This window comes from Haemophilus parainfluenzae, from assembly GCF_014931275.1.
GTDB lineage: Bacteria > Pseudomonadota > Gammaproteobacteria > Enterobacterales > Pasteurellaceae > Haemophilus_D.
This window is the reverse complement of sequence record NZ_CP063110.1, coordinates 395,001-452,671: the sequence shown is the minus strand read 5'-3', so window position 1 is coordinate 452,671 and position 57,671 is coordinate 395,001. Positions and strand designations below refer to the sequence as shown.

At 40.4% G+C, this 57,671-nt stretch carries 52 protein-coding genes, 4 tRNA genes, 1 rRNA gene, 1 pseudogene and 1 riboswitch (2 of these 59 cut by a window edge); of the genes and pseudogenes, 34 read left to right on the top strand and 24 right to left on the bottom strand.

All coding sequences use genetic code 11. The annotated features are described in order from the left end of the window. The 4 genes in view from INQ00_RS02185 to hemC are tightly spaced (at most 9 nt apart) and all read right to left on the bottom strand, a layout consistent with a single transcriptional unit that may run on beyond the window. On the bottom strand, positions 1-821 hold the 5' portion of the coding sequence (locus INQ00_RS02185) for a heme biosynthesis protein HemY (RefSeq protein WP_197547175.1). It extends 466 nt beyond the left edge of the window; 821 of the gene's 1,287 nt are visible here — the first part of the coding sequence; it begins with the start codon at positions 819-821; its stop codon lies beyond the left edge, outside the window. Between the two features lie 9 nt (positions 822-830). Beyond that, positions 831-2,129: a uroporphyrinogen-III C-methyltransferase gene (locus tag INQ00_RS02180; RefSeq protein WP_197547174.1), complete on the bottom strand. Its 1,299-nt coding sequence runs from the start codon at positions 2,127-2,129 to the stop codon at positions 831-833. A 9-nt stretch (positions 2,130-2,138) separates the two neighbouring features. Beyond that, a complete protein-coding gene (locus INQ00_RS02175; RefSeq protein WP_197547173.1) occupies positions 2,139-2,900 on the bottom strand; it encodes a uroporphyrinogen-III synthase in 762 nt (253 codons plus the stop codon). A gap of 9 nt (positions 2,901-2,909) precedes the next feature. After that, a complete protein-coding gene (hemC, locus tag INQ00_RS02170) occupies positions 2,910-3,842 on the bottom strand; it encodes a hydroxymethylbilane synthase (RefSeq protein ID WP_197547172.1) in 933 nt (310 codons plus the stop codon). A gap of 136 nt (positions 3,843-3,978) precedes the next feature. Here hemC and INQ00_RS02165 point away from each other — a divergent pair, with 136 nt between their 5' ends. Next, complete coding sequence (locus INQ00_RS02165; RefSeq protein ID WP_197547171.1) at positions 3,979-6,483, top strand: class I adenylate cyclase; 2,505 nt, start codon at positions 3,979-3,981, stop codon at positions 6,481-6,483. 178 nt (positions 6,484-6,661) lie between these two features. Then, positions 6,662-7,291, top strand: coding sequence for a response regulator (locus INQ00_RS02160; RefSeq protein WP_005694852.1), 630 nt, complete (start codon positions 6,662-6,664; stop codon positions 7,289-7,291). Between the two features lie 71 nt (positions 7,292-7,362). Here INQ00_RS02160 and tpiA read toward each other — a convergent pair whose 3' ends face one another. Beyond that, on the bottom strand, positions 7,363-8,154 hold the full coding sequence (gene tpiA, locus INQ00_RS02155) for a triose-phosphate isomerase (protein ID WP_197547170.1): 792 nt from the start codon (positions 8,152-8,154) through the stop codon (positions 7,363-7,365). Between the two features lie 200 nt (positions 8,155-8,354). On the opposite strand from tpiA, the gene INQ00_RS02150 reads away from it, so the two are divergent. After that, positions 8,355-8,789 carry a GNAT family N-acetyltransferase gene (locus INQ00_RS02150; RefSeq protein ID WP_197547169.1) on the top strand — a complete coding sequence of 145 codons (435 nt, stop codon included), beginning with the start codon at positions 8,355-8,357 and terminating at the stop codon, positions 8,787-8,789. Next, positions 8,789-9,676: a tyrosine recombinase XerC gene (gene xerC, locus INQ00_RS02145; protein WP_049366628.1), complete on the top strand. Its 888-nt coding sequence runs from the start codon at positions 8,789-8,791 to the stop codon at positions 9,674-9,676. Before INQ00_RS02150 ends, xerC begins: the two co-directional genes overlap by 1 nt. A gap of 84 nt (positions 9,677-9,760) precedes the next feature. Here xerC and lptD read toward each other — a convergent pair whose 3' ends face one another. Genes lptD through INQ00_RS02115 form a run of 6 tightly spaced genes read right to left on the bottom strand, consistent with a single transcriptional unit; the run spans position 9,761 to position 16,542 of the window. After that, complete coding sequence (lptD, locus tag INQ00_RS02140; protein ID WP_197547168.1) at positions 9,761-12,103, bottom strand: LPS assembly protein LptD; 2,343 nt, start codon at positions 12,101-12,103, stop codon at positions 9,761-9,763. Positions 12,104-12,149: 46 nt separating this feature from the next. After that, positions 12,150-12,707, bottom strand: a complete 558-nt coding sequence (locus INQ00_RS02135) for a DNA-3-methyladenine glycosylase I (RefSeq protein WP_197547167.1) — start codon at positions 12,705-12,707, stop codon at positions 12,150-12,152. Then, entirely contained in the window at positions 12,704-13,522 is an 819-nt protein-coding gene (gene aroE / locus INQ00_RS02130; RefSeq protein WP_197547166.1) for a shikimate dehydrogenase, read from the bottom strand. Before aroE ends, INQ00_RS02135 begins: the two co-directional genes overlap by 4 nt. A 3-nt stretch (positions 13,523-13,525) precedes the next feature. Then, positions 13,526-14,077, bottom strand: coding sequence for an L-threonylcarbamoyladenylate synthase type 1 TsaC (gene tsaC, locus INQ00_RS02125; protein WP_197547165.1), 552 nt, complete (start codon positions 14,075-14,077; stop codon positions 13,526-13,528). Next, positions 14,074-14,616: a DNA topoisomerase family protein gene (locus INQ00_RS02120; RefSeq protein WP_197547164.1), complete on the bottom strand. Its 543-nt coding sequence runs from the start codon at positions 14,614-14,616 to the stop codon at positions 14,074-14,076. Before INQ00_RS02120 ends, tsaC begins: the two co-directional genes overlap by 4 nt. Before the next feature lie 9 nt (positions 14,617-14,625). After that, positions 14,626-16,542, bottom strand: a complete 1,917-nt coding sequence (locus INQ00_RS02115) for an ABC transporter ATP-binding protein (protein ID WP_197547163.1) — start codon at positions 16,540-16,542, stop codon at positions 14,626-14,628. A gap of 138 nt (positions 16,543-16,680) precedes the next feature. On the opposite strand from INQ00_RS02115, the gene INQ00_RS02110 reads away from it, so the two are divergent. Beyond that, positions 16,681-17,718 carry an LLM class flavin-dependent oxidoreductase gene (locus INQ00_RS02110; RefSeq protein WP_197547162.1) on the top strand — a complete coding sequence of 346 codons (1,038 nt, stop codon included), beginning with the start codon at positions 16,681-16,683 and terminating at the stop codon, positions 17,716-17,718. Positions 17,719-17,773: 55 nt separating this feature from the next. On the opposite strand, the gene glpE is transcribed toward INQ00_RS02110, so the two are convergent. From glpE to ilvY, 3 genes are read right to left on the bottom strand one after another with little or no spacing between them, the layout of a single operon-like run. Next, entirely contained in the window at positions 17,774-18,091 is a 318-nt protein-coding gene (gene glpE, locus INQ00_RS02105; RefSeq protein ID WP_197547161.1) for a thiosulfate sulfurtransferase GlpE, read from the bottom strand. Further along, positions 18,081-18,968: an EamA family transporter RarD gene (gene rarD / locus INQ00_RS02100; RefSeq protein ID WP_197547160.1), complete on the bottom strand. Its 888-nt coding sequence runs from the start codon at positions 18,966-18,968 to the stop codon at positions 18,081-18,083. Before rarD ends, glpE begins: the two co-directional genes overlap by 11 nt. Before the next feature lie 31 nt (positions 18,969-18,999). Beyond that, positions 19,000-19,878: an HTH-type transcriptional activator IlvY gene (gene ilvY / locus INQ00_RS02095; RefSeq protein ID WP_197547159.1), complete on the bottom strand. Its 879-nt coding sequence runs from the start codon at positions 19,876-19,878 to the stop codon at positions 19,000-19,002. Positions 19,879-20,043: 165 nt separating this feature from the next. Here ilvY and ilvC point away from each other — a divergent pair, with 165 nt between their 5' ends. From ilvC to INQ00_RS02080, 3 genes are all read left to right on the top strand, one after another. After that, the gene (gene ilvC / locus INQ00_RS02090; RefSeq protein ID WP_197543886.1) at positions 20,044-21,525 is read left to right on the top strand and encodes a ketol-acid reductoisomerase; all 1,482 of its coding nucleotides are present in this window, start codon (positions 20,044-20,046) and stop codon (positions 21,523-21,525) included. 71 nt (positions 21,526-21,596) lie between these two features. Beyond that, positions 21,597-23,861: an autotransporter outer membrane beta-barrel domain-containing protein gene (locus tag INQ00_RS02085; protein ID WP_197547158.1), complete on the top strand. Its 2,265-nt coding sequence runs from the start codon at positions 21,597-21,599 to the stop codon at positions 23,859-23,861. Between the two features lie 54 nt (positions 23,862-23,915). After that, on the top strand, positions 23,916-24,602 hold the full coding sequence (locus INQ00_RS02080; protein ID WP_197547157.1) for an rRNA large subunit pseudouridine synthase E: 687 nt from the start codon (positions 23,916-23,918) through the stop codon (positions 24,600-24,602). Between the two features lie 2 nt (positions 24,603-24,604). On the opposite strand, the gene INQ00_RS02075 is transcribed toward INQ00_RS02080, so the two are convergent. Beyond that, positions 24,605-25,414, bottom strand: a complete 810-nt coding sequence (locus INQ00_RS02075) for a hypothetical protein (RefSeq protein WP_197547156.1) — start codon at positions 25,412-25,414, stop codon at positions 24,605-24,607. 63 nt (positions 25,415-25,477) lie between these two features. Further along, a complete protein-coding gene (locus INQ00_RS02070) occupies positions 25,478-26,161 on the bottom strand; it encodes a 2,3-diphosphoglycerate-dependent phosphoglycerate mutase (RefSeq protein WP_005694847.1) in 684 nt (227 codons plus the stop codon). A gap of 187 nt (positions 26,162-26,348) precedes the next feature. Here INQ00_RS02070 and envC point away from each other — a divergent pair, with 187 nt between their 5' ends. The 4 genes from envC to INQ00_RS02050 all read left to right on the top strand — a co-directional run bounded on the left by envC (position 26,349) and on the right by INQ00_RS02050 (position 31,793). Continuing rightward, on the top strand, positions 26,349-27,581 hold the full coding sequence (envC, locus tag INQ00_RS02065; RefSeq protein ID WP_197547155.1) for a murein hydrolase activator EnvC: 1,233 nt from the start codon (positions 26,349-26,351) through the stop codon (positions 27,579-27,581). After that, positions 27,581-28,423, top strand: coding sequence for a divergent polysaccharide deacetylase family protein (locus INQ00_RS02060; protein ID WP_197547154.1), 843 nt, complete (start codon positions 27,581-27,583; stop codon positions 28,421-28,423). The genes envC and INQ00_RS02060 overlap by 1 nt, the downstream gene beginning before the upstream one ends. Positions 28,424-28,678: 255 nt before the next feature. Then, positions 28,679-30,226: a transferrin-binding protein-like solute binding protein gene (locus INQ00_RS02055; RefSeq protein ID WP_197547153.1), complete on the top strand. Its 1,548-nt coding sequence runs from the start codon at positions 28,679-28,681 to the stop codon at positions 30,224-30,226. Between the two features lie 70 nt (positions 30,227-30,296). Further along, positions 30,297-31,793: a surface lipoprotein assembly modifier gene (locus INQ00_RS02050; protein WP_197547152.1), complete on the top strand. Its 1,497-nt coding sequence runs from the start codon at positions 30,297-30,299 to the stop codon at positions 31,791-31,793. A gap of 63 nt (positions 31,794-31,856) precedes the next feature. Here the strand turns inward: INQ00_RS02050 and INQ00_RS02045 are convergent, their stop codons facing one another. Further along, positions 31,857-32,615 (bottom strand): glycosyltransferase family 2 protein, encoded by a 759-nt coding sequence (locus INQ00_RS02045; protein WP_197547151.1) that lies wholly within the window; start codon positions 32,613-32,615, stop codon positions 31,857-31,859. Positions 32,616-32,676: 61 nt separating this feature from the next. On the opposite strand from INQ00_RS02045, the gene waaA reads away from it, so the two are divergent. The 7 genes from waaA to INQ00_RS02010 all read left to right on the top strand — a co-directional run bounded on the left by waaA (position 32,677) and on the right by INQ00_RS02010 (position 37,158). Then, on the top strand, positions 32,677-33,972 hold the full coding sequence (gene waaA, locus INQ00_RS02040; RefSeq protein WP_197547150.1) for a lipid IV(A) 3-deoxy-D-manno-octulosonic acid transferase: 1,296 nt from the start codon (positions 32,677-32,679) through the stop codon (positions 33,970-33,972). After that, positions 33,969-34,445 (top strand): pantetheine-phosphate adenylyltransferase, encoded by a 477-nt coding sequence (gene coaD, locus INQ00_RS02035; RefSeq protein ID WP_197547149.1) that lies wholly within the window; start codon positions 33,969-33,971, stop codon positions 34,443-34,445. The genes waaA and coaD overlap by 4 nt, the downstream gene beginning before the upstream one ends. Continuing rightward, positions 34,442-34,654 carry a YceK/YidQ family lipoprotein gene (locus INQ00_RS02030; protein WP_197547148.1) on the top strand — a complete coding sequence of 71 codons (213 nt, stop codon included), beginning with the start codon at positions 34,442-34,444 and terminating at the stop codon, positions 34,652-34,654. The genes coaD and INQ00_RS02030 overlap by 4 nt, the downstream gene beginning before the upstream one ends. Positions 34,655-34,667: 13 nt before the next feature. After that, complete coding sequence (gene rep / locus INQ00_RS02025) at positions 34,668-36,680, top strand: DNA helicase Rep (protein WP_197547147.1); 2,013 nt, start codon at positions 34,668-34,670, stop codon at positions 36,678-36,680. Between the two features lie 154 nt (positions 36,681-36,834). Beyond that, a tRNA-Ser gene (locus INQ00_RS02020) sits at positions 36,835-36,928 on the top strand. A 23-nt stretch (positions 36,929-36,951) separates the two neighbouring features. Further along, a tRNA-Arg gene (locus INQ00_RS02015) sits at positions 36,952-37,028 on the top strand. A gap of 53 nt (positions 37,029-37,081) precedes the next feature. After that, positions 37,082-37,158: transfer RNA gene (locus tag INQ00_RS02010), tRNA-Arg, on the top strand. Positions 37,159-37,211: 53 nt separating this feature from the next. Here the strand turns inward: INQ00_RS02010 and INQ00_RS02005 are convergent. Together INQ00_RS02005 and nadR are read right to left on the bottom strand one after the other, a co-directional pair. Continuing rightward, positions 37,212-37,892 carry a metallophosphoesterase family protein gene (locus INQ00_RS02005; protein WP_049356784.1) on the bottom strand — a complete coding sequence of 227 codons (681 nt, stop codon included), beginning with the start codon at positions 37,890-37,892 and terminating at the stop codon, positions 37,212-37,214. 1 nt (position 37,893) lies between these two features. Further along, entirely contained in the window at positions 37,894-39,003 is a 1,110-nt protein-coding gene (gene nadR / locus INQ00_RS02000) for a multifunctional transcriptional regulator/nicotinamide-nucleotide adenylyltransferase/ribosylnicotinamide kinase NadR (RefSeq protein WP_081000845.1), read from the bottom strand. Positions 39,004-39,130: 127 nt separating this feature from the next. Further along, positions 39,131-39,305, top strand: a riboswitch (FMN riboswitch). A gap of 89 nt (positions 39,306-39,394) precedes the next feature. On the opposite strand from nadR, the gene ribB reads away from it, so the two are divergent. Beyond that, positions 39,395-40,042, top strand: a complete 648-nt coding sequence (gene ribB / locus INQ00_RS01995) for a 3,4-dihydroxy-2-butanone-4-phosphate synthase (RefSeq protein ID WP_197547146.1) — start codon at positions 39,395-39,397, stop codon at positions 40,040-40,042. A gap of 70 nt (positions 40,043-40,112) precedes the next feature. Here ribB and dusA read toward each other — a convergent pair whose 3' ends face one another. Further along, positions 40,113-41,099, bottom strand: a complete 987-nt coding sequence (gene dusA / locus INQ00_RS01990; protein ID WP_197547145.1) for a tRNA dihydrouridine(20/20a) synthase DusA — start codon at positions 41,097-41,099, stop codon at positions 40,113-40,115. Positions 41,100-41,102: 3 nt separating this feature from the next. Next, on the bottom strand, positions 41,103-42,488 hold the full coding sequence (locus tag INQ00_RS01985) for a chloride channel protein (RefSeq protein ID WP_197547144.1): 1,386 nt from the start codon (positions 42,486-42,488) through the stop codon (positions 41,103-41,105). A 231-nt stretch (positions 42,489-42,719) separates the two neighbouring features. Between INQ00_RS01985 and INQ00_RS01980 the strand changes: the two genes are divergently transcribed. From INQ00_RS01980 to tuf, 5 genes are all read left to right on the top strand, one after another. Then, positions 42,720-43,613 (top strand): hypothetical protein, encoded by an 894-nt coding sequence (locus INQ00_RS01980; protein ID WP_197547143.1) that lies wholly within the window; start codon positions 42,720-42,722, stop codon positions 43,611-43,613. Positions 43,614-43,798: 185 nt separating this feature from the next. Next, complete coding sequence (rpsL, locus tag INQ00_RS01975) at positions 43,799-44,173, top strand: 30S ribosomal protein S12 (RefSeq protein ID WP_005543325.1); 375 nt, start codon at positions 43,799-43,801, stop codon at positions 44,171-44,173. Between the two features lie 146 nt (positions 44,174-44,319). Continuing rightward, positions 44,320-44,790, top strand: a complete 471-nt coding sequence (rpsG, locus tag INQ00_RS01970) for a 30S ribosomal protein S7 (RefSeq protein WP_005699184.1) — start codon at positions 44,320-44,322, stop codon at positions 44,788-44,790. An 84-nt stretch (positions 44,791-44,874) separates the two neighbouring features. Beyond that, positions 44,875-46,977 carry an elongation factor G gene (gene fusA, locus INQ00_RS01965; RefSeq protein WP_197547142.1) on the top strand — a complete coding sequence of 701 codons (2,103 nt, stop codon included), beginning with the start codon at positions 44,875-44,877 and terminating at the stop codon, positions 46,975-46,977. 65 nt (positions 46,978-47,042) lie between these two features. After that, positions 47,043-48,227 (top strand): elongation factor Tu, encoded by a 1,185-nt coding sequence (gene tuf / locus INQ00_RS01960; protein WP_049383876.1) that lies wholly within the window; start codon positions 47,043-47,045, stop codon positions 48,225-48,227. A 150-nt stretch (positions 48,228-48,377) separates the two neighbouring features. Here the strand turns inward: tuf and INQ00_RS01955 are convergent. Continuing rightward, positions 48,378-48,472 (bottom strand) — tRNA-Sec (locus INQ00_RS01955). A gap of 72 nt (positions 48,473-48,544) precedes the next feature. On the opposite strand from INQ00_RS01955, the gene selA reads away from it, so the two are divergent. From selA to INQ00_RS01940, 3 genes are read left to right on the top strand one after another with little or no spacing between them, the layout of a single operon-like run. Continuing rightward, positions 48,545-49,927, top strand: a complete 1,383-nt coding sequence (selA, locus tag INQ00_RS01950; RefSeq protein ID WP_197547141.1) for an L-seryl-tRNA(Sec) selenium transferase — start codon at positions 48,545-48,547, stop codon at positions 49,925-49,927. After that, positions 49,924-51,783: a selenocysteine-specific translation elongation factor gene (gene selB / locus INQ00_RS01945; RefSeq protein ID WP_197547140.1), complete on the top strand. Its 1,860-nt coding sequence runs from the start codon at positions 49,924-49,926 to the stop codon at positions 51,781-51,783. Before selA ends, selB begins: the two co-directional genes overlap by 4 nt. Positions 51,784-51,791: 8 nt before the next feature. Next, on the top strand, positions 51,792-52,694 hold the full coding sequence (locus INQ00_RS01940; RefSeq protein WP_197547139.1) for an RsiV family protein: 903 nt from the start codon (positions 51,792-51,794) through the stop codon (positions 52,692-52,694). Between the two features lie 28 nt (positions 52,695-52,722). On the opposite strand, the gene tusA (INQ00_RS01935) is transcribed toward INQ00_RS01940, so the two are convergent. After that, positions 52,723-52,962 carry a sulfurtransferase TusA gene (tusA, locus tag INQ00_RS01935; protein ID WP_197542522.1) on the bottom strand — a complete coding sequence of 80 codons (240 nt, stop codon included), beginning with the start codon at positions 52,960-52,962 and terminating at the stop codon, positions 52,723-52,725. Here tusA (INQ00_RS01935) and INQ00_RS01930 point away from each other — a divergent pair. Continuing rightward, positions 52,963-53,157, top strand: a pseudogene (locus tag INQ00_RS01930) (SelB domain-containing protein); the annotation flags it as partial. It lies immediately after the preceding gene. A gap of 8 nt (positions 53,158-53,165) precedes the next feature. Further along, positions 53,166-54,095 (top strand): RsiV family protein, encoded by a 930-nt coding sequence (locus tag INQ00_RS01925; RefSeq protein WP_197547138.1) that lies wholly within the window; start codon positions 53,166-53,168, stop codon positions 54,093-54,095. A 29-nt stretch (positions 54,096-54,124) separates the two neighbouring features. On the opposite strand, the gene tusA (INQ00_RS01920) is transcribed toward INQ00_RS01925, so the two are convergent. Further along, on the bottom strand, positions 54,125-54,364 hold the full coding sequence (gene tusA / locus INQ00_RS01920; RefSeq protein WP_054420424.1) for a sulfurtransferase TusA: 240 nt from the start codon (positions 54,362-54,364) through the stop codon (positions 54,125-54,127). A 116-nt stretch (positions 54,365-54,480) separates the two neighbouring features. Here tusA (INQ00_RS01920) and INQ00_RS01915 point away from each other — a divergent pair, with 116 nt between their 5' ends. The 4 genes from INQ00_RS01915 to INQ00_RS01900 all read left to right on the top strand — a co-directional run. Beyond that, the gene (locus tag INQ00_RS01915) at positions 54,481-55,092 is read left to right on the top strand and encodes a YigZ family protein (protein ID WP_197547137.1); all 612 of its coding nucleotides are present in this window, start codon (positions 54,481-54,483) and stop codon (positions 55,090-55,092) included. Between the two features lie 10 nt (positions 55,093-55,102). Then, complete coding sequence (locus INQ00_RS01910) at positions 55,103-56,566, top strand: TrkH family potassium uptake protein (protein WP_197547136.1); 1,464 nt, start codon at positions 55,103-55,105, stop codon at positions 56,564-56,566. Continuing rightward, positions 56,566-57,072, top strand: a complete 507-nt coding sequence (gene hemG, locus INQ00_RS01905) for a menaquinone-dependent protoporphyrinogen IX dehydrogenase (RefSeq protein ID WP_197547135.1) — start codon at positions 56,566-56,568, stop codon at positions 57,070-57,072. Before INQ00_RS01910 ends, hemG begins: the two co-directional genes overlap by 1 nt. A 340-nt stretch (positions 57,073-57,412) precedes the next feature. Then, positions 57,413-57,671: ribosomal RNA gene (locus INQ00_RS01900) — 16S ribosomal RNA — on the top strand (it continues 1,281 nt past the right edge of the window).

The window sequence follows — 57,671 nt, the reverse complement described above, 5'->3', positions numbered from 1 at the left end:
ATTAAACGCTGAATTAAAGCCGTTTTTAACTCTAAGTCATTGCGACGACGGCGTGGTTGAGCTTCCCACCATGCAAGCAGACCTTCAACGCCTTCTTCATTCATTTTCTCATCTAACAAGCCATTTTCTGTTTCTTGTTGAAGCGCTTTAAATTCTTCAGCTGAGAATAAGCCAGAACCTTCGATTAAATCTAAGATGCCATCAAGAGCTTGATAAGCTTTGGAGCGGCTATAAATTTCAGCAGCAAGTTTTAAGACTTCTTTGTTGCGATCTGACATTTCAAGCAAACTATCGACGGAACTGCGCGCAGCCGGTAATTTATTTTGTTGTAATAAAATACGGGTACGAGCAATTTCGACGACTAGGTTATCTGAACCTGCAAGCTCAGTCGCTTCAATTAAATAACGGTTTGCACTGAATTCATCACCGCGTTGCTGAGCAGCTTCAGCGGCTTTAATCAGATTTAATACTGGCTCAGCAGAATGTTTCGCATTTTTACCAATCAGTTTTTCTGCCTTGGCATAATCGCCCTCATTCATTTTCATCAAGCCTTCAAGGGTTTGACGTTGTGCTTTCACACGTTTACGGAGAGAAAACCAGTTATAGGTATTGCTACTTAAACGGAAGAAACGGGTAACCAACCACTCTAACGAATAAATCACTGCAAGTGTGACCACAAAGAGAATCACTAATGTGGTGAGTGACATTTCATATATGGTGTTTGCCGTTTCAACTCTGACATAACCTTGCTGACCGGAGAGATAAGGCCCTGCAATCAATCCGGCAAGTAAGGCGATCATTAAAAAAAGAACTCTAAACATTATCTATCCTTATTGTTGGGGTTCAGTTGCCGGTTGTGCAGCTGGTGCTTCAGCGGGTTTTTCTTCAGCTTTTGGCTCTTCCGCTTTCGCTTCAGGTGTTGGTTTTACTTCTTCTTTTCTTGGTGAATTATCAAGCGCTTTTTCTGCTTCAATTTCCACTTTCTGCACATCTAAAGGTGTACGATTTAAGTACTTATCAAGCATACTTAAGCTTTGTAATTGGCTTGGTACATCTACATAGATGGATACTTCAGATAATTCATCCACTGATTTTAAGAAACTTTGAGTCACTTCAGCATTGGTATCAAAATAGCTACGAATCCAAGATGCAACGGCTTCTAAAGATTGTTTATAAAGCTCATTTTGCTGACGAGGCACTGCCATAATCGCTAATTGTAAGCGTAAACGAATGTTTTCACGCAAGTAGATATCTTGGTTTGGCGCTAATAATTCTTTGCGATCCGCACCATGTTTCGGTGAAATACGGATAAAGTGATTCAAGAATGAGGTCGCACTTTTTTCTGCATTTTCTGCCCAGTCAGACAGGGAATCTGATAATTTTGTTGCATTTTGATCATCACCGAAATTCACATCTAACACAGGTAACTCATCAACCGTATTAGCTAATTGCGATAATTTTTGCATGACCGCATTTTGATCCACGCCAGCTACGGAGAGAAGTTGTTTCAGATCTTGATTGATTGCGCTACGGATAGCCGCGGATTGTGAGTTATTCACTTTAGCAAGAGTCTCATCAGCGAGTTTTAAGAGTGAAACCGCTGTATCCACGTCATTATCTAACACTAATTTACGCAATGCATTGTTGAGCAAGAAATCTGCTTCTGAGAATAACCAATCAGTAGGCTGTTGAGCATTAGCTTGTGCGCTCACTTTATTGATTTGTGATTGTAAGCCAACTAACTCATGTGATTTTGCATTGATTAGCTCTTCTACTTGCGCAATTTTGTTTTGCGTTGCTTTATTCGCAGACTCTAATTGAGCAAGTTGTGTAGTATCAAATTTTACTTCTTGAGCAGGTGCTGAAACCACTGTTTTATTATTGATTTGAGCTTCAAGTGCGGTCAATTTTTGTTGGAATTCATCCACTTTTTGTTGGCCAAAATAATAACCTGCACCACCCACGCCAAGTGCAATGAGAATAGCCAATAAACTTAATCCAGTACCACTTTTCTTCACAACGGTTTGTGTACGTGGCGCAACAGGCTCGCGATCTTCAGTTTGAATTTCCACTGCATCTGTTTCTTGGATTTCATCTGTCGTTTCAGGGGTTAATTTCTCTTTCGCCATATCTTTTCCTTAGTGAGAAAGGGGAGTTACTTCATTAAGTAAGGTATTAAGTAAACTTTGATTGTCCGCACCAGCGGAAACCACCACATTATGCCAACCTTGTTGTACTGCGACATCCGCAATGCGTTGACTTACCGTGACTAAACAGCAATTTTTTAGCCAATTTTGTTCATTTTCAGGCACAAATTCGATTAACGCCTGCAAAATTTCAAGGCTCGTGACCACAAGGGTTTGCACACCAGAACGAATACAAATACTGGTTTGCTCTTCGTTATTATAACTAATCGGCGTGCGTTGGTAACATTCGACTGTCTCAACAGTTGCACCGCGTAGTGTGGCCTGTTCACGTAGTAATTCTCGTCCACCGTTGCCACGTAAAATTAACAAGTTTTTATCTGTTAATTCTGCCATTTGCGGTAAATTTAGCACGCCTTCCGTATTTTCCGACGTGATTGGATAACGAACAGTACATTCAGTTTGACAGGAAAAATGCTGTGCCGTTCTATGTCCAACTGTAAAGTATTGTAAATCTTGACGCCAGCTAAAGCCAATATCTTTCAGGGTTTTATCCGCAAAATCAACCGCACTTTTTGAAACCAAAAACACATAATCACCACTTTTTAGCTGATTAAGTTTCGTCGGTAATTGAGCCAACTCAGCACCCGCTTCAATAGAAAGCAAAGGCAAATGCAAGGCAACCACACCGGCTTGATTCAGCTGGTCAACTAGGGTTTTTCCTCGTTCATCGGGGCGAGTGACTAGTACGGCCATGGTGATTTCCTATGCTGAGTAAATCTTCGCCAGAATCTTATCTGCGCCTTGGGCTAGAAGTTGTTCAGCAATGGTCACACCTAATGCTTCGGCATTTTCAACCGCACCTTTACCTTCTGCACGAATAATTGTAGAGCCATCAGTTTCTCCGACGAGTGCACGCAAGAAAATTTCGCCATTTTGCTCAATAGCATAGCCACCGATTGGTACTTGGCAGCCGCCTTGTAAGCGAGTATTCATTGCACGCTCAGCCAAAATACAAGTCGTCGTGGTGGCATCTGAAAGTGGCGCAAGTAATGCTTTTACTTCTTCATCATCAACACGGCACTCAATGCCTACCGCGCCTTGTCCGGCAGCCGGTAACGATTGTTCCACTTCAATAAACGAGGCAATACGTTCCGCTAGCCCTAAACGAATTAAGCCAGCTGAGGCTAAAATAATGGCATCGTATTCGCCATTGTCTAATTTACTTAATCGGGTTCCTACATTGCCACGCAAGGAACGGATATCAAGATCAGGGCGTAATTGTTTTAATTGGCATTGACGACGTAAGCTTGATGTTCCGACAATAGCGCCTTGCGGTAATTCATCTAATGAACGGTATGTATTAGACACGAAAGCATCGCGCGGATCTTCACGTTTACAGATCACACTTAAGCCCAGACCTTCTGGAAATTCCATCGGCACATCTTTCATTGAATGGACGGCAATATCAGCACGTTTTTCAAGTAAAGCGTTTTCTAACTCTTTAACAAATAAGCCTTTTCCACCAATTTTAGCCAGAGGGGAATCTAAGATTACATCACCTTTTGTCACCATCGGAACTAATTCAACAGAAAGTGTCGGGTGAAATTTTTCTAATTGATCTTTCACAAAATTTGCCTGCCAAAGTGCTAAAGGGCTTTGACGGGTCGCAATTTTTAAGGTTTTAAGTACTGCCATAAATACCGCTGATTTTAAATAGAAATATGCCCTATGCTACCATTTTTAGGGCAAAAAGTCAGATCATTTAAATTTTTGATTTCTGATGAGCTAAGTGGTACAGTAATGCCAGTTATATGGTCATAGGTAGGAAGCCTTGAAATACGATCTCACTCAAGCCCGAAAATGTATCGAAACTCTAGATAAACGTCGTTTTGATCGTGCATTATTGGGCTCAGGTGATGCATTCCGACACATCGTCTCTTTAGTGCCGCTGTTGTTGCATCTTAATCATCCTGCTCTGCCGGGTTATGTGGAAGATGCCCCGGCAGGCATTGCCGATTTTACGCTTTCCAATTATCAGCAAAATTTTCTCTCAAAAGAACATCCTGAACTTGTCGAAGCCGTGCAAAGTGCGGTCAATTCTGATGCTGTTTTTGCGCAGATCTTAGGTATTTATGTGATGGGCAGTTTTGGCTCCATTAGCCAAACTTCAGCTTCGGATTTGGATATTTGGATCTGCCATCAAGATGATTTATCTGAACAAGAACAGCAGCGCTTAGCGGAAAAAACGAAGAAAATTAGCCAATGGGCATCCACATATCATGTGGAAATGCATTTCTATTTGATGACACAACAACGTTTCCGTAACGAACGTTATTCCGATCCACTAACTAAAGAAAACAGTGGTTCTGCCCAATATATGCTGTTATTGGAAGAATTTTATCGTTCCGCTGTACGTCTTGCTGGCAAGCCATTATTGTGGCTCCACTTGTGGGTGGAAGATGAAAAACAATATGAGGCCGAAGTTGCTCGTTTAGTCGCGGCTGGTGAGCTTAATTTAAATGATTGGGTTGATTTTGGTGGATTAGGGCAATTCTCAGCTAGTGAATATTTTGGTGCGAGCTTATGGCAACTTTATAAAGGTATTGATTCTCCTTATAAATCGGTGATGAAAATCTTGTTGTTGGAAACCTATGCCCAAGAATATCCAAATGCCCAGCTAATTGCTCGCCAATTTAAAGAGGATTTGCTTTCTGGTCACAGCACGGCTATACATCATTTCGATCCTTATATTGCAATTTTAGAGAGAATTAGCCAATATTTGACCGCACATTCAGAATTTAAGCGTCTTGATTTTGTACGTTCTTGTTTTTACGTGAAAGCCACGGAAGACTTTGCGTTATATCACGCTTCAAACTGGCGTATTTCTTATATGAAAATGATGGCCCAAGAATGGGGGTGGTCAAAAGAACGTATTGAAGAATTAGATCAGCGCCCAAATTGGAAAATCAAACGGGTGAAAGAAAGTCACAATAATTTGGTGAATTTCTTGATGATGAGTTATCGAAATCTGGTGGATTTTGCGCGTAAACATAAAATTAACTCTAGCGTAATTCCACAAGATATCACGGTGCTTTCTCGCAAACTTTATACTGCCTTTGAAGAATTGCCGGGTAAAATAACGTTACTAAACTCACAAATTTCCTATAACTTAACAGAAGAACACCTCACGTTCATCGAAGTTCACGGCAATAAGCGCTTTAAAGATGGTTGGTATATGGTGAATCAGCCGCCACACCATATTATGTTCTCGAAAGAACGCGTGATTGAATACGGCGAAAGTTTAAATAAAGTGGTTGCGTGGGCTTATTTTAATCGCTTGTTGACGGCTGAAACCCATTTGCATTTAATCAGCCAAAATATCGACCAACTGACTTTACGTAATTTTGTGGCCGATTTGCGGTTGTTTTTCCCGCATACAAATAGCCAAGTTCCGACAAATGAGGCACTTTCTTCACAGTGCGAAATCCGCGATTTATTTATTGCGGTGAATTTGGTGAATGATCCAACCGCACAAGTCGAAGAGCTTAAATCAAATATTTCGCCAAGTGATTTATTCAGTTTTGGTCAGTTAGAACAGAGTTTGGTAGGAAGCATTGATTTCACTTACCGTAATGTGTGGAATGAAATTCGAACCTTACATTTTGAAGGACAAAATGCGATTTTGCTTGCCTTAAAAGTGCTTTCTAATAAAATTGATCAAGGGGTGAATCAGCCTCGTTCTGTGCAGGTTTTCTGTTACAGTAAACATTACAACCGTACATTGCGGAACTTGGTGAGTGTACTCGTAAACCGTTGTATCAGTATTCAATTAGGGGATAGCCGTCCAACAACACATTCTCGTTTGCGTGTAGCGGGGAAAAACTGGCAATTCTTCTTTGAAGAAAAAGGGATCAGCTTGCAACCTATTGAAGGCGGAAAAGAAAGTGCGGACAATTTTGAAGACGTTTTACCAACTCAGTTGGAAGAGAAAGAGATTATCCCAGAAGCACGTCGGTATCCACCTGAAATTGATGTGTTTGCCAGTGAAGGTTTTTTACAATTCTTCTTTGAAGATAATGCCGATAATAGCTTTAACGTCTATTTGTTAGATGAGAAGAACCGTCTCGAAATTTATCGTCAATGTGAAGGTTCGAAAGATGATAAAGTACGCGAAATAAATCGTATTTATCAATCGCTTGGCTCAAATGATTGTGAAAATCCGTATAAAATGGTGCAACGGAATTTTAATTACCCGCAATTTTATCAATTGCACTCAACTGAAAGCGGCATGCGTATTATGCCGTTCAAATTTAAAAGCAAAAGGACTTGCGAATAGCGACATCAAAACAAGCATTGTTTGAGATAAATCAAGTTTGTCTGCAAATATGCATTGGAAGATAGGTAAAATCCCGATAGAATCCCTCGGTCGAAAATCTATTGAGAAGTAATCTAAGGCAGTGGATGTTTTGCCTTTAGGCAATAGAATAGTGTCCGCTTATCTCTTGGAGAATATTATGCAAGAAAAGTTAAAAGTATTAATTATCGACGACCATCCATTAATGCGTCGTGGTATCAAACAATTAGTTGAATTAGAAGAGAATTTTGAAGTTGTCGCTGATGTAGGAAGCGGTACAGAAGGCATTTCTATTGCGATTCAAGAATCGCCCGATTTAATCATTTTAGATCTCAATATGAAAGGTCTTTCAGGTTTAGATACCCTTAAAGGCTTACGTGCAGAAGGTGTTGATGCGCGAATTTTGATCTTAACCGTATCAGATGCGAAAAATGATATTTTCACTCTCATCGATGCTGGTGCAGATGGCTATTTATTGAAAGATACTGAGCCAGATGTGCTACTTGAGCAAATTAAACGTATTGCGCAAGGTGAAGTGATTTTAAGTGATTCGATTAAAAATCTTCTTTTAGAACGCAAACATACTGTTGATCCAATGGATTCACTCACCGATCGTGAAATGGATGTATTACGTTTAATTGCAACAGGTTTATCCAACAAACAAATTGCAGGCCAGCTTTTCATTTCTGAAGAAACAGTTAAAGTACATATTCGCAATTTACTTCGTAAACTTAATGTTCACTCACGCGTTGCCGCAACCGTTTTGTTCTTTGAACGAAATGGTCGATAGGTAAGTTTCAAAACGTAAAAAAGTGCGGTCAAAATTGACCGCACTTTTTATTTCTTTTAGAACAAGAAAAATTAGTTTTTCGCTGCTTCCGCTGCTTTCACGATTACTGCAAATGCAGGCGCTTTAAGTGAAGCACCACCCACTAATGCACCATCGATATCTGGTTGAGTGAATAATTCCGCTGCATTGGCGTCATTTACTGAACCACCGTATTGAATGATCACTTGATCTGCTACAGCTTGTGATTTTGCTGCGATGTGGCCACGGATAAATGCATGAACAGCTTGTGCTTGTGCTGGAGTTGCTGATTTGCCCGTGCCGATCGCCCAAATTGGTTCATAAGCAATCACTGCACCATTAAATGCTTCTACACCTAATGCATTGATGACTGCATCAATTTGACGCGCACATACTTCTTCAGTTTTACCTGCTTCGTTTTCAGCTTCAGTTTCACCGATACATAATACAGGCACTAAACCTGCTTCTTTTAATGCGCCAAATTTTTTCGCGACGAATTCGTCGCTTTCTTTGTGGTAAGTACGACGCTCAGAGTGACCGATAATGATGTATTTTGCACCAAAATCTTTTAACATTTCGCTAGAAATATCACCAGTAAATGCACCTTTCACATTGATATCTACGTTTTGTGCACCTAACTGAATCACACTTTTACCGCCGCAGCTGCAACCACAACCAGAAAGTGCTGCTTCAGCCGTACCTAAATACATCACTGGTGGGGCAATTGCCACATCACAACCTGTTACATCATGTAATTCTGCTTTTAATCCTTCGATTAATTCTTTGGTGAACTCTTTGGAACCGTTTAATTTCCAGTTACCCATCACTAAAGGACGACGTGCCATTTTTGTTTCTCCATATTGAATAAATAAAAAGTGTGTTTACTATACCAAACTTTGGGCAGATTTCTTTGTGCAAAATCACATTTTGAAAATTTTTTTGGGGAAATGATGATTATTTTGTGCTAAAAAGCTACAATCTACTGTACGGAACCGATAAAAAAATAAATAATTTTATAAATAAACGGAAAATAGGTCTGGTAACAATGAAAATTTTCAAAGCCGAACAATGGAATATAGAAGTGCTTGCTCCACTCTTTGAAGCCTATCGACTTGCCAACGGAATGAGTGAAAATCCTGACCGCACTTTAACCTTTTTAACGAATCGTATACGTTTTAATGAAAGCATGTTTTTTGTTGCTGTAAACGAAAACTCACAGGCGATTGGTTTTGTTCAACTTTATCCTCGCTTATCCTCTTTACAACTACAACGCTATTGGCAATTAACCGATATTTTTGTGAAAGAAGATAAACATCAGGCCGAGATTTATTCTGCCCTTATTTCTAAAGCGAAAGAGTTTGTCCGTTATACACAATCTAATCGTTTAGTGGCAGAATTAAGCCAAGCCCAACAGAGTATTTTAGAACGCGAAGGATTTAAACTAAACACGAAAAAAAGTTTGTTTGAATTAACTCTCTAATGCATACACTCCTCAATCAATATTGGGATTACTTGCGAATTGAACGCCAAGTAAGCCCACATACTCTCACTAATTATCAACATCAGCTAGATGCGATTTTAGCGATTTTGGCTGAAAAAGGTATTCAACACTGGCAGCAAGTGAATCCTAGTGTGGTTCGTCTTATTTTGGCGGAAAGCCGTAAGCAAGGTTTAAAAGAAAAGAGCTTAGCATTACGTTTGTCTGCTCTTCGTCAGTTCTTCAGCTATCTTGTGCAGCAAGGTCAAATGAAAGTGAATCCGGCAACGGGTATTTCAGCGCCGAAACAAGGCAAACATTTACCAAAAAATATTGATGCTGAACAAGTCCAAAAATTGCTTTCAAATGACAGCAAAGATCCTATTGATTTGCGTGATCGTGCGATGATGGAATTGATGTATAGCTCAGGGCTTCGTTTATCTGAATTACAAGGATTAAACCTCAATAGTATTAACACCCGTGTACGTGAAGTGAGAGTGATTGGTAAAGGGAACAAAGAACGTATTGTGCCTTTTGGGCGCTATGCTTCTCACGCAATTCAACAATGGTTGAAAGTACGCCCTTTATTTAATCCTAAAGATGAAGCCCTTTTTGTGAGCCAACAGGGAAATCGCCTCACTCATCGCTCTATTCAAAAGCGAATGGAAACCTGGGGCATTCGTCAAGGATTAAACAGCCATCTTAACCCACATAAACTACGCCACTCTTTTGCAACGCACATGCTGGAAGCGAGTTCGGATTTGCGGGCTGTTCAAGAGCTTTTAGGGCACAGCAATTTGTCCACCACGCAAATTTACACGCATTTGAATTTCCAACATCTTGCAGAAGTGTATGATCAAGCCCATCCTCGAGCAAAACGAAAAAAATAAACAAAGTGCGCTCAAAAATCGTCGTCTTTTTTAACCGCACGTCTAAACAAAAAGGCTACCTTTCGGTAGCCTTTATTCATTTCACTATAAGCTAAACGCTTGAATATAAGGAAGTTTACCTTTCTTCAGCATATCTTCGATACCGCTTTGATGGTCATTTTCACCCAAGCCGCGTAATTCAAAGGTGACGCCAATACTGTTGTCATAAATCACTTGATCGTCACGTTGATTTTGTCGACTGGAGACATAACGTCTCGCCCCTACGCCAACAGACCAACAGCACGAGTTATATTGCACCCCCACATATTGCTCAACTGGTTTTTTCAATGCAATATCTTGATAGTATTTTCCGACAACTGCCCAATTATCTGAGACCTCCCATGCTGCTACGACACCAACCTGTTTAATATCTTGTTGGTAACGGTTAGCAGACGCACCTAAGTTTTGGTTGATATACTCTTTACTTGCGTAGCGATAATTTAACTGAATCAGATTGTTCTTCATCGGGTTAAATTCCAAACTACTATTTGCTAAGGAGGCTTTATCTAACAGCGTATCATATTGGTAGCTACCACGCCAATTCCATTTATCGCTAATTTTCCAATTGGATTCTAATGCCCAAGAAGAAGAGGATTTTGGTGTACGATTATTTGGATTATCGTCAATTCTTGAGGCAGTTAAGTAATAAATTTGTCCTGCCGAGAAGTTAAAACGCTCATTGGCATTTTTATCATAAAGACGCGTTGTACCACCAAGCGTTATTTGATTAGCGGATGAAATACGATCTAAACCACTATAACGACGATCACGGAATAATGAATAATAATCTTGTTGAACTAAAGCAGAGTCATAACCAAAGCCAAGATAGTCATTAACTAACTTAGAGCCAATATTGCTTTGATCCTTATATGGTCGATATAAGTATTGTGCGTGCGGTTCAAGCGTTTGTGTATAGCCATCAAATAAAGTTTGGTTAGAGGCTAAAACTGTTTGTAAATCTACTTTTAATTGTGGTAATACGCGATTTACTGATTTTTGTATTTCTTCTGCAGCAGAAGAAGAGCCTTTCTTCTGATTGTAATGCGTCGCATAAAGTTTGGTTTCAATATTCAAGTTTCCGTATTTATTTGACATTGCTGTCGTCAAACTTGGCTCAGTATGAAAACGCCAAGCCGTTGGCATTAATGCGCTGTCATTATCAAAACGTGCAGCTTGTGAGAATAATTTAAAATCTAACCAACCATTTGCTAAATCATTTCTATAATAATTGAAATCGATTTGTGGCATGGCTCGGTAAGGACCGATATCCACTTCGTCAAAGATTTGGAACTGGCGCGCTGAAATGGCCAAATTATAGTTTGGTTGATAGTAAGCAATACGTGCATATTGATTCGCATAACCATCAGTACTGCTACCATAATCAGAATCAAAATCGGTGAAATATTGTTTGTCACTAACTTTGGTGTAATCAATGTTTAAACGCCAGTTTTCAAGAAAAGAAGAACTGTGATTCCAATAGAATAAGTGACGTTTACGACTATCGCTAATGTATTCATCGTAGCGATCACGTCCTAAATATTCGCCAGCAAGTTTACCTTCACCAACCGGTGTTAAATAACGGAACTCACTATTTAATTGCCAGCCACGGCGTGACATATATTTTGGTGCAATCGTCACATCGTAATTTGGTGCAATATTCCAATAAATCGGTTGTTTATACCAATAACCATCTCGACTAGAGTGACCAACTGTTGGCATTAATAAACCTGAACGACGACGATCACCAATCGGTAATTGCAGATAAGGGGTATAGAATACCGGCACACCTAATACTTTAAAACGCGCATGCCAAAATTCGGCATATTCTTCTTTGATGTGCTGACGAATCTCAGAGGCATCTACTGCCCAAGCATTATCATCGGGTAAACAAGAGGTAAATGTCGCGTTTTTCATTAAGCGGTAATCATCACCTAACTCAATTTCTTGTGCTTTACCGCGGCCTTGACGTCCTACAAGTTGGTAGTCTGCATCGGTTACGTTACCGTTTTTGCTATCTAAATTAAAGCTCGCATCATTACCTAATAGATTGATTTGGTTGTCTTTATAATCAAATCCACCACGTAAATAAGCCCAACGTTGAACTTGTTTACCTTCACCAGTTTGTTTAACTTCAACTGAATTCCCGACCAGATGGCGGTTTCCTTGTTTCAAATCCACATTGCCTTGATAAATCGCCTGAGTTGGCTGATTAATCTCTGCTTTATCTGCTTCAATATAAACCGGCAAATTATTGACATCACCTTTCACAACCTCACCAGTAAAATGAGGCACACCAAGTAAACATTGAGCATGCAGATCTGCCAAACTTTGTTGGCTATAAAGTGCGGTCAGAATTGAGATTGAAATTAAGGTATATTTTTTATTCATAATTCAGCTCTTATTCAGATGAAATTAGGGGGATTATACTGGAACATCATTTATAACAACAGTTATTTGTATGGTCGTTGACTAATCCCACCGATTGCATAAAGGCATAGCATGTCGTTTCGCCAACAAAGACAAAACCACGCTTTTTCAACGCTTTTGACATTGCTTTTGAGGTTTCAGTTCTGGCAGGTACCACAGAAATATCCGGTACATCATTGATAATTGGTTGATGATTCACGAACGACCACACAAAATCACTGAAATTTTCACCGCACTTTTCCATGACTAAATAGGCTTGGGCATTTTTTACGATGGCTTCCAGTTTTGCCCGATGGCGAATAAGTCCAGTATTTTCCATACAACGATCAATATCTTGTTCGGTCATTTGCGCGATTTTGGCAGGATCAAATTGATGGAACGCAGCCCGATAGGCTTCACGTTTTTTCAATACAGTAATCCAGGAAAGCCCTGCCTGTTGCCCTTCTAAGCAGATTTTCTCAAACAGTTTTTGGCTGTCAAATTGTGGCTTACCCCATTCCTTATCGTGATAGTCTATGTAAATAGGAAGTTTTCCCACCCAAGGGCATCTCGTATTTGTACTCATACCCTATCCTTTTTAAGCTGTTCATAGATAGCAACAAAATCAGGCATTACCCCGCGCCACAAATGGAATGAATGGGCAGCTTGCGCCACCAACATACCAAAGCCATCGCTGACATTATTCAGACCTAAGGATTTACAGTAGGCAATAAAAGGCGTGTCGCTGCCTTTGGCATATTGCATGTCATAACAAGCGCGGACCAATGATAAGATAGAGCCATCAACGGCAGCGGTATGCCCGCTTAATCCGGCCGAAGTTGCATTGATCACTAAATCGTAGGTTTGCGCGGGAATTGCATCCATTGCTACAGCTTCAATTGTGCCGTAGGGCTTGAACTTATCTGCCAGTTGTTGCGCTTTTTCTAACGTGCGGTTAGCCAATACAATCTGCTGTTGTGCTTCTAATAAAGGCAGTAATACCCCTTTAGTTGCCCCGCCGGCACCTAAAATTAAAATGCGTTGTTGTGGCTGAATCCAACCTAAGCGTTGTAAATCCGTTACTAAACCAATACCATCGGTATTGTCCGCATAGAGTTTACCGTTAGATAGTTTTTTAAGTGTATTACAGGCTTCTGCCAGTTTTGCCCGTTCGCTATGTTCTTCAGCAAGCGCATAGGCGCGTTCTTTAAATGGCGCAGTGATATTACAACCTTGCGCTCCTTCAGCAAAAAAGGCTTTTAATTGCTGCTCAAAATCCTCAAGATCACCTAATTTGGCAACATACTCCATCGTTTGCTGAGTTTGTGTGGCAAATAAGCGGTGAATTAACGGCGATTTACTTTGAGCAATTGGATTGCCCCAAACGGCATAGTGGTGCATATCTTATCCTTGTCTGAAAAGTTGGTTTGTGAGCAAATCACGAATTTCCGATGGATTTTGTGCTTGACCAACCACTTCATCAAGCACGGGAAAATCTGCCCCAAATTGGGAACGCACGGCATCTGCGCTGCGGCAAGGTGATTGACCGGTTAAGTTCGCGCTGGTCGAGGTGAGGGCGAAGCCTGTTTTTTCGCACAAGGTTTTGACGGCAGGATGAGTACATAAACGCACCGCAATGCTATTAAATTGCCCCGTCAGGAAATGTGGAACCTCTGCCTTAGCCGGCACCACCCAGGTGATAGGATGCTCATATTGTGCCTGTAAGCGCGCAAGTTGTTCGTCAGATAAATGGAAAAAATCCACAAAGGGTTGTAAAAAATGCAAGCTCGGTGCGACTAAAATAATGCCTTTTTCAATTGGACGTTGTTTTAAATTAAGTAATTTTCTGACCGCACTTTCACTTAGCGGATTACAGCCCAAACCGAATACCGCCTCAGTAGGATAGGCAACTACTTCGTCTTGCATTAAACAGGTGGCAATTTGTTGTACATTCATTTTTCTTTCTCAAAAATATGTCGGCAGCTTTTATTTGCACATTGCCACACTTGGTGTTCGTCATTTTCACTTTTTAATAGTGCTAGTGGAAAATGGCATTGTGGACAAGGAATAGCATAGGGTTTTGCTGGCAAGGAAAATTTGCAATGGGGAAAGTTATCGCAACCATAAAAGATTTTCCCTTGTCGTCCGCGACGGGCAACCAAATGTCCTTTATGGCATTCCGGGCAGTCTATAGATTGTTCTTCATCCTGTTGCTCATGCACCACAAAATCACAATCGGGATAATGACTACAACCGATGAACATGCCAAAGGCACCTTGTTTGAGTTGGAGTGGATTGCCACATTGCGGGCAGGCCTCATCAAGCTCTTTCAAAACCTTATGTTCCACCTTATGCAAGGGGCGCAAATAATCACAGGCGGGATATGCGGTACAACCTAAAAACAGTCCTTTTTTACCCTGTTTCATTTGCAAAGGTGCGCCGCATTGTGGGCAATATTCTTCGTGTTTTGTGTGTTGGAAAAGACTTTGACTCATACGCTGTCCCTATGCTTGTAGCATTGCTTCCAATTCTTCCTGGGCCGCTAACCAATCCATTTCGACTTCTTCTAAGGCTTTCTTCGCCTCTACTTGCTGTGCCAAAAGTGCGGTCAATTTTTCTTTATTTTCTGCACTGTATAGTTCGGAATCTGCCAATTGGTTTTCAATCTCCGCAAGTTTGGAGGCATGCTTATTCATTTTTTCCTCCAGTTGGGAGATTTGTTTACGAAGAGGCGCAGTTTGTTGGCGAAGTTCGGCCTCACGACGTTTTTGTTCCTTGCGATTTTGCATGGAATTTTCATTGTCGTCATTTTTCTCTGAGGATTTATTTTCTGGTGCACTGTTTTGTTCACTCAGCCACTTTTGATAATCCTCTAAATCGCCTTTGAATTCTTCCACTTTTTTATCGTGGACCAAATAGAATTCCTCCACGGTATTACGTAGTAAGTGGCGATCGTGAGAAACCACCACCAAAGAGCCTTCGTAATCTACTAGCGCTTCGGTCAATGCCTGGCGCATATCCAAATCCAAATGGTTAGTTGGTTCGTCGAGCAGTAATAGGTTTGGACGTTGCCAAACAATCAGTGCAAGCACCAAGCGGGCTTTTTCCCCACCGGAAAAGGCTTTCACCGCTTGATTAACTTTGTCACCATGGAACGCAAAACTCCCAAGATAATCCCGTACCTGTTGCTCCGTTTGCTCCGGTGCGAGTTTCTGCATATGCCAGAGAGCAGATTCATCTGCACGTAGGGTATCGAGCTGATGCTGAGCAAAATAACCGAGTTGTACACCTTTAGCTAATTGCACAGTACCGGAAAGAGCGGTGAGCTCACCCGCTAACAATTTAATCAACGTTGATTTCCCGGCACCGTTTTTCCCGAGCAAACCGATGCGCGAACCCGGTACTAAATTCAGCTTAATTTTACTTAAAATTTCTACCGCACTTTCACCGCTGCCATAACCTGCACTCGCCTGTTCAATCATCACCAAAGGATTTGGCAAAGATAGCGGTGGACGGAATTCAAAGGTAAAAGGATTATCCACATAAGCCGGTGCAATCAGTTCCATACGCTCTAAGGCTTTCATGCGGCTTTGTGCTTGTTTGGCTTTGGTCGCTTTGGCTTTAAAGCGGTCGATATACTTTTGTAAATGAGAGATCTTTTGTTGTTGCTGACGATACATCGTCGTTTGTTGTGCCAATTTGGTTGCCCGTTGCACTTCAAAGGAAGAATAATCCCCCGTGTATTCGTTGAGCTTCTGATTTTCGATATGGAGGATTTTTGTCACAATCGGATCGAGAAAATCTCGGTCGTGGGAAATTAATACCAAAGTACCTTGATATTGCACTAACCAACGTTCTAACCAAATAACCGCATCCAAATCCAAATGGTTGGTTGGCTCATCTAGTAATAATAGATCCGATGGACAAAGCAACGCTTGTGCCAAATTCAAGCGCATCCGCCAACCACCAGAGAAGGATTTCACCGGTTGAGTGATTTCGTCTTGGCTAAAGCCTAAACCATGTAATAAGGAAGCCGCGCGAGATTGAATTGTCCAAGCGTCCAAGGTTTCTAATTGCCCGTGAATACGTGCGATCGCATGACCATCATTACGCTCATTGGCTTCGTTTAATTCCTGCTGCAAACGGCAATATTCGCGATCCCCTTGAATCACATAATCAATAGCGGGAATATCCAATGCTGGCGTTTCTTGATTCACCCAAGATACCCGCCAGTTGGATGGATAAGTGACCTCGCCGCCCTCTGGCGTTAATTCTTTTTTTAATAGGGCAAAAAGAGAAGACTTACCACAACCATTCTTCCCCACCAAGCCGACTTTTTGTTTCGGATTGATGGTCGCCGTGGCATTCTCGAGCAATTCGGTTTGCCCGCGCTTTAGGGAAATATTATTAAATACAATCATTTTTTCGAATACATCTGAATTTGTGCTTATTTTGCAATATTTTTCCTTTTCTCGGAACAGTCTATTCCAATTTTATCGATATTTCTGCCAGAAAAACCAAGTATAATAACGCTCACAAATCAATTATGAGGAAATAAAATGAAGCTCTCTATTCTTAATCTCGCCCCCGTTCGGGAAGGGCAAACTTATTTGCAAGCCGTTGAGTCTATGGTCAATCTTGCAAAACATGCTGAAAACATCGGCATTGAACGCTATTGGATTGCTGAGCATCATAATATGAAAAATTTGGTGAGTTCAGCGACCGCACTTTTAATCCAACATACACTAGCTAATACGAAGACCCTGCGCGTTGGCTCAGGTGGCGTGATGTTACCGAATCATTCGCCTTATGTGGTAGCCGAGCAATATGGCACACTGGAGACGCTTTATCCAAACCGTGTTGAACTCGGTTTAGGGCGTGCGCCAGGAACTGATATGAAAACGGCTGCGGCACTTCGTCGTGGGCGAAATAGTCTAGATTTTCCTGCGGAAATTGCGGAACTTCGTGGTTATTTTAAAGATAGCAACCCTGTTTCAGCTTACCCTTCCGCTGGCTTGAATATACCATTTTATATTTTGGGATCCAGCACCGAAAGTGCCTATCTTGCGGCAGAGCTTGGCTTGCCTTATGCCTTCGCTTCACACTTTGCGCCACGCATGATGGAAATGGCGGTGGAGATTTATCGCAAAAACTTCAAACCTTCTACCTATCTTGCTGAGCCTTATGTCATCTTAGGTGTGAACGCGATCGTTGCTGAAACCGATAAAGAAGCAAAACAACTGGTGACAACACAAACACTATTTTTCTTAAATGTGGTCACTAACGCACAACAAAATTTACAACCGCCTTTGGCATCAGAGGAAGATGTTTGGAAAGCCCAAATGCATGCCCAAAAGAAACCGCACTTTGGTCCAGTCGATTTCGAGGAGATCCCGATTTACAACCAAGAGCGTGCGGTAGTGGAACAAATGACCGCTTGTTCGCTTATTGGTAGTCCTGAAAGTGTGGAATTTCAACTCAAGCAACTGCGTGAACGGGTACATTTTGATGAAATTATGGCGGTGAGCTATATTTTTGATGAACAAAAACAAGCCCAATCTTACACGATGTTGAAAGCGATTGTGGATAAGCAATAGCGAGACAAAAATAAAAAGTGCGGTAAATTTCACCGCACTTTAAATCAAAAAAATATTAATAAGCCGTTTCTATCGGTAAACCAGCTTTTACCCAACCATCAAATCCCCCAATGATGCTAAACACATTTTCATAGCCTTGCTCAATGAGGAAAGTCGCCACATTTCGGCTGCTCACACCATGATAACAACTCACAATAATCGGGGAATCGAAATCCACCTGTTCTTCAAATTGTAAAAAACTTTGGTTGGTTAAATGAAACGCACCTTTTGCATGGGAGTAGGTAAAACGTTGTGGATCCCGAATGTCTGCAAGCATAGCACCATTTTGCACCATTTCCCAAGCTTGTTCTGGACTAATTTCTTTAAACGACATGGTTTGTTCCCTTTACGCGCTGTTTATACACGCCATCAAAAATAATCAGGCTCATCGCCAATACTAAACAAATGAATAACGGATAACTGTCCGCATCCATTTCCTCTCCAATTAAAAATGAAATAATCACCATCAAAATGGTTTCAACATAACCTAAAAGGCCAAGCAAATTCATCGGTAGCATATTGCTGGCAATCACGTAAGCAATTAATGCAGCACCACTAATAAGCCCGAGTAATACCAATAATCCCCAAATATTAGGATTCGATTCCTGCACCGTAGCAAAATCGGTTTGAAGCGCAAAATAAATGCTAACTGGCAATAATGAGATTATTTCTAAGCAAAAGGCACCAAGATCGGTATTTTTTAAGGCTTTTCGTATGGAGAAATAGGCGGTGTAACCTACACAGATAACAATAGCTTCCCAAGATAATTCGCCTTTTAAGATGATATTAGAAATCACCCCCACTGCTGCAATTAACACGGCAATGAATTTCAATGTTGAAATTCGTTCTTTAAAAATGATCCGCCCTGCGGCCACCATCACAATTGGCAACAATAAATAACCGAAAGAAACACTTAAGGAGCTACCATTATTGGGTGCCCACAAAAAGAGCCACATTTGATAACCCATTAATGCGCCACAAGTGATATAGGAAAGGGCAAAGAGCGGTTGTTTTTTGATGCGTTTTATATGTTCCACTAATGCCTGTTTCTGCTTAAACATGATGACGGAAAGGGCGACGAAAGGGAATGTAAAAATCATTCGATAGCCGAAAATATCCGTGCCGCTAAGTGGTTTCAGCAGCGTGGAAAAATAATACATATAGCCAAATAAAAATGAGGCTAAAAGTGAAATGAGTACGCCTCTTAACATAATAATCCTTAGGTTAATTCTACTTATTATTCTAGTCTAACATCTCCCAAAATGCACGAATTAAGGGGTTTGCCAAATTTCTTTTTTGCACACAAACGCCCAAATCAAATGCTTCTACCGGATTATCCAAATTTAAACGGGAAACTTCTTTTGCCATTGGACTATTATCAATTACTGCATCGGGTAGCATAGCCAATCCAAAACCGAGCGCTACCATCGGCACGATCCCTTCGTGTCCTGCTACGGTGGCATAGATTTTCGGATGTTTAATGTGTTTGCTACGTAACCATTGTTCAATACGCTGCCGTGCCATCCCATCCAATGGCAAAATAAAAGGCATTTGCTGCCAATTGATGGGCTCTTCTTGCAATAATTGTGTGGCTAAACAAGCCACGCGAGGCGCAATCAATGAAAGGGAAATATCATCGATCTTATAAAACGCTAATCCCGTCGGCAGATTATTCGGTTTCCCCGCCAAAGCAAGATCCACTTGCTCCGATTGAATGAATTGTACTGCAGAAGCGGGGTCACCTGTGGTCAGTTGAATTTCAACCTTTGGATAACGCGTACGAAATTTGGCTAATACCTGTGGCAAGTGACTATATGAAGCCGTTACCGAACAAAATAAGCGTAACTCTCCGCTTAATTCCGCTGAATTATCCCTAAGCTGACGCTTAAACTGTTGCCAGTTTTGCCATTCCGTTTTCGCAAATTGCAAAAATTTCTCACCTTGTTCGGTTAAACGCACTTGTCGATTATCACGAATAAATAAAGGCTGTTCTAATTCTTCTTCCATTCGTTGAATCTGGCGTGAAAGCGTAGAAGGTGACATATGATTTTGCGTAGCGGTTTTTGCAAAATTTTGTGTGTCTGCAAGATGAAGAAATATTTGAAGGTCTTGAAAGTTCATATGTATCACTAAAATGCAAATATCGTTGCAAAAAATGCAACACTAAGTGTCAATAATATCACTTTACGCAACAATTAAAAATCTTATAATCCATGACACAACAAAAAACTATATTCAAACACAACCTCATACAAATATTAATCAACATCATATTAAGGATGAAAAATGGCTAACTATTTCAACACATTAAATTTACGCGAAAAATTAGACCAATTAGGTCGTTGTCGTTTTATGGATCGCAGCGAATTCGCTGACGGTTGCAACTACTTAAAAGGCAAAAAAATCGTTATCGTAGGCTGTGGTGCACAAGGTTTAAACCAAGGTTTAAATATGCGTGATTCTGGCTTAGACATCGCTTATGCATTACGCCCAGAAGCCATCGCAGAAAAACGTGCTTCATTCCAACGTGCAACCGAGAACGGTTTTAAAGTGGGCACTTATCAAGAATTAATTCCAACCGCAGACTTAGTGATCAACTTAACACCGGACAAACAACATTCTAAAGTGGTGGCTGATGTGATGCCATTAATGAAAAAAGATTCTGCATTCGGTTACTCACACGGTTTTAATATTGTTGAAGTAGGTGAGCAAATCCGTGAAGACATCACTGTGGTGATGAGTGCACCAAAATGCCCAGGTACTGAAGTTCGTGAAGAATATAAACGTGGTTTCGGTGTGCCAACATTAATCGCAGTTCACCCAGCAAATGACCCACGTGGTGAAGGTATGGCAATTGCGAAAGCATGGGCTGCAGCAACTGGTGGTGACCGTGCGGGTGTATTAGAATCTTCATTCGTCGCAGAAGTAAAATCTGACTTAATGGGTGAACAAACCATTCTTTGCGGTATGTTACAAGCAGGTTCTATCGTATGTTACGACAAACTTGTTGCTGATGGTAAAGATCCAGCATACGCGGGTAAATTGATCCAATACGGTTGGGAAACAATTACCGAAGCCTTAAAACAAGGTGGTATCACATTAATGATGGATCGCTTATCAAACAGTGCAAAATTACGTGCATTTGAACTTGCTGAACAAATCAAAGAAAGCCTTGGTTTCTTATATTACAAACACATGGATGACATCATCAGCGGTCACTTCTCAGCAACTATGATGGCTGACTGGGCAAATGGTGACAAAGATTTATTCGCATGGCGTGAAGCAACTGGCAAAACTGCCTTTGAAAATGCACCAAAAGCAGACGGCATCAAAATCTCTGAACAAGAATACTTTGATAACGGTGTATTAATGGTGGCAATGGTGAAAGCAGGTGTTGAATTAGCCTTTGATGCGATGGTGGCAAGCGGTATCTATGAAGAATCAGCTTACTATGAATCACTTCACGAATTACCGTTAATCGCTAACACTATCGCGCGTAAGCGTTTATACGAAATGAACGTGGTCATTTCTGATACTGCAGAATATGGTAACTACTTATTCTCTAACGTAGCGACCCCTATTCTTGCTAAAGAAATCATCCCAACCTTACAAAAAGGTGACTTAGGTGAACCTACACCAGCAGTCGCTATCGACAACATCACCTTACGCGATGTAAACGATGCAATCCGTAACCACCCGGTTGAATTAATCGGTCAAGAGTTACGTGGCTACATGACAGATATGAAACGTATCGCTGTTGCAGGTTAATCATTAAATCGTTAAAATTTAAGCCAGCTTATTCAATAAGTTGGCTTTTTTTATAATCCCAAGGAATTAATATGAAAAACAACAAAATTTTTAACCGCACTTTTAAAATGAGTTTAGTCGCTGCAGCTCTTGGATTAGTAAATTCAGCTCTAGCGGCTGATGTGGCTTGTAATAGTAGCGGCGTGACAATTACTGGGCAAAGTGGGGCTATGTTAAATCAATGTTTAATTAATCCAACCAGTCCAACAAATGATCCTGAATGGGGTTTTCTATCCGCAGTAACAATGACAAACTCAAGCGGACAATTAAATAATGTTAATGCTTCACTATCTATTCCAGCAAATAGACATCATTCTTTTGTGGTAATGAATATCACTAATTCCACAACTGAAATCAATGGTGGAACCTATAGTATTACTAATCCTAACAATGCAGATGCTAATGGTTATTTATTTGAGTTAAATAATTCAACGGTAACCATGCATAACTCAAAAGTCTTGATGGGTGATAACAACCAAGACTCCATATTAGAGGCATTTGCTCTGAATCAGAAGAGTAAATTAACATTAAACAATGTGAATGTAACATCAAACAATGATAGTTCTATTTTTGTATATGAAGCGGAGAATCAAGCTCGGCCAGAATTGATCGTTAATAATTCCAATGTTTCAATTCCTCAAGGTGGAATCATTACTTTAAGATCTGGGGTTGGCGAAGTTATCAACAGTCACTTCTCTGCGACCTTTAATAACTCAACAATAAATGGAGGTATGCTTGCTAGTGGTGAAAATGTTAAATTTAATGATACAGAGAGCATTACAGAAAATATCCAACTAACCTTTAATAATTCTACTGTTTCTGGAGTTACTACTACCGACCGCAATAGCGTGCTCAACTTAAACTTAAATAATAGCAATTGGACAACTAAAGCTTTCACTGATGAAGATGGCGTGGTTCAAACAACAAGCTTAACTAATTTGGCTCTTAATAATGGCGTAGTAAATCTAGCCAATGATAACTACCAAGGTATCATTGTTCGTGGTAATCTCACTGGCTCAGGCACATTCAATCTAAACACGAATATCGCTGAAAACAAAAGCGATAAAATCGTTGTTAAAGGCACTGCTGAAGGTAATCATAAAATTGGTGTAACCAACCAAGGTGCAAATATTGCTAACGGAAAAGTGACACTTGTCGAAACCAATGGCGGTAATGCTGCATTTAGCTTAACGAACCCGAATAATCGTGTAGATTTAGGGGCTTACCAATATTTCCTAACAAAAGAAGGAAATAATTGGGTATTAGCGAACTCTAAAAATGAAGTCACCCCAACTCCACCTGTTGCACCAGTTACACCAAGCAAACAAGTGGTGACTCCAAGCAAACCTGCGGTAACGCCTAGCACCCCAGTAGTAACCCCAAGCAATCCAGTAGTACCACCTACAGCTCCAGTTCTACCAAGCACACCATTACTTTCAGACTTAGCAAATGCACAAGTTTCTCTTCGCCAAGCACAATTGCTTTTAGTGGAAGATGATTTAAGTGGCATCCATCAACGTTTAGGTGAAGTGAAAAACGGTGAAAAAGGCAATGTGTGGGTTCGTAACGTGAATTCTCGTCAAAAATTAGCCGCACTTTCGACTGGTGAGAGTGAAACTTCTGGCTTTAAACAAAACGTACATCGCGTACAAGTGGGCGCTGATGCTGCTGTAACTGATAACCTCCGTGTTGGTGGATTTGTTGGTCGTAGCCAAGCTAACGTTGATTTCAATAGTCATTACGGTGATGGCAAAGTAAGAAGCAACAGCATGGGCTTATATGCAGCTTACCTTGCAGATAACGGTATTTATGTAGATAACATCGTGAAATACAGCCGTTTACACGCTAACTCAGATCACACTGAAAAACGCCATTACAACGCTTATACTATTTCGAGTGAATTAGGCAAACGCTTTAGTCTTGCGAACGATTGGACAATCACACCGCAAGCACAATTAGCGTGGACACATATTTCATCACAAGAAAATGAAGATAGCTTATCTTCTGTTTATTCTCAAATTGGTTTACGTGTAGCCAAAGGCTTTGCATTAAATAATGGTTGGAATCTACAACCTTATGCAGAAGTCAATGCGATTACTAGCAAAAACCGTAGTAGCAAAATTCATTACACAAACAGCGCACTTGATGTTGCAAGTAGCCGTGGACGTTTTGAAAGTGCGGTCGGTTTAAATGCTGGATTTGCAAATCATCGTTTTGGTTTAGAAGTAAGCCGTGCTGACGGTAAAAACTTCGACAAACCTTATGCAATTCAAGCGGTTTATCGCTATCAATGGTAATATAAGAGAGCGGAATAAAATCCGCCCTTTTTCTCTTTTTACTGAATAAATAATATGTCGAAATCTTTCCCTTCTCGCTCATTTACAACCAAACGAACGGCAAACCCCACTCGTTCATTTAAGCCTAAAGCAAAGCCACTTACATTAGAACAGACGATTATAGTTTTATTTAACAAACCGTTTGATGTGCTGACACAATTCACCGATGAAAATGGCCGAGCGACGTTAAAAGATTTTATTACCATTCCTAATGTGTATGCAGCAGGACGATTGGATCGTGATAGCGAAGGATTACTGATTTTAACGAATAATGGTGAAGTGCAACATCGTTTGGCAGATCCAAAGTTTAAAACTGAAAAAACGTATTTTGTGCAAGTAGAAGGCATTCCTGAAGAGTCTGATTTAGACAAGCTTCGTCAAGGTGTTGAATTGAAAGATGGAATGACGAAGCCGGCAAAAGTGCGGTTGATTTCTGAACCGGATTTTCTCTGGCCTCGTAATCCACCTATTCGTGAGCGACAAAGTATTCCAACGAGCTGGTTGGAAATAAAAATTAGTGAAGGACGCAATCGACAAGTGCGTCGAATGACAGCACATATCGGCTTTCCGACATTGCGTCTCATCCGTTATCAAATGAGCCATTTAACGCTTGATGGATTGGGTAATGGGGAATATCGCCGTTTGAATGAAGAAGAAATGCGTGCGTTATTCAAACAACTTCATTTAAATAACGCACGTTAAGATTAGAAACGTTGAGCGGGTTGTGCGTTTTCCACTTGCACGAAGAAGCCTTTATCATTCAAGATAATGCTGTAATCGGTAACATATTTAACGCCGTTGGTTTCCACTATCGCATTACAGCTTCGAATGCCTTGTTGTGGATAAGATTGCGTTTCACGGGCTTGCGCGATTTGTTTCACTGTCATTTGGGTGTTAGTGGCTGCACCTTGTTTTTTGAAGGCATCAGATAATACCGCAAAAACTTTTGAATCATTACATCTTGGTACGACAACGGATTTTGTCACCATACTCGCTGTTTTTTGTGCGACAGCATCTACTTTCTTTTCAGTCACTTTTTCAACAGCTTTTGGTTCAGCTTTCTTCACTTCGGTTTTTACCGCTGGTGTTTTTTTAGCAATCACTTTTTCAGGTTTAGCTGATTCTTTAACGGCACTTTGTTTGCTTTTCGCTACCGTCTTTTTGTCTTTTAATGCAGTTTGCTTAGTTTTTTCTACTGGCTGTTTGCCTTTCGTTTTTGTCGGCTCTGCTTTAGCGGCTTTATTTGTCGTTTTATTTTTTATTTTTTCTTTTTTTGTTACCGCTTTTTTCGCTTCGACAATTTTAGCTGACTTTTTCACTTCTGCTTTTTTGGCATCCGCTTTTTTATTAGCTGTTTTGGCTACGGCTTTAGGTGTGGTTGCTTTCTTGGCTTCTACTTTTTTAACTGCTGTTTTCACTGACTTGGTTTGAGTTGATTTTGCCGTATGATTTGGCGATGCTGCAAAGGCCAAAACAGGTAACAAGGCAAAAATCACCGCGAGTAATTTTTTCATCTGTTATTCTCCTTAAACAAAAAGTGCGGTCAAAATTAACCGCACTTTGAAATCATTTATAAATTAAAGATAGTAGTGTTCTACGTAGTTTAATTTATCGTCAAGTTTTAACACTAATGGTTGGCCAGTTGGGATTTCAAAATCCATGATTTCCGCATCAGAAATACCGATGATGTGTTTTGCTAATGCACGAAGTGAGTTACCGTGCGCCACCACTAAAACACGTTTACCAGAAAGCATTGCTGGTGCAATTTGATCTTCCCAGAATGGTAACGCGCGTTCTAAGGTTAATTTTAAGTTTTCTGCGTTTGGTACAACATCAGATGGGATGTTTGCATAACGACGGTCGTTATGTGCAGAGTTTGGATCTTTTGGATCTAAATCTGGAGGCGAAATGTCATAAGAACGACGCCAGATATGAACTTGTTCGTCACCGTATTGTTCTGCGGTTGCTTTTTTATCTAAGCCTTGTAATGCACCGTAGTGACGCTCATTTAAACGCCAGTTTTTCACTTGAGGAATCCATAACTGGTGAGATTCTTCTAACACGATGTTACAGGTTTTGATTGCACGAGTTAAAACAGAGGTGAAGGCGATATCAAATTCATAGCCTTTCTCGAACAATTTTTTACCTGCTGCTTTTGCTTCTTCTACGCCGCGCTCGGTTAAATTCACATCACGCCAACCGGTGAATAAATTTTTTGCGTTCCACTCACTGAAACCGTGACGAATGAATACTAATTCCATAAGGATCTCCTAAGTATTAATAAAAAAATGAATGGCTCTGTTATAGCAAAAAATCGTTATGTTTAAAAGTAAAAAGGCGGCATTTACTGATCTTTCGCAAAAAATCGCCTGTAAACTTTTAGCCACTCAAAAATAATGCTAGTATTTAAGCTTTATTCGTCCCTTAATTTCTCTCAAGTTTAGATGTATGCAGCAAAGCAATCGTAGAAAAAAAATCTTATCAAAACTGACCACACTTTTTGCTTGTGGTCTGCTTGGCTTTTCATCTTTCGCGCAAGGCAACGATCTCACTCAAATTCAAAAACAAATTAAACAACAAGAATCGAAGATCGCCGAGCAAAAACGCACACAAGCTAAACTCCAAGCCAGTCTTAAAGATCAAGAAAGCAAAATTAATAGTGTTGTCGGTGAATTACGTGAAACAGAATTAAGCTTAAAAGAAATTCGCAAGCAAATGGCGGAAACCGAAAAGCAAATCAAGCAATTAGAAAAGCAAGAGCGTGTGCAAAAAGCGAAGCTCGCAAAGCAAATAGACGCCATCTATCGCTCAGGTGTAAATCCTTCTACCTTGGAAAGAATGCTTTCAGAAGATGCAAAAAAAGCGGAACGCATGAAAGTGTATTATCAGCACTTAAATCAAGTGCGCATCGATATGATCAACAATCTGAAAGCGACACAAGAGAGTTTAGCGAAACAGCGCGAGGCGATTTCAGGGCAACAAAAAAATCATCGCGATCAACTTTCTACGCAAAAGAAACAGCAGCAAGAATTACAAAAAGTGCAACAAGAACGCCAATCTACGTTAAATGAACTCAACAAAAACTTAACCAAAGATCAGAACAAGCTGGAAACGTTGAAAGCGAATGAAAATGCCCTTCGCCAAGAAATTCAACGTGCAGAACAAGCCGCTCGCCAACAAGAACAACGTGAGCGTGAAGCCCTTGCTCAGAAAAAACAAGAGGAAGAAAAACGGACCTCAAAACCTTATCAACCAACTGATCAAGAACGTAAGTTGATTAACAGCACCAGTGGTTTAGGTACTGCAGCCCGTCAATACAGCCGTCCTGTTTCCGGTCCGACATTGCACTCCTTTGGTTCAATCCAAGCGGGCGAAGTCCGTTGGAAAGGTATGGTTATCGGCGCACCAACGGGTACAGCAGTAAAAGCCATTGCAAGTGGTCGTGTTATTCTAGCGGGTCATCTTAATGGTTATGGTTATATGGTGATTGTGAAACACGGTGATAGCGACTTGAGTTTGTATGGTTTCAACCAAGCGGTATTTGTAAAACAGGGTCAGCTGGTGTCTGCAGGACAAACCATCGCACAAGTAGGGAATACGGGTGAGCTCTCTAAACCGGCGCTTTACTTTGGTATAAGCCGTAAAGGGGTACCTGTGAATCCGGCTGGGTGGATTAAATAATGGCAAGGTTCTTTCAAAGTGCGGTCAAAAATACAATCATTTTTTCAACCGCACTTTTCTCTGCATTTACTTTTGCACAAGGCAAACTGGCCATTGTGATCGATGACATTGGCTATCATCCGAAAGAAGATGCGGAAATTTTGGCTATGCCAAAAGAAATCTCTGTCGCCATCATTCCTGCTGCGCCCTATGCCAAAATTCGCAATCAGCAAGCGAAAGCGCAGAATCACGATATTCTTATTCATATGCCAATGCAGCCTGTCAGCAATATTAAAATTGAGGAAGGTGGTTTGACTTTAGGGTTATCTGAAGCGCAAGTGAATGAGCGAGTGAAAAAGGCCAAATCTATTGTGCCAAACGCAATCGGAATGAATAATCATATGGGCAGTGCAGCCACAGCCGATACCACATTAATGACTTATTTAATGTCCGCACTTCGCGAGCAACATTTATTCTTTTTAGATAGCCGTACTATCGGAAAATCAGTCGCGGGAAAAATAGCAAAAGAGCAAGGTGTACGCGTATTAGATCGCCATATCTTTTTAGATGATAGTGATAATTTAGTGGATGTGCAACGGCAATTTCAGAATGCCATTCAATATGCACGTAAACATGGCACAGCCATTGCTATTGGGCACCCTCGCCCAAATACCGTAGCTGTATTAAAATCAGGAATAAAAAATTTACCCGATGATATTCAATTAGTCGGCATGGGAAGCTTGTGGCGAAATGAAAAAATCTTGCCACCTAAACCATTTATCTTAATTTTTAATGATATTCCTGCGCCAACCTCAGTTGCACCATTTGAGCCAATCCCTTTATTGAGAGGCGTGCCGAGGTAATAATATATAGAAGAAGTGTTGATATATTGTTATATGTAAACTTAAAGAAATTTACGTAAATTTACAAAAAATTTACCTTAAATGTTGATAAAAGGGGTAAGAATATGACATTTCAAGGTTGCAACGTTATTTTCCTTTTGCTAGAATTCGCCCAGAAAGGCTTTTATTAGCCTTTTGTATACAAAAGGTGCTATAACACAAGCGTGTAATAGCATAAGTCTATTGGCTAACCAATTTTATAAGGTTACATACATTATGAAAAACAACAAATTCATTAAATTTAGTTTAACAGTAGCGTGTGCGGCAGTATTAGCTGCATGTGGTTCTAGCGGTGGTAGCAGCAACAATGATGAAGCAGCTCAACAAGCAGCAGCTCAACAAGCAGCAGCTCAACAAGCAGCAGCAGAAAAAGCAGCAGCAGAAAAAGCAGCAGCAGAAAAAGCAGCAGCTGCAGAAGCATTAGTTGCAAAAACAAAAGATGTAGGTGCTAAATTTGTTAAGAAAACTCAATCTAACTTAAACGTTGGTGAAGGTGTAGAAACTAACAGCAAATCTTCTGTTTCTCCAACTGACATGACAGTTGAATTACACCCAAGCTTAGACACTATCGTTGTAGCGGTTCCATTAAACGCTGATGGTTCTGTGAACACTCAAGCAAAACAAGCTTACTTAGAAGATTTTGACTTCCGTGGTAACACAGCTAACACTACTGGTCAACACACATTAAGCCACATTTACAAAACAGCTAATGGTAGCACAAATGTAGGTGCGGCACGTAATGGCGGTGAAGCTTCAACTAAAACAGATACTAAAGGTAATGATACTGGTTTAGCATATGTTTATGAAGAAGGTCGTTTAAACTATACTCGTAAAGCTGAAGGTAAAAACGTAGTTGATACAAAAGATGCACGTACTGATGCTCGTTTAGCTGATTCTGTTGCTGAAGTGTATGGTCACAGAACTTTCGTTGATGGTGATTCTGAAGTGAAAAACATCGCTGATGGTGATACTGTATTAGCGAACGCACCATTCACAGCAAAAGATGCTGATGGTAAATACACTGCAGGTTCTAAATTGAACTATGTTCAATACGGCCGTGTAACCTCTAAATTAAACGCAGTACAAGAAGCAGATCTTAAAGATGGTAAAGATGTTGCTCAATATGGTACTAAAGTAGCAAGCTTCGGTGGCTACGGTGAAAACGGTACTGAAGATAACTACTTCTACCGTGGTGTAAACAGCACTCCATATAGCGCAACTTTAGCAAGCGATCTTAAAAATATTTACTTCGGTTCTGAAGCAGCAGCGGGTAAATTACACTACCAAGGTCACGCAGTTACTTACAACCTAGACAAAGACTATGAAGATAAATCAGGTCTTCCAAATGCTTTAGGTGCGGAATACGCATTAGTAAGTGGTACTCACGTTGCAGCTGACATTGATTTAGCAAGCAAAAATGTAACTGGTAACCTTTACAACAGATGGACAGAAACTAATACTCAACAACAAGTTAAAGAACACAATGTTGAGTTAGCTAACTTCACTGGTACATTAGCAAATAACGGTAGCATCTCTGGTAGCGCAACTAAACACGATGGTGCTCAAGGTGTGTTAAAAGCTAGCTTATACGGTGCACAAGCACAAGAGTTAGGTGGTGTGATTTCAAGTAATGACACTGCGAACAACTGGGGTGCATCATTCGGTGCTAAAGTACAAAATACTCCATTTGTTGCTCCACCTGTAGTTACTCCAGCTCCAGTTCCAGCTTGGGGTGAAAGTACAGATGCAAATAACGCAAAATAATTTTTTGAGTTATATTTAATATTCAGACAGCCCATGAAAATGGGCTGTTTTTTTCTATCGTTGAGGGCTTATGAAAAAATCAACATTATTACTGACACTTGCAAGTATTGCATTACCAACTTATGCTCAAACGTCTCCCGCTCCTGTACAGGAAAGAGACCCGCTGCAAAATGAAGCAAGCATGCCAAATATTAACCAAAAGAATCTAAAAGAAGACTTGTTAAGAAAACAGCGTTTATCTGAACAAAGTGCGATGGCGCAAGAAAATCAAGGTAATAGTGTTGCGAGATTTACTGGAAAGCAGTTGGCTGAAAATCCAGCTCTGTTAGAACGTTTATTTTTAGAAGCGCTGGTTAATCCAAATAAAGCGGTTCTTCCTGTTTATATCCAAATTTATGAATCTGTTCCTAATGCCGATCGTTCTTTAATTGATTGGGCAAAGGCGATCCTTGAAAGAGAAGAGGATTTGAATAAATCCGTTGTTTCATACCGTAAACTCATTTCTGATTTCCCTGAAAATAATTTTATTCGCTATCAACTTGCTGAAACATTATTCTATAACCAAGAATACGAAGCAGCTAAAACACAGTTTGAAAGACTTCGTGCTTCGACTCAAAACGCTCAAGATGTTGCAGTATTTGATAAATTTATCGAAGTGATTGATAGCAAAGAAAACTGGAATTTCTCTTTCTCAACAACTTTTTTAAATGATAAAAATCTAGCAAATTCTGCAAAACAGGGAACCAAAATGGCTGTTGGTAGTGGTGAGGTAACCTATAATACCCCTCGTCAAACAGGTAAAGGTCTTGGTTTGTCTATTGGAGCGGATAAACGTTGGAGTTTATCTAACGGCAAATACGTTGCTTTTGATAGCAGTATGAGTTCCAGATATTACTGGGATAATAAAAAATATAATGATTTAATCGGACATATTGGCTTAGGATACGGTTATTCTGATGCTCGTTTTAATGTGCAAGTGACACCCTATATTAACAAGCGTTGGTATGGTGGTGGTTTAAATGGTGGAGATAGCTTAAAACAATACACTGATACTTATGGTGCAAGTTTATCAATGGGATATTGGTTAAACCAAAACTTTAAATATTCTGCACTTTATAACTTTGGTTATGAACGTTATAGAAAAGAGATCGATAAACGAAATTATAATGGCGCAGTGCATTCTTTAACGAATTCATTAATGTTTATTCCTAGCTCAACCCAATTCTGGTCAATTTCATTAGATTTGATAAAGAAATATGCGGCTGACAGATCAAATGCTTACAATCGAATTGGTACCCGTTTAACTTGGGGACAAGAGTGGCCACTCGGTATTACAACCAGCACAACACTTGGTTATGCAAAACGTAATTATCTTGAACAATCGTTTATAGGTATGAAACAGCGCAATAACGAATATAGTGCTTCTGTTTCTCTTTGGCATAAACAATTCCACTATGCTGGTTTTACACCAAAAGTAACTTGGTCGTATAGTAAAACGAAAAGTAATATGGCGATTTATTCATACGATAAAAACCAAGTCTTTATCGAAGTGGGTAAAAGTTTCTAAATGTAAAAAAGTTGGATTTCAAAGGAATCCAACTTTTTTATTATCGACAATATTGGAAATAATTTATTTCTGCTTTCTCTCCCACAAATCAGCATACTTCACAAAGGTGGAGTGGGCCGAAAGTACTGCAAGCAGGAAACCTTGTTTTCCATCTAAGAAGCCTGCTTTTAAAATGTACATTTTGACAAAGCAGCTAATCGCATGACTAATACCTTGCCATAACGTTGCTTTTTTCCCTTTGGCTTGGCGTTGGTCAGCCCAAGCTTTGGCGTAGCCCGCAGATTTCACCAAATAGTGATGAATGCTTTTATAGGTGAAATGCTCCAGATCGCCAGTTAATTTCTGTACTTTCGTATTTTCAGGATAAACCACTTTTTCATGTACCAGAGAATCGTTATATCCTGCATAATTTGTACGATATAAACGCACCACATAATCAGGATACCAACCTGAATGGCGAATTTCACGCCCAAACACTTCACTCACACGAGGAATATCATAAACCGTATTTGGAGCATCTTGTTGAACCGCTTGTTGAATAGATTCACGCAGTTTCGGTGTGACACGTTCATCGGCATCTAGCCACAAAACATAATCACTGGTGACATATTGTTGTGCACGTTGGCGTTGTTTGCCAAAACCTGGCCAATCAGGATGCGAATAAAATTTTGCACCATATTGTTCCGCAATTTCTTGCGTGTTATCAGTACTGCCTGAATCGACAATAATGATTTCATCTACCCAATCTTTTACAGTATCAAGACATTGAGCAAGATCTGCCGCTTCATTTTTGACAATCATGGCAACGCTAATTGTTGGCATATTTTGATCCTTTTTTTGCTATACTAGCCGAAATTTCTGTAAGTATAACCGAATTTATTTTATGTGGCGTTTTTTTTATACCTGCCTGATGTATCTAATTCAGCCTTTTGTGCTGTTATTCATGTTACTACGAAGTCTCAAAGCTCCGAATTATCGCAAGCGTTTAGGCGAGCGATATGGCATTTATGCGAATCTTGATAAGCCTACACAAGATGGGATCGTCATTCATGCAGCATCGGTAGGGGAAGTGATTGCTGCTACGCCGCTAGTAAAACGTATTCAGAAGGAATACCCGAATTTACCAATCACGTTTACAACGGTCACGCCAACAGGCTCTGAACGTGTAAAAGCCGCCTTTGGGGAAACTGTGACGCATTGTTATTTACCTTACGATTTACCTTGTATCATCAATCGTTTTATTGATTTTATTCAACCTAAAGTATTCATTGTCATTGAAACGGAGCTTTGGCCGAATTTGATTGATTGTTTGGCTCGTCGAAATATTCCTTTCATTGTGGCGAATGCACGCCTTTCTGCGCGTTCAGCCAGACGCTATGGCAAAGTCAAACAATACTTGCAGTATATGCTTTCTCAAATCAGCTTGATTGCGCCACAAGATAGTATCAGTGGAAAGCGTTATTTAGAGTTAGGTTATGAGAAAGATCGTCTGCAATTAACTGGCAATATTAAATATGATCTTGTGGTTAGTGATGAATTACTTAAAGACATTGAAGCACTTCATGAAAGCTGGGCGAAAGATCGTCAGATTTGGATTGCCGCGAGTACGCACGAAGGGGAAGAAGAACTCATTTTACAAGCGCATCATTTGTTACTGAAAAAACATCCAAACTTGCTGTTATTGCTGGTACCTCGTCATCCTGAACGTTTTAATCCAGTGGCAGATTTAATTGAAAAAGCCAACTTTAACTTTATTCGTCGTTCAACGGGGGAGATTCCTTCAGAAAATACCCAAGTAATTCTGGGTGATACCATGGGTGAGTTGATGTTGATGTATGGAATTTCAGATATTGCGTTTGTTGGCGGAAGTTTGGTCAAACATGGGGGACATAATCCTTTAGAGCCTTTGGCATTTAAATTACCCGTTGTGAGTGGAAAGCATACCTTCAATTTCCCTGAAGTCTTTACTTCGCTCTTAGAAGTGCAAGGTGTGTTGCAAATCAACTCAACAGAAAAAGCATTGTCAGAGATTATTGATAAGTTATTGAATTCGAAAGGGGCACGTCAACGTTTAGGCAATGCAGGCTACGAGGTATTAATCGAAAATCGTGGCGCATTACAGCGTCTTTTAGATTTGCTTCATCCTTATTTAACCAATATTTCGGAGAACAATAAATGACAAGCGTAATTTACCCCGGCACGTTTGACCCGATTACCAACGGGCATTTAGATATTATTGCGCGAAGTGCGGTCATTTTCCCGAAAGTTTTTGTCGCGGTTGCGAATAGTCCGAGCAAAAAGCCATTGTTCTCATTAGAAGAACGCGTTGAGCTCGTGCGTCAATCGGTCGATCATTTACCCAATGTGGAAGTATTTGGATTCTCTGATTTATTGGCAAATGAAATCAAAGCGAAAAAGATTACCGCCATTATTCGTGGCGTGCGTACAACGACGGACTTCGAATATGAATTACAACTGGCCGCGTTAAACCGTTTATTAACCGATGGTGTGGATAGTTTGTTTTTCCCACCAACAGAAAAATGGGCGTTTGTGTCTTCCACGATTGTACGAGAAATTTATTTACATCATGGCGATGTGAAAGAACTGGTGCCGGAAGCCGTCTATTTAGCCTTAAAAGCACGTCGTGAATGAAAAAAACACTTCTGATTTTAACCGCACTTTTAGCGTTAACTGGTTGTGGTACGGTGGTGAAATTAATCGACCCATCGGATAAATACACACCTTACGCGGGTGCGGCTTATGATTTAGAGATGGCACAAAAATGGGGCTTGCCTATTTTAGATTTGCCACTGTCATTTTTATTAGATACCGCATTATTGCCTTATGCGTGGTCAAATTAATTTGCATTAAGATATGAAACTCAATCCTCAACAACAACAGGCTGTCGAATATGTCAGTGGACCTTGCTTGGTGCTAGCTGGTGCTGGCTCGGGCAAAACTCGCGTGATCATCAATAAGATTGCTCATTTGATTGAACACTGTGGTTATTTACCTAAACAGATCGCTGCCGTGACCTTTACCAACAAAGCCGCTCGTGAAATGAAAGAGCGTGTAGCCCATTCCATTGGTAAAGAAAAATCCAAAGGATTGATTGTTTCCACTTTCCATACCTTAGGTTTCGACATTATCAAACGGGAATATAAAGCTTTAGGCTTTAAATCGAATATGACCTTGTTTGATGAGCACGATCAACTTGCTTTACTCAAAGAACTGACGGCAGATGTTCTGCAGGAAGATAAGGATTTATTGCGAGAATTAATCTCGGTTATTTCCAATTGGAAGAATGATTTGGTTTCGCCAAAACAGGCTTATGCCTTAGCAAAAGATGCCAAATATCAAACCTTTGCAAAATGTTATGAGCGTTATGCGGCGCAAATTCGTGCTTACAATGCGTTGGATTTTGATGATTTAATTATGTTGCCAACCTTACTCTTCAAACAAAATGAAGAAGTGCGGTCAAAATGGCAGGAGAAAATTCGCTATCTGTTGGTGGATGAATATCAAGATACTAATACCAGCCAATATGAACTCATCAAATTACTCGTTGGCGAGAGAGCTTGCTTTACCGTAGTGGGTGATGACGACCAATCCATTTATTCTTGGCGAGGCGCTCGTCCACAAAATATGGTGCGCTTACGTGATGATTTTCCGCGTTTGCAAGTCATCAAATTAGAACAAAATTATCGTTCCACTCATCGTATTTTGCATTGTGCCAACATTTTGATTGATAACAACGAGCACGTATTCGACAAAAAGCTGTTTTCCAACTTGGGCGAAGGTGAAAAACTGCAAGTCATTGAAGCGAAAAATGAAGAGCATGAAGCAGAACGGATTGTAGCGGAATTGATTGCCCATCGTTTTAGCCGTAAAACCAAATTCAAGGATTATGCGATTTTGTATCGGGGGAATCATCAATCGCGTCTATTGGAAAAAGTGCTGATGCAAAACCGCATTCCGTACAAAATTTCTGGTGGAACGTCTTTTTTCTCTCGTGCTGAAATTAAGGACATGATGGCCTACTTGCGTTTGTTGGTGAATCAAGACGATGATGCAGCCTTTTTGCGTATTGTGAATATACCAAAACGGGAAATTGGTACTGCAACACTGCAAAAATTAGGTGAGTTGGCACAGGAAAAACATATCAGCTTATTTGAGGCGATTTTTGAGTTTGAACTCATGCAACGAGTCACGCCAAAAGCCTATGATGCATTGCAAAAATTTGGTCGTTGGATTGTGGAGTTGAACGATCAAAGTTTACGTTCCGATCCTGAAACCGCTGTGCGTTCGTTACTTTCTTCATTGCATTACGAAGAATATTTGTATGAGTATGCCACCAGTCCGAAAGCTGCTGAAATGCAGAGTAAAAACGTGGCAACCTTATTTAGCTGGGTAGAGGATATGCTCAAAGGCGATGACGTGAATGAGCCGATGAATTTAAATCAAGTGGTCACTCGTTTAACGCTACGCGACATGATGGAACGCGGCGAAGACGATGACGAGAGTGATCAAGTGCAATTAATGACATTGCATGCCTCCAAAGGCTTAGAGTTTCCCCATGTGTATTTAATCGGTATGGAAGAGGGGATTTTGCCTCATCAAACCAGTATTGATGAAGATAATGTAGAGGAAGAACGCCGTCTAGCCTATGTGGGCATTACTCGAGCACAACAAACGCTCACTTTTTCCCTTTGTCGTGAACGACGTCAGTTTGGCGAGTTAATTCGCCCAGAGCCTAGCCGTTTCTTGGCAGAGTTACCACAAGATGATGTGCAATGGGAAAAAGATAAGCCAAAATTAACGGTAGAGCAGAAGCAACAACAAACTTCTAGTCAGCTCGATCGTTTACGAGCCATTTTAAAAGGCTAGAGATGATTAAAGTGCGGTAGGAAATTTATTTGTTTTTTCAACCGCACTTTATTTATGCAAAATGTAGATAAATCAAGCAACCAAAACGGCTTTTACAAAAAATGATTTGACTTATTTTCAAAAAAACGTATTATACCGCCCACAAACCGATTGTGGTGAGATGGCCGAGTAGGCTGAAGGCGCTCCCCTGCTAAGGGAGTATGGGGTCAAAAACTCCATCGAGGGTTCGAATCCCTCTCTCACCGCCATTTGTTTTTAGTTTTATTATTCTGCACCCGTAGCTCAGCTGGATAGAGTACTCGGCTACGAACCGAGCGGTCAGAGGTTCGAATCCTCTCGGGTGCGCCATTTTAAATCGACTCTATCAGTTAAAATGGTCATGAAAAATAAAACATCACTACGCACCCGTAGCTCAGCTGGATAGAGTACTCGGCTACGAACCGAGCGGTCAAAGGTTCGAATCCTTTCGGGTGCGCCATCTTCTCTCTTCAAACTTTTCTTTTTATCAAAAATAATTAACGCTTTATTTAGTTATTTTTCTCGATCATCAATAGTTTTTAACAAATAATTTCCGTGTATGTCTGTGACACTTCTAAAACCGACATTCGTGATTTTATAAGGAAAATTTGTCTTGTATTCGACGTTATCGTGGTGATGGCCATGGAAAACGTGTCTTACCCCTAATTTTTCTGCGAGTTGATTAATCACACGAAATCCCATTGGATGGGGTTTAGGTGCTTCATGGCAAATTAGAATATCGGCTTGCTCGTTTTCAATGGCTTCGATATCAGAAGGGAAAATAGACGTGCGATGACGTAATGGTACACCGCCACGCCAAATTTTTTCTTGCGGGCTATATTGGCAATAGTGGATAGGGTCAAAATACATTGGTTTATTGGGTGGCATCCAGATTTGTCCTCGGAATACGCCACCTAAGCCAGCAATACGTTGACCTTGGATTTCAACAACACGATTATGCAAATTGCGCGATTTCCAATGTGTACCCCAAATCGCCTCAAATGCGGCAACGGTTTTGCTATCGTGGTTGCCGTGAATAAACCAAATATCACAATATTTTGCGAGGTTATCTAATTCATCAGGCGAAGAAAGCTGCAAGTCGCCTAAAATAATCAGGGCAACGTTGTCGTTTTCTTGCACGAAAGGATAAAGATGTTCATAACTTCCGTGCGGATCGCCTGCGAATAAAATCATTTTATTTCTCGTTGGTCAATGTGCGTTTAGTATGCTGTAAACCTTCAAGTTCTTCATCATTTAACACTTTTTCTACAACAGATTTCACTTGGTTATAACGGTCTAAATAACTTGGCGATTCAATTTCAATGTAAGGCACTTTGTATTTATCTAACAATTTCTTCAATAATTGTTGGAATTGTTGACGTTGTTTTTGGCTGCCTAGACTACGTAAGCCATCATCCACCCATTTTGTATTGTTTTTCAATAAAATGGTGACATCAAACGGGTATTCTTTGATCATGGAATCGAGGAACGGATGCGCTTTGCCTTCGTATTGAATACAAAAAGCCTGCGTGGTAATGAAATCGGTATCAATAATCGCTACTTTATGGGCGTGACGTACGGCATAATCAATATAGCGTTGGTGACCTAGTGCCATTTGTGGATAGTCAGAATATTGCATGGCTTGCTCATCGCCACCTAATTTTTCGAAGACATATTCCCGACCATATTCCCATGCAGAAGTAGTATTAAATACGGCAGCCAGTTTGCTGACTAACACACTTTTACCGCTGCTTTCCCCACCCAAAATGGCAATGGTTTTTGCAAAGAATGGACGGACTTCTTTAGGAATGAATTTCCAATATTGGAAAGGTGTAGTACGAATTTTCGTCGCAGATACATTAAAGAAAGAGCGGTCAGGATCCACTAAAGAAACTTCGAGGCCTAAGTATTTTTCGTATGGCGCTTTGTCTTGTGGCTCACTACTAAATACCATTGTAGGGGTAAATTGTTTTTCTTCAAATAGATTTTTTACCGCGTCACTCCAAGCTTGCCAGCCATTTGGGTAACTTGGAATGCCATCTTCAATTAAGTGATGAATGAAAATTTGATTTTTTTGATATTTAAAGATTTGCTGCATCCAGCGAAGGCGATCTTGTACTGTCGGCATGCGTTTCATTTTACTATCATAGAACAGCTTTAAATCGCGTTCAGTATCGCTACAGACAATCACGTGAAGCTCATCCACTTTACTGAATGCTTCATAAATCATATTAATATGGCCAGTGTGAACAGGGTAGAATTTCCCAAAAATCACACCCACTTTTTTATCGTGTTTGTTCGACATAATGTATCCTTCGCTAAATGGCCACTACGAGGTGGCTGAATAGTCCTATTTTATGCAATCTTTGTGCAAATAAAAACATTTTTCATTGAATGATTTTTTACAGTGACATTTTACGTTATACTACGGCCTGCATTCTCAGGGCAGGGTGAAATTCCCTACCGGTGGTGACAGCCCACGAGCACTTAAAAGTGCGGTCAATTTTGATTGCGTTTTACAAAATTGTTTCGCTTTGTACTTTTAAGGTTAGCAGATTTGGTGAAATTCCAAAGCCGACAGTATAGTCTGGATGAAAGAGAATAAAACGGATTGGGTTCCCACTTCCGTTCTATTTATTTGCATTTCTCAGCCCTGATTCTGGTTAATTTTAACGTAACAACAAAAGGAAATTACGATGAATCAGTCAATTTTATCTGCATTTGGTGCGACCGGCGAAGAACGGATAATTAACGCATTGAATGCATTCAAACAAGGTAATGGCGTATTAGTATTGGATGATGAAGATCGCGAAAATGAAGGCGATTTAATCTTCCCAGCAGAAACCATTACGCCAGAACAAATGGCAAAACTTATTCGTTATGGCAGTGGTATCGTATGTTTATGTATCACCGATGAACAATGCAAACAGCTTGATTTGCCACCAATGGTTGAGCATAACAATAGCGTGAATAAAACCGCGTTTACCGTGACGATTGAAGCGGCAGAAGGTGTGTCGACAGGTGTATCGGCGCAAGATCGTGTTACCACAATCAAAGCGGCAATTGCAGATCATGCAAAACCGACAGATCTTCACCGTCCAGGACATGTTTTCCCATTACGTGCCGCAGAAGGCGGTGTTTTGGCACGTCGTGGTCATACTGAAGCCTCAGTTGATTTAGCACGTTTAAGTGGTTTTAAACCGGCAGGTGTCATTTGTGAAATTACGAATGATGATGGCTCTATGGCTCGTGCTGCAGAAATTATCGAATTTGCGAAAAAATTTGGTTATGCGGTATTAACAATTGAAGATTTAGTGGCATATCGTCAAAAACATCAGTGCTAATTAAATACTTGGAAAACAAAAGTGCGGTCAGAAAATCTATTAAATTCTGACCGCACTTTGCATTTCAGGCTTAATTGGTTTCCACAAAGCTTAATGCCGTTTCGACCACTTCGATTCCTGCACCTTGCTTAAAGGCATTTTCACTTAAATAGCGTCGCCATTGTCTTGCCCCTTTGCAGTTTTGGAATGCACCAAGCATATGTCGAACGATATGATTTAAATAAACACCTTGGCTCAGTTGTTTTTCAATATAAGGGAACATGGCTTCCACCGCTTGTCTTGGTGTGACGATATCCGCATTAGCATCAAAAAGCATTTGATCAACATAGCCCAACAACGACGGGTTTTGATAAGCCTCACGCCCAACCATCACGCCATCCACAAATTGCAAATGATGTTTCATTTCTTCGATGGTTTTAATGCCGCCATTAATTGCAATGGTTAACTGTGGGAAATCTTTCTTTAATTGATAAACACGATCATAATCCAAAGGGGGAATCTCTCGATTCTCTTTTGGGCTTAATCCGGAAAGCCAAGCTTTTCGAGCATGAACAATAAATTCTTGGCAGCCTGCATAATGGACTTTTTCGATAAAGTCGCAGAGAAATTCATAGCTATCCAAATCATCAATGCCAATACGCGTTTTCACGGTGACAGGAATATTCACGACACGTTGCATTTCTGCAATACATTCTGCTACTAAATCCTCTTTTGCCATCAAACAAGCACCAAACATACCATTTTGCACGCGATCGGAAGGGCAGCCGACATTCAGATTAATTTCATGATAGCCTCTTTCTTCGGCTAATTTGGCACAATGTTTAAGCTGTGCGGGATCGCTTCCCCCGAGCTGTAGGGCAACCGGATTTTCTTGTAAATCAAAATCTAAATGATCGTATTTCGCATGAATAATGGCGGGTGCTGTGACCATTTCGGTATAAAGCAACGCATTTTTACTAAATTGACGATGAAAATAGCGACAATGGCGTGTCGTCCAATCTAACATTGGCGCAACGGAAAAGCGTCCACGATAAAAGTGCGGTTGGTTTTCTGACATATATTATTTCTCTTGAATCTCGTTACGGCGCAGATCTTCTGCTTGTTGTTCCTGCATTCGTTGACGGAAACGTCCAGCCGCAAAGTGGTAAAAAGGTTTCGGACTAAATTGGCGCGAAATTATGGAGGCAATGATACTGGAAATCAAGAGCCAAATCAGCACAGGTTGAGCCCCCGTCATTTCCATTACCACTACGCTGGCTGTTACAGGAGATTGTGTGCCGCCCGCTAAAAAGGCTGCCATACATAAAATGACCAAGAAACGTTGATCGACCATGCCGTTACTGATTTCCCATAACATGGTGCCGATACCCGCGCCTGTAGTGAGAGATGGCGTAAAAATTCCGCCCGCGATGCCATTCCAATAAGTCGTAACCGTTGCGAAGAGTTTTAGTATCCCCACTTCAGGTGACACGAGTTGTCCTTCTAATGCTCTGGTGACAACATCATAACCTGTTCCATAGGTTTGTCCTTCGCTGTAGGTGCCCAGAGCAGCCAACACTAAACCAAGTAATAAGGCAATATAAATAGGGTGTTTTCGGATCCAATCACGCCATTTGATTGGAGAAAGTCCCGAGAGTCCTTTGGCAAGGAGTCGTCCAAATATACCACCCAATACACCGCAGACGACGCCACAAATGGCAAGCCAAAGATATAAATAAGGAATAGAGGTCTCGCCCTTATAAACAGGAAAGTAAGGGCTATTGCCTTGAATCGCTACTAAAATAAAACCGGCAGCTAATACACCGAGTAATACACGTCTTTCCCAGCGTAACATCACGCCGCGACCAAGTTCTTCAATGGCAAAAATGACACCGGCCAAAGGCGCATTAAATGCGGCAGCAAGACCTCCTGCCGCACCGGTGGCAATGAGTTCATTTGTACTCAAGCCGCGGAAAGCAAAGTTATATTTACGACAGAAATTTCCCCAAGCGAGCATGATAGCCGCACCTACTTGAACGGAAGGCCCTTCACGTCCAACCGAAGCCCCCATCGCCATAGCAAGGAAAGTCAGAGGGATTTTCCAGATAGTTTGACGAAATTCAACCAGTTTTGTTTTATAGCCACTGTAAGGAAGATTGATGGATGCAATCACTTGTGGAATGCCGCTACCGCCAACATAAGGTGTGTATTTGGCGGTAAACCAGGTGAGAAAAGCAAGACCAAGCGGTAAAACGATCCAAACGGCGAGAGGGTATTTAGCAGACCAATAGGCATTAAATTCAAGTCCGATATCGGCTAGCTTGGCAAATCCAAAGGAAAAGAGAGCAACAAATATCGCACCAATCAGTAAACATACGAATTCGAGTGTTTTATGAGAGATACGATGCGTTTGTCGAAGTTTTTTATGGTAGAAATAACGTAAATGAAAAATGAATGAACGTAACATAATGATTGCCAACAAAATAATTCTGCTTGAAATTATAAAACCCTAGCCACTGACAGGCAATTGATTTGGAAAAAGAGAGGTAAAACTAAATGAATTAAATATCTTGAAGAAAATGTATTAAATCTAAAGATGGGATGGAATAAATTATTTTAAAATCATATAATTATAGAAAATCTCTTAAGTTAAGTCAGAATTCACTACACTTAGATCAATAATTATAAGGATTCTATTATGAAAAAAATGCTATTTATCTCGATGATCACTTGTTTCCTAACTTGTACTGAAATACAAGCATCTATAGCAAATTCTACCAGTTCGAGTAGTCAATTTAATCAAATTTCGACTAATTTGAGTAATGAAGAATTTGGTAAGCATATCCTCAAAAAAGTTTATCCGAGAGCTGTATACGATAAATGGAGTAAATCTTGGGAAGATGATAGTTTTTTTATTGATTATGATTTAAAAGATATTCAAACCAGTGAAGGAGAAAAGCGTTATTTTGCACTGAATTATGGAACTGCAGGATATAATGAGGAACTGTATTTATATATTTTCAAAAAGTCATTAGATGAATGGGTTTTAGAAAATCAGGAATATATGAATTCTGAAAACTTTGAGCAAAAACCATTATTTAAAAATAAAAATATAGAGCTTCTTGGTAAAGCATCGGTCGTTAAGCTAGGAAAGGATACACTGGGTTTTCAATTAGACGGTCGTGATGGAGGGAGTGGCGGTGAGAAAGGTGATATTAGTTGGATTTATCCCGTAGGTAATAAAATGAAAATGGTGGCAGGGTGTCATTATGAAGAGTGGCGTTTTGGGCCTCTCGGCGTTGAATGCGAGCCTAAAATTAATTCAAGCCTAAAACCAACAGAGGCATTTTATCCGATCGAATTGAATTATAAGCTTGTGAAATATAAGCTTAATGATAAGGCTCAGAGTGGGTCAGAAGAATGGGATATAAAGAGCATAGGTAACAAGAAAGGTAAGGTAGTCATTTTATTTAATCCACAAACTCAAACTTATGAACTACCCGCTGGTTTTGAAAAAATTAGTACGAATGCGGAACAACTATGGAAGCACTTTAATAAAATAACAGAGTCTAAGCAAAAACAAGTGGATTGATTTTTAATCCTCAAGCCTTGACGATATTTAATGAAGGAGGCTGTTAAGCGCAAAGAATGCGATGCTTGACATTTTTCCATGAACTCTTTAAAATTCAGCGTCTATTTCTTCCGTCTATTGGATGGAGAAATAGATTTTGTAACAAACATTCTATTATGAATAACATTTAAACTGGAGCTTTTTTAATGGCAACTATCAACCAGCTAGTACGCAAACCGCGTGTGAAAAAGGTTGTAAAAAGTAACGTTCCTGCATTAGAGGCTTGCCCGCAGAAACGTGGTGTGTGCACTCGTGTATACACAACTACACCTAAAAAACCGAACTCAGCATTACGTAAAGTATGTCGTATTCGTTTAACTAATGGCTTTGAAGTAACTTCTTACATCGGCGGCGAAGGTCACAACCTTCAAGAGCACAGTGTTGTGCTTATCCGTGGTGGTCGTGTTAAAGACTTACCAGGTGTGCGTTACCACACTGTACGCGGCGCATTAGACTGTGCAGGCGTTAAAGATCGTAAACAAGGTCGTTCTAAATACGGCGTTAAACGTCCTAAAGCTTAATGGAACTCCGTTAAGTAAGGCCAAACGTCTAAATTAGTAAAAATTTAAATCAGAAACTCCAGTATCACATTAGCTCACTTTAAAGTGCGGTTAATTTTTATAGAGTTTTGGATATCCTGAAGATTAAATATACGGAGAAATTCGCAATGCCACGTCGTCGTAGTGTTGAACCACGCAAGATTCTTCCAGATCCGAAGTTCGGTTCAGAGTTACTTGCAAAATTTATTAATGTATTAATGGTAGACGGTAAAAAATCCGTTGCTGAAACCATCGTTTACGGTGCGTTAGACAAACTTGCAGAACGCACAGGTAAAGAACCTTTAGAAGCATTTGAAATTGCACTTGAAAACGTTCGCCCAACTGTTGAGGTTAAATCTCGTCGTGTTGGTGGTTCTACTTACCAAGTGCCAGTTGAAGTACGTCCAGTTCGTCGTAACGCATTAGGTATGCGTTGGATCGTTGAAGCTGCACGTAAACGCGGTGATAAATCAATGGCTTTACGTCTTGCAAATGAATTATCTGATGCATCAGATAACAAAGGCGCAGCAGTGAAAAAACGTGAAGATGTTCACCGTATGGCTGAAGCTAACAAAGCATTTGCTCACTTCCGTTGGTAATACGCTTTTAAAATTTAAGGGCTTCATCCTCGATGAAGCCTTACCCTTATATAAACAGATATTAAACTTAACAAGGTTATAATAATGGCTCGTACAACCCCTATTGAAAGATATCGTAATATCGGTATTAGTGCGCACATTGATGCTGGTAAAACTACTACCACTGAACGTATCTTATTCTACACCGGTGTAAGTCACAAAATTGGTGAAGTACACGATGGTGCAGCAACAATGGACTGGATGGAACAGGAACAAGAGCGTGGTATTACCATTACCTCTGCGGCAACTACCGCATTCTGGTCTGGTATGTCACAACAGTTCCCACAACACCGTATCAACGTTATCGATACCCCGGGACACGTAGACTTTACTGTTGAAGTAGAACGTTCTATGCGTGTTCTTGATGGTGCGGTAATGGTTTACTGTGCGGTTGGTGGTGTTCAACCTCAGTCTGAAACTGTATGGCGTCAAGCTAACAAATATCAAGTTCCACGTATTGCGTTCGTAAACAAAATGGACCGTACTGGTGCTAACTTCTTACGTGTTGTTGATCAACTTAAAACTCGTTTAGGTGCGAACGCTGTTCCTCTTCAACTTCCAATCGGTGCAGAAGAAAACTTCACTGGTGTTGTTGACTTGATCAAAATGAAAGCGATCAACTGGAATGAAGCAGACCAAGGTATGACCTTCACTTATGAAGATATTCCAGCAGAAATGCAAGCAGCGTGTGAAGAATGGCGTCAAAACCTTGTTGATGCAGCAGCTGAAGCAACTGAAGAATTAATGGAAAAATACCTTGGTGGTGAAGAGTTAAGCGAAGAAGAAATTAAAGCAGGTCTTCGTCAACGCGTATTAGCAAACGAAATCATCTTGGTAACTTGTGGTTCTGCATTCAAAAACAAAGGTGTTCAAGCAATGCTTGATGCAGTTGTTGAATACTTACCAGCACCAACTGATATTCCAGCAATCAAAGGTATCAACCCAGATGAAACTGAAGGTGAACGTCACGCAAGCGATGATGAGCCGTTCTCTTCATTAGCATTCAAAATTGCAACTGACCCATTCGTAGGTAACTTAACTTTCTTCCGTGTGTACTCAGGTGTAATTAATTCTGGTGATACAGTATTAAACTCAGTACGTCAAAAACGTGAACGTTTTGGTCGTATCGTACAGATGCACGCTAACAAACGTGAAGAAATCAAAGAAGTTCGTGCGGGCGATATCGCTGCAGCAATCGGCTTAAAAGATGTAACAACGGGTGATACATTATGTGCTATCGATGCACCAATCATCCTTGAGCGTATGGAATTCCCAGAGCCAGTAATCTCTGTAGCAGTAGAACCTAAAACTAAAGCTGACCAAGAAAAAATGGGTCTTGCATTAGGTCGTCTTGCTCAAGAAGACCCTTCATTCCGTGTACACACTGATGAAGAATCTGGTGAAACTATTATTTCTGGTATGGGTGAGTTACACTTAGATATCATCGTTGACCGTATGAAACGTGAGTTTAAAGTGGAAGCTAACATCGGTAAACCACAAGTATCTTACCGTGAAACTATCCGCACTCGTGTTAACGATGTGGAAGGTAAACACGCAAAACAATCTGGTGGTCGCGGTCAATATGGTCACGTTGTTATCGACTTATATCCATTAGATCCAGAAGGTCCTGGTTATGAATTTGTAAACGAAATCAAAGGTGGTGTAATCCCTGGTGAATACATTCCTGCGGTTGATAAAGGTATCCAAGAACAACTTAAATCTGGTCCGTTAGCGGGTTACCCAGTAGTAGATCTTGGTGTACGTTTACACTTCGGTTCATACCATGATGTTGACTCATCTGAATTAGCGTTTAAATTAGCCGCTTCTTTAGCATTTAAAGCAGCGTTTGCTAAAGCAAACCCAGTTCTACTTGAGCCAATCATGAAAGTTGAAGTAGAAACTCCACCTGAGTATGTTGGTGATGTAATCGGTGACTTAAGCCGTCGTCGTGCTATGGTTAACGGTCAAGAAGCGAACGAATTCGTTGTTAAAATCGATGCAGAAGTTCCACTTTCTGAGATGTTCGGTTATGCAACAGACTTACGTTCACAAACTCAAGGTCGTGCATCATACTCAATGGAACCGTTAAAATATGCTGAAGCGCCAACAAGTGTTGCTGCTGCAGTAATTGAAGCGCGTAAAAAATAATTTTTTGTAACAATCCGCTCTATAAGTCGAATGGCTTATAGAGCATTTTCTAGGAAACTAAACAAATGTCTAAAGAAAAATTTGAACGTACAAAACCGCACGTAAACGTGGGTACAATCGGCCACGTTGACCACGGTAAAACAACTTTAACAGCAGCAATCACAACCGTATTAGCAAAACACTACGGTGGTGCAGCTCGTGCATTCGACCAAATCGATAACGCGCCAGAAGAAAAAGCGCGTGGTATCACCATCAACACCTCACACGTTGAATACGATACTCCAACTCGTCACTACGCACACGTTGACTGCCCAGGACACGCGGACTATGTTAAAAACATGATTACCGGTGCGGCGCAAATGGACGGTGCTATTTTAGTAGTAGCAGCGACAGATGGTCCTATGCCACAAACTCGTGAGCACATCTTATTAGGTCGCCAAGTAGGTGTACCTTACATCATCGTATTCTTAAACAAATGCGACATGGTAGATGACGAAGAGTTATTAGAATTAGTAGAAATGGAAGTTCGTGAACTTCTTTCTCAATATGACTTCCCGGGTGACGATACTCCAATCGTACGTGGTTCTGCATTACAAGCATTAAACGGCGTTGCAGAATGGGAAGAAAAAATCCTTGAGTTAGCAAACCACTTAGATACTTACATTCCTGAGCCAGAGCGTGCAATTGACCAACCGTTCCTTCTTCCAATCGAAGACGTGTTCTCAATTTCAGGTCGTGGTACAGTAGTAACAGGTCGTGTTGAGCGTGGTATCATCCGTACTGGTGATGAAGTTGAAATCGTTGGTATCAAACCAACTACAAAAACAACAGTAACTGGTGTTGAAATGTTCCGTAAATTACTTGACGAAGGTCGTGCAGGTGAAAACATCGGTGCATTATTACGTGGTACCAAACGTGAAGAAATCGAACGTGGTCAAGTATTAGCGAAACCAGGTTCAATCACTCCACACACTGATTTCGAATCAGAAGTTTACGTATTATCAAAAGATGAAGGTGGTCGTCACACTCCATTCTTCAAAGGTTACCGTCCACAGTTCTATTTCCGTACAACTGACGTAACTGGTACAATCGAGTTACCAGAAGGCGTGGAAATGGTAATGCCTGGTGATAACATCAAAATGACAGTAAGCTTAATCCACCCAATCGCGATGGACCAAGGTTTACGTTTCGCAATCCGTGAAGGTGGCCGTACAGTAGGTGCTGGTGTTGTTGCGAAAATCATCAAATAATTGATGTATTAACTGTAACAAGTTAGATAAAGAAGGCGTATCGAGAGATGCGCCTTTTTGTTTGCCTAAAATTCCGCAAAATTATAATGAAAATTCAAATTAAAAAAGTGAATGTTAGGAAGAGAGAAATATTTGTTAGAGGAAAAAAAGTGGCGGAAGGTCATGGGAGTTGAACCCACCCGGGAACGCTGGCGTCCCCAACAGGATTTGAAGTCCTGCCACCTCACCGGAGATGACGACCTTCCGTTATTGAAATTGCGGTTACTTTAGCGTAAATTAGTTTATAATTCAACGCCATTTTGAAATAGGAATTAAAAATGACCGCACTTTTTCAACAACTTCCTTCGGTAGATAAATTTTTAAAAACACCAGAAGGTGAAATGCTTTTAACTGAATTTGGTCATTCAGCTGTCGTGCGTGAATTGCGCCAATTATTGTCTGAAGGGCGCGAGTTTATCAAACAACATCAAAACTTACCGCACTTTTTTGCCGATCACCTAAGTACATTACATCATTTACAACATTGCTTGGTTCAACAAAATCATGTACAAATTAAATCAGTTCATAATTTAACGGGCACGGTATTACATACAAATTTAGGGCGAGCATTATGGGCTGAAAGTGCACAACAAGCGGCACTTCATGCGATGAAAGGTAACGTTGCGCTGGAATATGATTTGGAAGAAGGCAAACGCAGTCATCGGGATAATTATATTAGTGAACTACTTGCACAACTAACAGGTGCAGAAGCTGCTTGTATCGTAAACAATAATGCTGCAGCCGTACTCTTGATGTTGGCTACCTTTGCTAAAGATAGAGAAGTCATTATTTCTCGTGGGGAATTAATTGAAATTGGCGGAGCATTTCGCATTCCAGACATTATGGCTCAAGCAGGCTGTAAACTTGTTGAAGTGGGAACAACAAACCGCACACATTTGAAAGATTACCGTCAAGCAATCAATGAAAACACGGCTTTCTTAATGAAAGTACATTGCAGTAATTATCATATTAGTGGGTTTACCGCTTCGGTTTCAGAACAAGAGTTGGTTGATCTTGGACGAGAATTTGATATTCCTGTTATAACGGATCTTGGTAGTGGGGCATTGATTGATCTAAGCCAATATGATTTACCGAATGAGCCAACGGTGCAAGAAAAAGTCGCACAGGGCGTAAACTTGGTGTCATTCTCGGGTGATAAATTATTGGGTGGAACACAAGCCGGTATTATCGTCGGTAAAAAAGAGTGGATTGCTCAGTTACAAGCTCACCCATTAAAGCGCGTATTGCGTTGCGATAAAGTGATTTTAGCCGGGCTTGAGGCAACATTACGCCTTTATCTCCAACCGGAAAAACTCACTGAGACATTGCCAACTTTACATTTGCTCACCCAATCAATAGATGTATTAAAAGAAAAAGCCGAACAACTTAAAGCCGGTTTAGCAAACCGCTTAAAAGATTACCAGGTTGAGATTGAAGAAAGCTTTGCTCAGATTGGGAGTGGTTCTCAACCGATGGCGACGATTCCTTCTCTCACGGTGACGATTGCCGAAAAAACAGAGGCAAAATTGACCGCACTTTTGACTACATTTAAGCAATTAGAACAACCGATAATCGGCCGAGTTGAGAAAGGAAAAATCTGGTTAGATTTACGTAGCGTGGCCGACTTTAAGGCACTATTAGATACGGTGGAAAAATTATGATCATAGTAACATCAGGACATGTCGATCATGGTAAAACAGCCCTTTTGCAAGCGCTGACAGGCACGAATACTGCCCATTTGCCGGAAGAAAAAAAACGTGGCATGACCATTGATTTGGGGTATGCCTATTTGCCTTTAAAAGAGAAAGTGCTCGGGTTTATTGATGTGCCTGGCCATGAAAAGTTTCTCGCCAATATGTTGGCGGGGCTTGGTGGTGTGCATTATGCGATGCTCATCGTTGCTGCAGATGAAGGGATTGCCGCACAAACTAAAGAACACTTAGCGATTTTACGTCAGCTTCAATTTACTGAAATCATGGTGGTGATTACCAAGGCTGACCGAGCAACAGATGAGCAAATCGAGGCATTAAAAACACAAATTCAGACGGATTATCCATTCTTAGCTGAATCTCATTATTTTATTACATCGGCGCAAACAGGCTTAGGTATTGATGCGTTACGTGATTATTTAGCCAATTTACCTGAATTAGCTGAAATGGATAAACCATTCCGTTACGCTATCGACCGTGTCTTTAGCGTGAAAGGGGCGGGGACAGTAGTAACGGGCACAGCATTTGCAGGAACGGTGGCCATTGATGATGAACTCTTCCTTTCTACGGGACAAAAGGTTCGCGTAAAAAATATCCATGCTCAAAATACACCGAGTGAGAAAGGCTTGGCTGGTCAACGCTTAGCGCTCAATTTAAACGTTGATTTAGATCGTATTCCAATGCAGCGTGGCGATTGGTTGTTAGCCTCAGAGCCACTTGAGCCAACCGATCGTATTACCATTGAAATTACACCTGAAGTGAATTTGAAAGACAGTCAGCCTGTACACATTTATCATGCGGCAAGCCGTACGACGGGTAAACTCACCTTGCTTGAAAGCAAAAATGCAATGAAAAATGACCGCACTTTGGCAGAAGTGATTTTAGAACAGCCATTATTTTTAGCTTTTGGGGATAAATTAATTTTACGTAGTGGTGATGCGAAAGCGTTAATTGGTGGTGCTAAGGTACTCGAAATTCATTCACCAAAACGTTATAAGCGCACAGAGGCTCGCTTAGCGTTCTTGGCTAAACTTAATCAGGCTCAAACCGCCACACAACGCATCGGATTGACCTTACAAAAAGAGGCGATTTCAGCTCAAGCTTTAATGTGGAGTGAGCAACTAACCGAAAATCAATTGGCTGAAGCATTGGCCGAGAACGGCGATATCCGTTTCCAAAATTGGTGTTTTAATCGCGATTATCAACGTGAAAAAACGCAGCAAATTTTGACCGCACTTGCTACCTATCATGAGCAACATAATGATCAGCTAGGTTTGAGTAAGGCCCGCTTATACCGTATTGCAACACTAAACCAACCGGAAAATCTGATTTATCATTTTATTGAAGAAATGCTTGATGAAGGCCAATTGCAGCAGACTCGTGGTTGGCTACATTTGCCTTCACACAAAATCCAATTTTCAGCTGAAGAGCAAAGCTTATGGCAAGCGGTGTTAGCTGAATTTGAGAAAGCGCATGGTCAAGCCATTTGGGTACGTGATATGGCAACAGCCTTGGCGCAAGATGAAAGTGTGATGCGTAATTTTATGTATAAAGCGGGTAAATTGGGCTATCTTACGCCAATCGTAAAAGATCGTTTTTTCCTCACAGAAAGCATTTATGCTTATGCTCGCTTAATTAAGGAAATGGCAGGCGAAGAAGGTAAAGTTGCCGTAAATGAATTACGTGATAAACTGAACTTCGGTCGAAAACTGACAGTGCAATTAATGGAATATTTTGACCGTACCGGCTTTTTACGCCGCAAAGGCAATGATCACATTCTACGTGATAAAGATACATTTGATTTATAGGATAACACATGAAAAAGACATTCATTTCAGCCTTAATTTTAACCGCACTTTTTACTGCAACAGGTTGCGAAGATAAAGAAGCGAAAGCAACCATTGCGCAACAAACACAGACAATTGCACAACTGACGGCAGAAAATACGCAATTAAAAGCTGAAAAAGAAAAGGCTGAGAAAATTATCCCTGCAATAATTGCTCAAAATGATGTGATTTTTGATAAAGAGGAGACTATCAAATATCCTAAACCGGTCAAAGAAGATGAATATGCGCCTGTTGAAGGTAAGATTCATTACAGCGTTTCTACACTAAAAACGAATATTGAGTGGTTAGATAAACTACTTTTAGAAGAAATTTCAAAAAATGCTGATGGCAAACCAAGAAGCCGCGAGCAGCTTATTGCAGATTACCAGAAAGCATATGATGAAGCTAAAAAAGAGATGTTGGAATTCCCGATAAGTGGTGTTGATGAAACCTTAGATTTAGCATTTAGTCACCAAAGGGGTAAGCTTGCAGTATTTCTTGTAAACTATTACAGCTATGAAGGTGGGGTTCATGGGGTTGGTGGTTATTACTATCTTAATATTGATTTAGAAACGAAAAAACAACTTTCATTTGATGATGTTTTTAAACCAAACCAACAAACCAAATTAAAAGAATTACTTTGGGAACGTTACACTCGATATGGCGAGGTAAAAGATGAGGAAGTATTTACATCAAAAGATGCTTTTGAAGTGACCGATAATTTCTATTTAGATCATGATGGGATTCATTTTGTGTATAATGTGTATGAAATTGCGTCTTATGCAGAAGGGCCACAGGAGCTGGTGATTGAGTGGTGGAATGCCTCTGCGTTATTGAAGCCTGAATTTCTTCAGAAACAGTATTATCCCGTTTCGAGTAATACGGCAGAATAACAAAGTGCGGTCAATAATGGCCGCATTTTTATTGGCCTTTTTTCACCCAGTATTTAAAAGGTGTCTCTTTGGTTTCACTCGCTAAAAGGGTATGTTCCATAAATTGGCAGAAACTGGGAATATCGCGAGTCGTGGCGGGATCGTCCGCCAAAATAAGCAGCACTTCACCTTCATTCATGTGGCGAATGTTTTTTCTCACGAGCATTACAGGTTCAGGACAACATAAACCAACGGTATCAAGGGTTTTATTGACAGTAATTTCAGTCATATTTATGCTTATGCTCGCTTAATTAAGCAAATGGCAGGCGAAGAAGGTAAAGTTGCCGTAAATGAATTACGTGATAAACTGAACTTTGGTCGAAAACTGACAGTGCAATTAATGGAATATTTTGACCGTACCGGTTTTTTACGCCGCAAAGGCAATGATCACATTCTACGTGATAAAGATACATTCGATTTATAGGATAAAACATGAAAAAGACATTCATTTCAGCCTTAATTTTAACTGCACTTTTTACTGTAACAGGTTGCGAAGATAAAGAAGCGAAAGCAACCATTGAGCAACAAACACAGACAATTGCACAACTGACGGCAGAAAATACGCAATTAAAAGCTGAAAAAGAAAAGGTGGAGAAGGTTATTCCTGCTATTTTTCCAGAAAAAGACACTATTTTTGAAAAAGTAGAAAAAATTAAATATACCCCATCGCAAGAACGTTGGTTTGAGCGTGATGAGGTAGAAATTGGTATTAGCCTATTGGGATTAAAAACGAATATAGATTGGTTAGACGAACTGTTATGGACTGAATTGGTAAAAAATGAATTTGGAGAAAATGCGCCTAAAACACGAGAGCAGGTGCTGACTGAATACAAAATAATTTTGAATGATATAAGAGCATCTTTAGAAAAAGAGCCTGAGCTAGGTTTCTCTCGTCATGCTTGGATGGTATTTGTTGGTCAAAAAGAAAAATTAGCGACTTTTGCAGTGAGGTATTATAGCTATACTGGAGGACCACACGGTGTAGGTGGTAACGTATATTTAACTGTAGATATGACAACACATAAAGTTCTAACGCTTTCCGATATTATTGATCAGAAAAAACTCCCTGAAGTTAAAGAATTATTATGGAGGTTTTATACAGACTCTGGTCGCATAAAAGATGAAGATGCGTTTACGAAAAAAACAGATTTTGATGTTTCTAAGAATTTCTATCTTGCACACGATGGTATTCATTTTATTTATGACGAGTATGAAATTGCTTCGTATGCCGAGGGCGAGCAAGATTTAGTGATATCGTGGGGATTGCTACAACTTGAAAATTTATTAATGCCAGATTTTGTAAAACAGAAGTATTATGACTTCGGATATATAGCGCCATACACAACACCAGTAGAAGAGTAATCAAAGTGCGGTCAATATTGGCCGCATTTTTATTGGCCTTTTTTCACCCAGTATTTAAAAGGTGCATCTTGGGTTTCACTCGCTAAAAGGGTATGTTCCATAAATTGGCAGAAACTGGGAATATCGCGAGTCGTGGCAGGGTCATCCGCCAAAATAAGTAGAACTTCACCTTCATTCATGTGGCGAATGTTTTTTCTCACGAGCATCACGGGTTCAGGACAACGTAAACCAACGGTATCAAGGGTTTTATCGACAGTAATTTCAGTCATTATTATTCATCAGTTTTATTGAAATTGAGCTACATCATACAATAATTATGGGGAAATTTCGATAAATCCGCTATCAATGATAAACTACGCAACAAGTTTACTTGAATAATGAGTCCATGGCTGAATACCTTATCCCCAAAAGTGCGGTTGTTTTTGAAGAAGAAATTAAGAAAAGTCGATTTATCACGTATTTGCAACATACGGAAGGGCTTGAACAAGCCAAAGCTTTTTGGGCTGAAATTAAAGCGCAGCACCCTAATGCCCGCCATCATTGTTGGGCAGCCGTGGCCGGCAAGCCAACTGATTCGCAACAATTAGGCTTTTCCGATGACGGTGAGCCAGCTGGCACTGCAGGGAAACCGATGCTATCGGCTTTGCAAGGTAGCCAAATCGGTGAGATTAGTGCCGTAGTTGTTCGTTATTATGGTGGTATTTTATTAGGCACAGGCGGTTTAGTTCGAGCTTATGGAAATGGTGTGCAGCAAGCTTTAAAATTATTAGAAACTGAACGAAAAGTAGAACGTCAGTTATTCCAAGTTCATTGTGATTATGCACAATTAAATTGGATCCAAATTTTATGTGAACAACATCAAATTGAAATTTATGAACAAGATTTTCAAGTGCAGATAACATTGCAGTTAGGCATTAGTGAAGATCAAATTAAACCTTTTGAACAAGCATTAATTGAGCGTTCGGCAGGAACGTTGAAATTAGAAGAAATGAATTAAGCGAGATATTGTGCATATTTTATCCATTATTCGGATTATCGGCATTTTGATCATGTGCTTTTCCGGCACGATGCTGATTCCAGCCTTTGTGGCGCTTATTTATGGCGATGGAGGCGGTAAAGCGTTTATGCAAGCTTTTGCATTGAGCTTAACCGTGGGCATGTTGCTTTGGTGGCCTTGTCATCATCACAAACAAGAATTGCGGTCTCGTGATGGTTTCTTAATTGTGGTGGCATTTTGGTTCGTTCTTGGCGGGTTAGCAACCTTACCATTGTTATTATTTGATGCACCTCATTTAACAGTGGCTTCTGCCGTATTTGAGGCGTTTTCCGGGTTAACAACCACGGGCGCCACAGTCATGACTGGGTTAGATAATTTACCGAAAGCCATTCTGTTTTACCGTCAATTTTTACAATGGTTAGGCGGCATGGGGATCATCGTACTTGCGATTGCGATTATTCCTTTATTGGGTATTGGCGGAATGCAGTTATACCGTGCTGAAATGTCTGGTCCAATGAAAGATCAGAAAATTCAGCCAAGGATAGCAGAAACGGCAAAGGCATTGTGGTTTGTTTATTTCTTTTTAACCATGTCTTGTACCTTGGCTTATTGGCTAGCAGGTATGACACCGTTTGATGCACTTACACATAGTTTCTCGACGGTATCCATTGGCGGCTTTTCTACGCATGATGCCAGCATCGGTTATTTTAATAGCTCGGCGATTAATTTTATCACGGTTATTTTCTTGTGGATTTCTGCTTGTAACTTCGCATTGCACTTCAGAGCATTTTCGACTTTAGGACGAGAAAATATTTTGAAGATTTACACAAAAGATCCAGAATTCCGCTTCTTTATGAGTATTCAAATTTTGCTTATCGTGGCTTGTACATTAGTAATGATAAGTCATCAATATTTTGATTCCTCATGGCAAGATTTTGAGCAAGTCGTATTCCAAGCCGTATCAATTTCAACGACAACAGGCTACACCACATCGAATTTTGCTGAGTGGCCTTCTTTTGTGCCGATGTTATTAATTATTGCCTCTTTTATTGGTGGCTGTGCAGGCTCAGTCGGTGGCGGTTTGCGTGTTGCACGAATTTTAGTGCTATATCTTCAAGGTGCAAGAGAACTGAAACGATTTGTACACCCTAATTTAGTGTATCCAATTAAATGGGGTAAAAATGTCCTTGATGAACGAGTGATAGGGAGTATCTGGGCCTTTTTCTCAGCGTATCTATTGGTATTCACTATTTGTTTATTAAGTGTGATTGCATGTGGTGTTGAACCTTTTGATGCCTTTAATGCGGTATTAGCAAGTATTAATAACCTTGGACCGGGATTAGGTTCAGTAAGCAGTAATATGACGGCGATGCCAGATAGTGCTAAATGGGTACTCACCATTGCGATGGTATGCGGTCGTTTAGAAATTTTCACATTATTGGCGCTCTTCACACCGGCGTTTTGGAAGGCATAATGAAAACATTAATTTTATATTCAAGCCGTGATGGACAAACTAAAAAGATTGCTGAATTTATGGCTCAGTATCTTGAAGGAGAAGTGATGGTTTCACCGTTAATGGAGGAGCAGGATCTTCAAGTTTTTAATCGCGTGATTATTGGAGCATCCGTTCGTTATGGTCACTTTAATAAACAGGTATATCGTTTTGTAGAACGTCATCACGAATTGTTGAATGCAAAAAGTGCGGTCTTTTTTGGTGTAGGTTTAACCGCGAGAAAAGAAGGGAAAGATACGCCAGAGGGAAATGTCTATGTTCGTAAGTTCCTTCAACGCATAAAATGGACTCCGGTAAAAGTCGGCGTGTTTGCAGGGGCATTGCTATATCCACGCTATAAATGGATTGATCGTGTCATGATCCAATTGATTATGAAAATTACAGGTGGCGAAACAGATTCGACCAAAGAAATTGAATATACCGATTGGGGAAAAGTAAAGGCATTTGCAGAAAGTCTGAATTCGTAGAATAAAACACCATAAAAATTGTGTTTTTTAGACGATTTGATTAAAAGATCTTCAACCAATAAAAAATTTACATTTTTTTACAAAAAGATCTTGCAAAGGAGTCTGAAATGCCTATAATACGCCCCACACAACGACGCGCTGTTGTGAATCTTAAGAAAAACCGGTGCGTCGTTGTTTTTTGCTCTTTAACAATATATCAGACAATCTGTGTGGGCACTTGTTGATTGACTTGTTTTAAAAATATTTTTTAATTTTGAAGTCTTAATAGGTGCTAACTAGAAATTCATAATACTTTTTAAGTAGTGACATTTTATGTCAGCAGTATTGAGCGATTGAACTTGAATTGAAGAGTTTGATCATGGCTCAGATTGAACGCTGGCGGCAGGCTTAACACATGCAAGTCGAACGGTAACATAAAGAAGCTTGCTTCTTTGATGACGAGTGGCGGACGGGTGAGTAATGCTTGGGAATCTAGCTTATGGAGGGGGATAACTACGGGAAACTGTAGCTAATACCGCGTAATATCGAAAGATTAAAGTGTGGGACCTTCGGGCCACATGCCATAGGATGAGCCCAAGTGGGATTAGGTAGTTGGTGAG

Excerpts from the sequence above, each read along its gene's own strand:
- INQ00_RS02180 (WP_197547174.1), bottom strand. The coding sequence starts at position 2,129 with ATGGCGAAAGAGAAATTAACCCCTGAAACGACAGATGAAATCCAAGAA.
- INQ00_RS02175 (WP_197547173.1), bottom strand. The coding sequence starts at position 2,900 with ATGGCCGTACTAGTCACTCGCCCCGATGAACGAGGAAAAACCCTAGTT.
- hemC (WP_197547172.1), bottom strand. The coding sequence starts at position 3,842 with ATGGCAGTACTTAAAACCTTAAAAATTGCGACCCGTCAAAGCCCTTTA.
- INQ00_RS02160 (WP_005694852.1), top strand. The coding sequence starts at position 6,662 with ATGCAAGAAAAGTTAAAAGTATTAATTATCGACGACCATCCATTAATG.
- tpiA (WP_197547170.1), bottom strand. The coding sequence starts at position 8,154 with ATGGCACGTCGTCCTTTAGTGATGGGTAACTGGAAATTAAACGGTTCC.
- INQ00_RS02150 (WP_197547169.1), top strand. The coding sequence starts at position 8,355 with ATGAAAATTTTCAAAGCCGAACAATGGAATATAGAAGTGCTTGCTCCA.
- xerC (WP_049366628.1), top strand. The coding sequence starts at position 8,789 with ATGCATACACTCCTCAATCAATATTGGGATTACTTGCGAATTGAACGC.
- lptD (WP_197547168.1), bottom strand. The coding sequence starts at position 12,103 with ATGAATAAAAAATATACCTTAATTTCAATCTCAATTCTGACCGCACTT.
- INQ00_RS02135 (WP_197547167.1), bottom strand. The coding sequence starts at position 12,707 with ATGAGTACAAATACGAGATGCCCTTGGGTGGGAAAACTTCCTATTTAC.
- aroE (WP_197547166.1), bottom strand. The coding sequence starts at position 13,522 with ATGCACCACTATGCCGTTTGGGGCAATCCAATTGCTCAAAGTAAATCG.
- tsaC (WP_197547165.1), bottom strand. The coding sequence starts at position 14,077 with ATGAATGTACAACAAATTGCCACCTGTTTAATGCAAGACGAAGTAGTT.
- INQ00_RS02120 (WP_197547164.1), bottom strand. The coding sequence starts at position 14,616 with ATGAGTCAAAGTCTTTTCCAACACACAAAACACGAAGAATATTGCCCA.
- INQ00_RS02115 (WP_197547163.1), bottom strand. The coding sequence starts at position 16,542 with ATGATTGTATTTAATAATATTTCCCTAAAGCGCGGGCAAACCGAATTG.
- INQ00_RS02110 (WP_197547162.1), top strand. The coding sequence starts at position 16,681 with ATGAAGCTCTCTATTCTTAATCTCGCCCCCGTTCGGGAAGGGCAAACT.
- glpE (WP_197547161.1), bottom strand. The coding sequence starts at position 18,091 with ATGTCGTTTAAAGAAATTAGTCCAGAACAAGCTTGGGAAATGGTGCAA.
- rarD (WP_197547160.1), bottom strand. The coding sequence starts at position 18,968 with ATGTTAAGAGGCGTACTCATTTCACTTTTAGCCTCATTTTTATTTGGC.
- ilvY (WP_197547159.1), bottom strand. The coding sequence starts at position 19,878 with ATGAACTTTCAAGACCTTCAAATATTTCTTCATCTTGCAGACACACAA.
- ilvC (WP_197543886.1), top strand. The coding sequence starts at position 20,044 with ATGGCTAACTATTTCAACACATTAAATTTACGCGAAAAATTAGACCAA.
- INQ00_RS02085 (WP_197547158.1), top strand. The coding sequence starts at position 21,597 with ATGAAAAACAACAAAATTTTTAACCGCACTTTTAAAATGAGTTTAGTC.
- INQ00_RS02080 (WP_197547157.1), top strand. The coding sequence starts at position 23,916 with ATGTCGAAATCTTTCCCTTCTCGCTCATTTACAACCAAACGAACGGCA.
- INQ00_RS02075 (WP_197547156.1), bottom strand. The coding sequence starts at position 25,414 with ATGAAAAAATTACTCGCGGTGATTTTTGCCTTGTTACCTGTTTTGGCC.
- INQ00_RS02070 (WP_005694847.1), bottom strand. The coding sequence starts at position 26,161 with ATGGAATTAGTATTCATTCGTCACGGTTTCAGTGAGTGGAACGCAAAA.
- envC (WP_197547155.1), top strand. The coding sequence starts at position 26,349 with ATGCAGCAAAGCAATCGTAGAAAAAAAATCTTATCAAAACTGACCACA.
- INQ00_RS02060 (WP_197547154.1), top strand. The coding sequence starts at position 27,581 with ATGGCAAGGTTCTTTCAAAGTGCGGTCAAAAATACAATCATTTTTTCA.
- INQ00_RS02055 (WP_197547153.1), top strand. The coding sequence starts at position 28,679 with ATGAAAAACAACAAATTCATTAAATTTAGTTTAACAGTAGCGTGTGCG.
- INQ00_RS02050 (WP_197547152.1), top strand. The coding sequence starts at position 30,297 with ATGAAAAAATCAACATTATTACTGACACTTGCAAGTATTGCATTACCA.
- INQ00_RS02045 (WP_197547151.1), bottom strand. The coding sequence starts at position 32,615 with ATGCCAACAATTAGCGTTGCCATGATTGTCAAAAATGAAGCGGCAGAT.
- waaA (WP_197547150.1), top strand. The coding sequence starts at position 32,677 with ATGTGGCGTTTTTTTTATACCTGCCTGATGTATCTAATTCAGCCTTTT.
- coaD (WP_197547149.1), top strand. The coding sequence starts at position 33,969 with ATGACAAGCGTAATTTACCCCGGCACGTTTGACCCGATTACCAACGGG.
- INQ00_RS02030 (WP_197547148.1), top strand. The coding sequence starts at position 34,442 with ATGAAAAAAACACTTCTGATTTTAACCGCACTTTTAGCGTTAACTGGT.
- rep (WP_197547147.1), top strand. The coding sequence starts at position 34,668 with ATGAAACTCAATCCTCAACAACAACAGGCTGTCGAATATGTCAGTGGA.
- INQ00_RS02005 (WP_049356784.1), bottom strand. The coding sequence starts at position 37,892 with ATGATTTTATTCGCAGGCGATCCGCACGGAAGTTATGAACATCTTTAT.
- nadR (WP_081000845.1), bottom strand. The coding sequence starts at position 39,003 with ATGTCGAACAAACACGATAAAAAAGTGGGTGTGATTTTTGGGAAATTC.
- ribB (WP_197547146.1), top strand. The coding sequence starts at position 39,395 with ATGAATCAGTCAATTTTATCTGCATTTGGTGCGACCGGCGAAGAACGG.
- dusA (WP_197547145.1), bottom strand. The coding sequence starts at position 41,099 with ATGTCAGAAAACCAACCGCACTTTTATCGTGGACGCTTTTCCGTTGCG.
- INQ00_RS01985 (WP_197547144.1), bottom strand. The coding sequence starts at position 42,488 with ATGTTACGTTCATTCATTTTTCATTTACGTTATTTCTACCATAAAAAA.
- INQ00_RS01980 (WP_197547143.1), top strand. The coding sequence starts at position 42,720 with ATGAAAAAAATGCTATTTATCTCGATGATCACTTGTTTCCTAACTTGT.
- rpsL (WP_005543325.1), top strand. The coding sequence starts at position 43,799 with ATGGCAACTATCAACCAGCTAGTACGCAAACCGCGTGTGAAAAAGGTT.
- rpsG (WP_005699184.1), top strand. The coding sequence starts at position 44,320 with ATGCCACGTCGTCGTAGTGTTGAACCACGCAAGATTCTTCCAGATCCG.
- fusA (WP_197547142.1), top strand. The coding sequence starts at position 44,875 with ATGGCTCGTACAACCCCTATTGAAAGATATCGTAATATCGGTATTAGT.
- tuf (WP_049383876.1), top strand. The coding sequence starts at position 47,043 with ATGTCTAAAGAAAAATTTGAACGTACAAAACCGCACGTAAACGTGGGT.
- selA (WP_197547141.1), top strand. The coding sequence starts at position 48,545 with ATGACCGCACTTTTTCAACAACTTCCTTCGGTAGATAAATTTTTAAAA.
- selB (WP_197547140.1), top strand. The coding sequence starts at position 49,924 with ATGATCATAGTAACATCAGGACATGTCGATCATGGTAAAACAGCCCTT.
- INQ00_RS01940 (WP_197547139.1), top strand. The coding sequence starts at position 51,792 with ATGAAAAAGACATTCATTTCAGCCTTAATTTTAACCGCACTTTTTACT.
- tusA (WP_197542522.1), bottom strand. The coding sequence starts at position 52,962 with ATGACTGAAATTACTGTCAATAAAACCCTTGATACCGTTGGTTTATGT.
- INQ00_RS01925 (WP_197547138.1), top strand. The coding sequence starts at position 53,166 with ATGAAAAAGACATTCATTTCAGCCTTAATTTTAACTGCACTTTTTACT.
- tusA (WP_054420424.1), bottom strand. The coding sequence starts at position 54,364 with ATGACTGAAATTACTGTCGATAAAACCCTTGATACCGTTGGTTTACGT.
- INQ00_RS01915 (WP_197547137.1), top strand. The coding sequence starts at position 54,481 with ATGGCTGAATACCTTATCCCCAAAAGTGCGGTTGTTTTTGAAGAAGAA.
- hemG (WP_197547135.1), top strand. The coding sequence starts at position 56,566 with ATGAAAACATTAATTTTATATTCAAGCCGTGATGGACAAACTAAAAAG.